The sequence below is a fragment of the Paenibacillus sp. p3-SID1389 genome (assembly GCF_025151705.1).
Classification (GTDB): domain Bacteria; phylum Bacillota; class Bacilli; order Paenibacillales; family Paenibacillaceae; genus Fontibacillus; species Fontibacillus phoenicis.
Window position 1 is genome coordinate 1 of the sequence record NZ_JALXVO010000018.1, and the last position, 57,671, is coordinate 57,671.

The 57,671-nt window shown below is 52.9% G+C and carries 51 protein-coding genes and 1 tRNA gene (1 of these 52 running past the window's edge); 39 read left to right on the plus strand and 13 right to left on the minus strand.

What is annotated here, in order from left to right; translation table 11 throughout:
* The 9 genes from M3G15_RS09615 to M3G15_RS09655 form a co-directional block, all read left to right on the plus strand.
* Positions 1-1,877, plus strand: a 1,877-nt coding sequence (locus M3G15_RS09615; protein WP_260070744.1) for a dynamin family protein, incomplete at its 5' end; no start/stop codon positions are given.
* Positions 1,878-2,130: 253 nt separating this feature from the next.
* The gene (locus M3G15_RS09620; RefSeq protein WP_036645878.1) at positions 2,131-3,900 is read left to right on the plus strand and encodes an ABC transporter ATP-binding protein; all 1,770 of its coding nucleotides are present in this window, start codon (positions 2,131-2,133) and stop codon (positions 3,898-3,900) included.
* Between the two features lie 59 nt (positions 3,901-3,959).
* Positions 3,960-5,753, plus strand: a complete 1,794-nt coding sequence (locus M3G15_RS09625) for an ABC transporter ATP-binding protein (protein WP_260070794.1) — start codon at positions 3,960-3,962, stop codon at positions 5,751-5,753.
* A gap of 116 nt (positions 5,754-5,869) precedes the next feature.
* Positions 5,870-6,325 (plus strand): GNAT family N-acetyltransferase, encoded by a 456-nt coding sequence (locus M3G15_RS09630; RefSeq protein WP_036645881.1) that lies wholly within the window; start codon positions 5,870-5,872, stop codon positions 6,323-6,325.
* 300 nt (positions 6,326-6,625) lie between these two features.
* Positions 6,626-7,840: a branched-chain amino acid ABC transporter substrate-binding protein gene (locus tag M3G15_RS09635; RefSeq protein ID WP_260070745.1), complete on the plus strand. Its 1,215-nt coding sequence runs from the start codon at positions 6,626-6,628 to the stop codon at positions 7,838-7,840.
* A gap of 37 nt (positions 7,841-7,877) precedes the next feature.
* Entirely contained in the window at positions 7,878-8,861 is a 984-nt protein-coding gene (locus M3G15_RS09640; RefSeq protein ID WP_260070746.1) for a branched-chain amino acid ABC transporter permease, read from the plus strand.
* Between the two features lie 10 nt (positions 8,862-8,871).
* Positions 8,872-10,167, plus strand: a complete 1,296-nt coding sequence (locus M3G15_RS09645; RefSeq protein WP_260070747.1) for a branched-chain amino acid ABC transporter permease — start codon at positions 8,872-8,874, stop codon at positions 10,165-10,167.
* Entirely contained in the window at positions 10,164-10,973 is an 810-nt protein-coding gene (locus tag M3G15_RS09650) for an ABC transporter ATP-binding protein (RefSeq protein ID WP_260070748.1), read from the plus strand. The genes M3G15_RS09645 and M3G15_RS09650 overlap by 4 nt, the downstream gene beginning before the upstream one ends.
* Entirely contained in the window at positions 10,970-11,674 is a 705-nt protein-coding gene (locus M3G15_RS09655) for an ABC transporter ATP-binding protein (protein ID WP_260070749.1), read from the plus strand. The genes M3G15_RS09650 and M3G15_RS09655 overlap by 4 nt, the downstream gene beginning before the upstream one ends.
* 251 nt (positions 11,675-11,925) lie before the next feature.
* Here M3G15_RS09655 and M3G15_RS09660 read toward each other — a convergent pair whose 3' ends face one another.
* A complete protein-coding gene (locus tag M3G15_RS09660) occupies positions 11,926-12,516 on the minus strand; it encodes a C40 family peptidase (RefSeq protein WP_260070750.1) in 591 nt (196 codons plus the stop codon).
* A gap of 213 nt (positions 12,517-12,729) precedes the next feature.
* Here M3G15_RS09660 and M3G15_RS09665 point away from each other — a divergent pair, with 213 nt between their 5' ends.
* The 9 genes from M3G15_RS09665 (at position 12,730) to M3G15_RS09705 (ending at position 23,818) form a co-directional block, all read left to right on the plus strand.
* Positions 12,730-14,391, plus strand: a complete 1,662-nt coding sequence (locus M3G15_RS09665; RefSeq protein ID WP_260070751.1) for a response regulator — start codon at positions 12,730-12,732, stop codon at positions 14,389-14,391.
* Complete coding sequence (locus M3G15_RS09670; protein ID WP_260070752.1) at positions 14,388-16,178, plus strand: sensor histidine kinase; 1,791 nt, start codon at positions 14,388-14,390, stop codon at positions 16,176-16,178. The genes M3G15_RS09665 and M3G15_RS09670 overlap by 4 nt, the downstream gene beginning before the upstream one ends.
* Positions 16,175-17,164: a substrate-binding domain-containing protein gene (locus tag M3G15_RS09675; RefSeq protein WP_009225944.1), complete on the plus strand. Its 990-nt coding sequence runs from the start codon at positions 16,175-16,177 to the stop codon at positions 17,162-17,164. The genes M3G15_RS09670 and M3G15_RS09675 overlap by 4 nt, the downstream gene beginning before the upstream one ends.
* A gap of 270 nt (positions 17,165-17,434) precedes the next feature.
* A complete protein-coding gene (locus M3G15_RS09680; protein ID WP_009225945.1) occupies positions 17,435-18,472 on the plus strand; it encodes a galactose ABC transporter substrate-binding protein in 1,038 nt (345 codons plus the stop codon).
* Positions 18,473-18,640: 168 nt separating this feature from the next.
* Complete coding sequence (locus tag M3G15_RS09685; protein ID WP_009225946.1) at positions 18,641-20,146, plus strand: sugar ABC transporter ATP-binding protein; 1,506 nt, start codon at positions 18,641-18,643, stop codon at positions 20,144-20,146.
* 22 nt (positions 20,147-20,168) lie between these two features.
* Positions 20,169-21,179 (plus strand): galactose/methyl galactoside ABC transporter permease MglC, encoded by a 1,011-nt coding sequence (gene mglC / locus M3G15_RS09690; RefSeq protein ID WP_036645890.1) that lies wholly within the window; start codon positions 20,169-20,171, stop codon positions 21,177-21,179.
* Positions 21,180-21,329: 150 nt separating this feature from the next.
* Positions 21,330-21,866 carry a CAP domain-containing protein gene (locus M3G15_RS09695; RefSeq protein ID WP_009225948.1) on the plus strand — a complete coding sequence of 179 codons (537 nt, stop codon included), beginning with the start codon at positions 21,330-21,332 and terminating at the stop codon, positions 21,864-21,866.
* A 740-nt stretch (positions 21,867-22,606) separates the two neighbouring features.
* Complete coding sequence (locus tag M3G15_RS09700) at positions 22,607-23,278, plus strand: PspA/IM30 family protein (RefSeq protein WP_260070754.1); 672 nt, start codon at positions 22,607-22,609, stop codon at positions 23,276-23,278.
* 33 nt (positions 23,279-23,311) lie between these two features.
* Entirely contained in the window at positions 23,312-23,818 is a 507-nt protein-coding gene (locus tag M3G15_RS09705; protein WP_009225950.1) for a DUF4178 domain-containing protein, read from the plus strand.
* Positions 23,819-23,975: 157 nt separating this feature from the next.
* On the opposite strand, the gene M3G15_RS09710 is transcribed toward M3G15_RS09705, so the two are convergent.
* A tRNA-Lys gene (locus tag M3G15_RS09710) sits at positions 23,976-24,048 on the minus strand.
* Between the two features lie 193 nt (positions 24,049-24,241).
* On the opposite strand from M3G15_RS09710, the gene M3G15_RS09715 reads away from it, so the two are divergent.
* The 6 genes from M3G15_RS09715 to M3G15_RS09740 all read left to right on the plus strand — a co-directional run bounded on the left by M3G15_RS09715 (position 24,242) and on the right by M3G15_RS09740 (position 31,949).
* Positions 24,242-25,045 (plus strand): GDSL-type esterase/lipase family protein, encoded by an 804-nt coding sequence (locus tag M3G15_RS09715; protein WP_260070755.1) that lies wholly within the window; start codon positions 24,242-24,244, stop codon positions 25,043-25,045.
* A gap of 41 nt (positions 25,046-25,086) precedes the next feature.
* On the plus strand, positions 25,087-26,073 hold the full coding sequence (locus M3G15_RS09720; protein WP_009225952.1) for an ABC transporter ATP-binding protein: 987 nt from the start codon (positions 25,087-25,089) through the stop codon (positions 26,071-26,073).
* A complete protein-coding gene (locus M3G15_RS09725; RefSeq protein WP_036645926.1) occupies positions 26,066-27,055 on the plus strand; it encodes an ABC transporter permease in 990 nt (329 codons plus the stop codon). Before M3G15_RS09720 ends, M3G15_RS09725 begins: the two co-directional genes overlap by 8 nt.
* 75 nt (positions 27,056-27,130) lie before the next feature.
* The gene (gene parE, locus M3G15_RS09730) at positions 27,131-29,116 is read left to right on the plus strand and encodes a DNA topoisomerase IV subunit B (RefSeq protein ID WP_009225954.1); all 1,986 of its coding nucleotides are present in this window, start codon (positions 27,131-27,133) and stop codon (positions 29,114-29,116) included.
* A gap of 13 nt (positions 29,117-29,129) precedes the next feature.
* Positions 29,130-31,568 carry a DNA topoisomerase IV subunit A gene (gene parC, locus M3G15_RS09735; RefSeq protein WP_260070756.1) on the plus strand — a complete coding sequence of 813 codons (2,439 nt, stop codon included), beginning with the start codon at positions 29,130-29,132 and terminating at the stop codon, positions 31,566-31,568.
* 87 nt (positions 31,569-31,655) lie between these two features.
* Positions 31,656-31,949 (plus strand): RNA polymerase alpha subunit C-terminal domain-containing protein, encoded by a 294-nt coding sequence (locus M3G15_RS09740; protein WP_260070757.1) that lies wholly within the window; start codon positions 31,656-31,658, stop codon positions 31,947-31,949.
* Here the strand turns inward: M3G15_RS09740 and M3G15_RS09745 are convergent.
* A complete protein-coding gene (locus M3G15_RS09745) occupies positions 31,932-32,843 on the minus strand; it encodes a LysR family transcriptional regulator (RefSeq protein WP_260070758.1) in 912 nt (303 codons plus the stop codon). The two genes, M3G15_RS09740 and M3G15_RS09745, sit on opposite strands and share 18 nt — an antisense overlap.
* 152 nt (positions 32,844-32,995) lie before the next feature.
* Between M3G15_RS09745 and M3G15_RS09750 the strand changes: the two genes are divergently transcribed.
* Both M3G15_RS09750 and M3G15_RS09755 read left to right on the plus strand, forming a co-directional pair.
* The gene (locus M3G15_RS09750; protein WP_036645895.1) at positions 32,996-34,063 is read left to right on the plus strand and encodes a branched-chain amino acid aminotransferase; all 1,068 of its coding nucleotides are present in this window, start codon (positions 32,996-32,998) and stop codon (positions 34,061-34,063) included.
* A gap of 120 nt (positions 34,064-34,183) precedes the next feature.
* Positions 34,184-34,594 carry a MarR family transcriptional regulator gene (locus M3G15_RS09755; RefSeq protein WP_260070759.1) on the plus strand — a complete coding sequence of 137 codons (411 nt, stop codon included), beginning with the start codon at positions 34,184-34,186 and terminating at the stop codon, positions 34,592-34,594.
* Between the two features lie 79 nt (positions 34,595-34,673).
* On the opposite strand, the gene M3G15_RS09760 is transcribed toward M3G15_RS09755, so the two are convergent.
* Entirely contained in the window at positions 34,674-35,444 is a 771-nt protein-coding gene (locus tag M3G15_RS09760; protein WP_260070760.1) for an RluA family pseudouridine synthase, read from the minus strand.
* A gap of 3 nt (positions 35,445-35,447) precedes the next feature.
* The gene (locus M3G15_RS09765) at positions 35,448-36,311 is read right to left on the minus strand and encodes a class I SAM-dependent methyltransferase (protein ID WP_009225961.1); all 864 of its coding nucleotides are present in this window, start codon (positions 36,309-36,311) and stop codon (positions 35,448-35,450) included.
* A gap of 274 nt (positions 36,312-36,585) precedes the next feature.
* On the opposite strand from M3G15_RS09765, the gene M3G15_RS09770 reads away from it, so the two are divergent.
* Positions 36,586-36,837 (plus strand): ABC transporter transmembrane domain-containing protein, encoded by a 252-nt coding sequence (locus tag M3G15_RS09770; protein WP_311202270.1) that lies wholly within the window; start codon positions 36,586-36,588, stop codon positions 36,835-36,837.
* Positions 36,838-36,902: 65 nt separating this feature from the next.
* On the opposite strand, the gene M3G15_RS09775 is transcribed toward M3G15_RS09770, so the two are convergent.
* Positions 36,903-37,742 carry a GNAT family N-acetyltransferase gene (locus M3G15_RS09775; protein WP_260070761.1) on the minus strand — a complete coding sequence of 280 codons (840 nt, stop codon included), beginning with the start codon at positions 37,740-37,742 and terminating at the stop codon, positions 36,903-36,905.
* 147 nt (positions 37,743-37,889) lie between these two features.
* On the opposite strand from M3G15_RS09775, the gene M3G15_RS09780 reads away from it, so the two are divergent.
* Complete coding sequence (locus M3G15_RS09780; protein ID WP_260070762.1) at positions 37,890-38,666, plus strand: ABC transporter ATP-binding protein; 777 nt, start codon at positions 37,890-37,892, stop codon at positions 38,664-38,666.
* Positions 38,667-38,669: 3 nt separating this feature from the next.
* On the opposite strand, the gene M3G15_RS09785 is transcribed toward M3G15_RS09780, so the two are convergent.
* The 4 genes from M3G15_RS09785 to M3G15_RS09800 are packed head-to-tail and all read right to left on the minus strand — an operon-like array spanning position 38,670 to position 42,836.
* Positions 38,670-39,797 carry a GerAB/ArcD/ProY family transporter gene (locus M3G15_RS09785; RefSeq protein WP_260070763.1) on the minus strand — a complete coding sequence of 376 codons (1,128 nt, stop codon included), beginning with the start codon at positions 39,795-39,797 and terminating at the stop codon, positions 38,670-38,672.
* A 25-nt stretch (positions 39,798-39,822) separates the two neighbouring features.
* Entirely contained in the window at positions 39,823-40,038 is a 216-nt protein-coding gene (locus tag M3G15_RS09790; RefSeq protein WP_260070764.1) for a hypothetical protein, read from the minus strand.
* A 12-nt stretch (positions 40,039-40,050) separates the two neighbouring features.
* The gene (locus M3G15_RS09795) at positions 40,051-41,244 is read right to left on the minus strand and encodes a Ger(x)C family spore germination protein (protein WP_260070765.1); all 1,194 of its coding nucleotides are present in this window, start codon (positions 41,242-41,244) and stop codon (positions 40,051-40,053) included.
* The gene (locus tag M3G15_RS09800; protein WP_260070766.1) at positions 41,241-42,836 is read right to left on the minus strand and encodes a spore germination protein; all 1,596 of its coding nucleotides are present in this window, start codon (positions 42,834-42,836) and stop codon (positions 41,241-41,243) included. The genes M3G15_RS09795 and M3G15_RS09800 overlap by 4 nt, the downstream gene beginning before the upstream one ends.
* A gap of 186 nt (positions 42,837-43,022) precedes the next feature.
* On the opposite strand from M3G15_RS09800, the gene M3G15_RS21750 reads away from it, so the two are divergent.
* Entirely contained in the window at positions 43,023-43,340 is a 318-nt protein-coding gene (locus M3G15_RS21750; protein ID WP_260070767.1) for a spore germination protein, read from the plus strand.
* 220 nt (positions 43,341-43,560) lie between these two features.
* Entirely contained in the window at positions 43,561-44,607 is a 1,047-nt protein-coding gene (locus M3G15_RS09810; RefSeq protein WP_260070768.1) for an HD-GYP domain-containing protein, read from the plus strand.
* A gap of 93 nt (positions 44,608-44,700) precedes the next feature.
* Here the strand turns inward: M3G15_RS09810 and M3G15_RS09815 are convergent, their stop codons facing one another.
* Positions 44,701-45,132, minus strand: a complete 432-nt coding sequence (locus M3G15_RS09815; protein ID WP_009225973.1) for a VOC family protein — start codon at positions 45,130-45,132, stop codon at positions 44,701-44,703.
* 377 nt (positions 45,133-45,509) lie between these two features.
* Between M3G15_RS09815 and M3G15_RS09820 the strand changes: the two genes are divergently transcribed.
* The 8 genes from M3G15_RS09820 (at position 45,510) to M3G15_RS09855 (ending at position 54,288) form a co-directional block, all read left to right on the plus strand.
* On the plus strand, positions 45,510-46,373 hold the full coding sequence (locus tag M3G15_RS09820) for a MurR/RpiR family transcriptional regulator (RefSeq protein ID WP_036645902.1): 864 nt from the start codon (positions 45,510-45,512) through the stop codon (positions 46,371-46,373).
* A 200-nt stretch (positions 46,374-46,573) separates the two neighbouring features.
* Positions 46,574-47,488, plus strand: a complete 915-nt coding sequence (gene murQ / locus M3G15_RS09825) for an N-acetylmuramic acid 6-phosphate etherase (RefSeq protein WP_260070769.1) — start codon at positions 46,574-46,576, stop codon at positions 47,486-47,488.
* Between the two features lie 30 nt (positions 47,489-47,518).
* Complete coding sequence (locus M3G15_RS09830) at positions 47,519-48,973, plus strand: ABC transporter substrate-binding protein (protein ID WP_260070770.1); 1,455 nt, start codon at positions 47,519-47,521, stop codon at positions 48,971-48,973.
* An 86-nt stretch (positions 48,974-49,059) separates the two neighbouring features.
* Entirely contained in the window at positions 49,060-49,983 is a 924-nt protein-coding gene (locus tag M3G15_RS09835; RefSeq protein WP_260070771.1) for a carbohydrate ABC transporter permease, read from the plus strand.
* Positions 49,984-50,003: 20 nt separating this feature from the next.
* Positions 50,004-50,864, plus strand: a complete 861-nt coding sequence (locus M3G15_RS09840; RefSeq protein ID WP_260070772.1) for a carbohydrate ABC transporter permease — start codon at positions 50,004-50,006, stop codon at positions 50,862-50,864.
* A gap of 16 nt (positions 50,865-50,880) precedes the next feature.
* On the plus strand, positions 50,881-52,101 hold the full coding sequence (locus tag M3G15_RS09845) for an anhydro-N-acetylmuramic acid kinase (protein WP_260070773.1): 1,221 nt from the start codon (positions 50,881-50,883) through the stop codon (positions 52,099-52,101).
* A gap of 41 nt (positions 52,102-52,142) precedes the next feature.
* Entirely contained in the window at positions 52,143-53,285 is a 1,143-nt protein-coding gene (locus tag M3G15_RS09850; protein WP_260070774.1) for an exo-beta-N-acetylmuramidase NamZ family protein, read from the plus strand.
* 79 nt (positions 53,286-53,364) lie between these two features.
* Complete coding sequence (locus tag M3G15_RS09855) at positions 53,365-54,288, plus strand: BadF/BadG/BcrA/BcrD ATPase family protein (RefSeq protein WP_260070775.1); 924 nt, start codon at positions 53,365-53,367, stop codon at positions 54,286-54,288.
* An 80-nt stretch (positions 54,289-54,368) separates the two neighbouring features.
* Here M3G15_RS09855 and M3G15_RS09860 read toward each other — a convergent pair whose 3' ends face one another.
* Positions 54,369-55,733, minus strand: coding sequence for a (Fe-S)-binding protein (locus M3G15_RS09860; protein WP_260070776.1), 1,365 nt, complete (start codon positions 55,731-55,733; stop codon positions 54,369-54,371).
* On the minus strand, positions 55,730-57,142 hold the full coding sequence (locus tag M3G15_RS09865; protein WP_009225984.1) for an FAD-binding oxidoreductase: 1,413 nt from the start codon (positions 57,140-57,142) through the stop codon (positions 55,730-55,732). The genes M3G15_RS09860 and M3G15_RS09865 overlap by 4 nt, the downstream gene beginning before the upstream one ends.
* A 163-nt stretch (positions 57,143-57,305) precedes the next feature.
* Between M3G15_RS09865 and M3G15_RS09870 the strand changes: the two genes are divergently transcribed.
* A protein-coding gene (locus M3G15_RS09870) for a FadR/GntR family transcriptional regulator (RefSeq protein ID WP_260070777.1) crosses the window boundary here: on the plus strand, positions 57,306-57,671 show its 5' portion. 348 nt of this gene lie beyond the right edge of the window; 366 of the gene's 714 nt are visible here — the first part of the coding sequence; the start codon lies at positions 57,306-57,308; the stop codon falls past the right edge of the window.

Consider the following 57,671-nt stretch of genomic DNA (forward strand, 5'->3'; position numbering starts at 1 on the left):
CCGCCGCACGCCTGGCGGCTGCGGCGGAGCGGCTGGCTCCCCACCCGGCCTTCGGCACCGGGGTGCGGGAGCTGACCCGGCGCGCCGCCGAGCTGCGCGACGGCGTCTTCACCGTGGCGCTGTTCGGAGCGTTCAGCGCCGGAAAATCGTCCTTCGCCAGCGCTTTGCTCGGCGAAGCGGTGTTGCCCGTCTCGCCGCATCCGACCACCGCGGCGATCATCCGCGTGATGGCGCCGGCAGAAGGTCAGCGCCATAACACGGCCGCCGTCAAATTCAAGAGCGCCGAGGCGATCCGCGAAGACTTGGCCTACTCCTTCCAAGCCCTCGGCTTAGGGGAATGGAAGGAGACGGCCTGGATGGAGGCGGTACGGCGCTTGAAGCCCGAAGACATTCCGGCGGCCGGCCGAGCGCACTACAGCTTCTTGCAAGCTGCAGCTGCTGGATGGGCAGAATCCGCTGATCGGCTTGGGCAGGTGGAGGTCGTGGAAGCGGAGCAGTTCCGCAGCTATGCGGCAGACGAAGCGAAAGCCTGCTTCGTAGCGGAAATCGATTTTTATTACCGCTGTCCGTTAACTGAACAAGGCATCGTGCTGGTGGATACCCCGGGGGCCGATTCGATCCATGCCCGCCATACCGGAGTCACGTTCCAATATATGAAGGATTCCGATGCGATCATCTTCGTGACGTATTACAATCACGCGTTCTCGCGTGCCGATAAACAGTTGCTGAGCCAGCTGGGACGGATGAAGGGCAGCTTCGCCCTCGACAAAATGTTCTTTGTCGTCAACGCCGCCGATCTCGCGTCTTCGGAGGAAGAGCTGACGGCTGTCGTGGAGCATGTACGGGATGGTCTTCGTACCGCCGGCATCCAGCAGCCCAACGTATATGCCGTATCCAGTATGCGGGCAATGGCTGCAAGGCGGGATAATACGGCGGATGACCCAGGCTTCTCCCTTTTCCGGCAACGCTTTTCGACTTTCCTGGAACAGGATCTCGGGAATCTGGCGGTTTCGTCCGCAGTAGAAATGATGAAGCAGATGCAAGAACGTTTGTCCAAATGGACGGAAGCCGCTGGACAAAGCGCGGAAAACGCGGAGCAACAGCTCGCCGCCTTGCGCGGACGCCGGGATCGGTTCGAGCAGGCGGTTGCCGAGTTTCTTCAGGTCGATATCGGCAGGGAATGGAGCCAGGAGAACGCCGAGCTGCTGTTCCACGTTGTGCAGCGGGTACGGCTGCAGGCGCTGGAGCTGTTCACGGAATTTTTCCATCCCTCCTTGCTGCAGGAGCATAACGGTCCGTTGAAACGGAATTTTACCGTCGCGCTGCGCGGATGGCTGGATCAAGTTTCGGGCGAGTTGGAGCGCGAGCTGCTTGCCACCACGCTGCGTTTGGAGCGCAAAGCGGAGGCGCTGCTTCGCCGGGAAGCCGAAGGCTGGTGCCGCCGGCATGAGGCGGCATTGGATATGCCGCTCAGCTATTCGAACGCGGAAACGAGCTGGGATACACCGGCGATTCCTGAAGGCTTGCTGGGCAGCGGATCGTTGGCGCCAGAGACCTATTGGCCGTATTTCAAAAATCCAAAGGCGTTTTTTGAAGGCGGCGGTCGTTTGCAGCTGCGGGCGAAGCTCGAGGAGCCGCTGCTCGCCAAGCTGAAGGCGATCGTTGGCGAAATGGAAGCCTTTTTCCGGGAACATTATGAGCACGAAATCGCGCTGCGGAAGGAGCAAACGGCTGAAACGTTCCGCGGTTTGTGGGCGGAATGGGAGCAGAGCATCCAAGGCTCCAAAGTCTCTCCGGAGGAGCTGGCGCGTTGGAAAAGCATCCTTGCTCAAATCGGGCGGGATGTGGAGGAAATGGAAGCTTTTTATGATAAATAGGCGGGTTTCACCCGTGATAGAAGCCTAATATCCGTATTTACCGGATATTAGGCTTTTCTACGCTTTGCCGCGGGAAAATCATGATGATAAACTGCAAGGGACTAAGACCATGAAAGCGCATGCTTTCAGGCGATGACAGGTTTCGCGGCGTTCAGACGACTCTCCCTGATCTTGCTGCTAAGACGTCCGGAACCGTTTGGTTATGACGGGGTATCTGAAGTATAGTTCCACAAACGGGTGTAGGAGGAGAGACATGGAGGTTCTTAGGCAACTTCGGGTTTATTACCAGGCAAAGTTGAATTACTTGGTGTTGTCGATTTTATGCTTGGCAGCTGCGACTGGGCTTGGCTTAGTCTACCCGATGCTGCTTCGCAAGCTGATCGACGATGTAATTCGGCCGGGGAATTATGGAGAAGTCGTATGGATTGCCGCGACGGCGGTTTCGGTTGTGGCTGTGAAGGCGCTTTTGCAGTTCCTGCACGGTTTTTTTGGCGGAAGGCTGGGGAACTACCTGGCGTACCGGCTACGTAACGCATGTTACGAGAAACTGCAGTTTTTATCGTTCCGCTATTATGACACGGCGAAAACTGGGGATTTAATGTCGCGGTTGACCGGGGATTTGGAAGCCATCCGCAACTTCGTGGGGTTTGGTTTTGCCCAACTGCTGAATCTGATCCTGATGGTTACGTTTGGGGCAGCGGTCATGCTGTCCATCCATTGGCAGCTTACCTTAATCACGATGATAACCATCCCTTTCCTGGCCGGTGTCGCCCTCAAATTTGAGTCAAAAATTCATCCAGCGTTCCAGGAAATGCGTTTGGCGCTGAGTTCCTTAACGACCGCGGTGCAGGAGAACGTGACGGGCGTGCGTACCGTCAAATCGTTCGCCCGGGAGCCGCACGAAGTCGAGAAGTTCTCGCTTCGGAATGAGCGCTATAAAGATAATCAGATCTTCGCGGCCACGCTGTGGAGCCGGTTCTTTCCGGTTATGGAGCTGCTGGCTTCGATCAGCGTTGCGGTGCTGCTGTCCGTTGGCGGGACTTTGGTGATCAAAGGGTCGATGTCGCTCGGTGATCTGGTCGCGTTCTTCAGTTTAATCTGGTTTATCATTGGTCCGATGTGGGGCTTAGGCTTTCATATCAATAACTATACGCAATCCAAAGCGTCCGGGGAACGGGTGCTGGAAATTCTAAATCAACCGATCGATGTGAAGGACAAAGAACAAGCGATAGAGCTTGATCCGGATCAGGTTCGCGGAGATGTCCGGTTCGATCGAGTGACGTTTGCTTACGGGAACAAAATGCCGGCGGTGGTGGACATCGATTTCCATGCTCCGCCCGGCTCCGTCATTGGTTTTCTTGGCGGCACCGGCTCCGGCAAATCAACGATTATCCAGCTGCTAATGCGTGCTTACGACGTGAATAAAGGCCGCATTCTGCTGGACGGCCAAGACATTCGGGAGCTCAGCGTGCGCAGCTTGCGCAGCCAAATTGCTACGGTGTTTCAGGAGACGTTCCTGTTCTCGTCATCTATTAAGAACAATATTGCTTACGGCATGACCAACGTAACGATGGAGGAAATCATTCGTGCCGCCCAACTAGCCAAAGCGCATGATTTTATCATGGAGCTGCCGGACGGTTACGATACCGTCGTAGGTGAACGGGGACTCGGATTGTCCGGGGGTCAGAAGCAGCGGATCGCCATCGCCCGCGCCTTGCTCAAGAATCCAAAAATCCTGATCTTGGACGATGCCACCAGCGCGGTGGATATGGAGACCGAGCAGGAGATCCAATCCGGGTTCCAGGAAGTGATGCGAGGACGGACAACGTTTATTATTGCCCATCGGATCTCTTCGCTGCGGCATGCCGATGAGATCCTCGTCTTAAACGAAGGCCGGGTAGTACAACGCGGGAAACATGAGGAATTGATTGAAATCCCGGGTCCGTACCAAGATGTGTACCGTATCCAATATGCAGACCATTTGGCTGGAGCCCTTGGGCATGAAGGGGAGGGAGATGCGTGAATACCTATACCGCGACCAGGTCGAAACCCAAGTCCGGCAAGGATACCGGCCTTGGCAAAATCGAAGAGCGGTTTGTGTACCAGGACGATGAGCTGATTGACAAAGCCTTTGACTGGCAGCAATTCCGCCGGCTCTTTGCTTATATGAAGCCGTATGCCAAGCAGATGCTGCCTTTGATCATCCTGATGACGGTGCTTGGTACTGTGACGAAGCTGGCCGTACCTTACTTGACGAGTCTGGCCATCGACCGCGCGATCGCACCGGCGAACGGTCAGACCAACTTATCGCTGCTGTACGGCATCACCGCCTCCGTCCTTGTCCTGTACCTCATCCAATGGGCTTCCGGCGTCTACCGGATCAAGTTCACGAATATCATCGGGCAGAGGGTCATCTATGATTTGCGCGCCGATTTGTTTAAGCATATTCAGAAGCTCTCGTTTAACTTTTTTGACAAACGTCCGGCCGGCTCGGTGCTGGTACGGGTCACCAATGACGTCAATTCCCTGCAGGATCTGTTCACCAACGGGGTCGTCAACCTGATGATCGATTGCGTGCAGCTGGCCGGGATCGTCGTGATTTTGCTGTTGATCAACTGGAAGCTCGGGCTGGCGGTGATGGTCACCGTCCCGATCATGTTCCTGATCTCCACCAAACTGCGGCAAAAAATCCGGATGGCCTGGCAGGAAGTCCGCATGAAGAACTCGCGGATTAACTCCCATTTGAACGAGTCGATTCAGGGGATTCGCGTAACTCAGGCTTACACACAAGAGCGGGAGAATATGCGGTACTTCGATTCGATGAACCTGAGCAACAAGAAATCGTGGGATAAAGCGTCAGCGATGAACCAGGCGTTTGGCCCCTTAATCGAAATCACCGGGGGGATCGGCACGTTTGTCTTGTTTGTACTAGGCGTCTACCTGATTCAGTCCGGTGAACTGACGATTGGTCTGTTGGTGGCGTTCAGCAACTATGTGGGTAATTTCTGGGACCCGATCAACCGCCTGGGACAAATGTACAACCAACTCCTGGTGGCGATGGCCTCCTCTGAACGGATCTTCGAATTTATCGATGAGGAGCCGAATATCGCCGATAAGCCGGGAGCCAAGCCGCTGCCGGTGATTACGGGCGAGATCCGCTTTAACCACGTCGTCTTTGAATATGAACAAGGACGCCCTGCCTTAAAAGGCATTGACCTGGAGGTACAACCCGGCCAGTCGATCGCCCTCGTTGGCCACACCGGCTCAGGGAAAAGCACGATCATCAACCTGCTCAGCCGGTTTTACGATCCTAGCGGCGGATCGGTTGTCATCGATGGTCATGACATCCGCGACGTGACGGTCCAAAGCCTCCGCAGTCAAATTGGCGTAGTGCTCCAGGATACGTTTATTTTCTCGGGAACGATTCGGGAGAATATTCGTTTTGGCCGATTGGAGGCCACCGACGAGGAAGTGGAAGCAGCGGCTAAGGCAGTGAATGCCCACGATTTTATCGTGAAACTGCCAAACGGTTACGATACCGAGGTGGAGGAACGAGGCAATGTGCTGTCCATGGGTCAACGCCAACTGCTATCTTTTGCCCGGGCGTTGCTGGCTAATCCGCGGATTCTGATCCTTGACGAGGCAACGGCCAGCATCGATACGGAAACGGAGCTCAAGATCCAGGAAGCGCTGAAGGTGCTGCTCAAAGGGAGAACGTCGTTTATCGTAGCTCACCGGCTCTCCACCATCCGAAGTGCTGACAAAATCGTCGTGCTGGATCATGGTGAGATTAGAGAATCGGGCACTCACCGGGAATTGATGGAACGAAAGGGAATCTATTACGGCTTGGTCCAAGCACAATTTCGGTATTTGTAACTTTTTATCGAAAAATATTTAGATATTTAATTAGAACTATTGCAATCTTGCCCGTAAAGCCGGAAAATAGAATAGGATACTAAAACGGCAAATTTATTAAAGGTGGTTTGGTCCAATTGAGTAGTGAGGCGTTAGCTCCGGCTTTGGTCATTCGCAAGGCTTGTTGCGACGATGTTCAACACATGCTTCCTTTAATGCGTCAACTGCGTTATCCGATGACGGCCAGTGTATTAAAGGAACGTTTAGAGATGTTGGAAGGCCAGCTGTTGCTAGGCAACCTGGTTGCGGAACTAGACGGCGTGATCGTTGGGACAGCTTTTCTTAAGCAGCTTCAGACGCATGACATGAGTAGACCGGTAACCCGGATTACGGCATTGGTCGTTGACGAGAAACACCGCGGCACAGGGATCGGAAGACGGTTGATCGAAGCGGCGGAGATGTGGGCCCGTGAACGGGGCAGCACAGATCTGGTATTATCTACAGCCCGCGAGAACCATCTGTCCGCTAAAGCGTTCTATGAACATTGCGGCTTCAGATGCACCGGCTACCGAATGAATAAGCCGTTGAACTAAGCTGAGAAATTAAATCAAACTGCGTTGTACGCGATATAGCTCCGCCCTTTTGAAGGGCGGGGCTTTTTTGTGTTTTGCAGGGAAGGCGGGAGACATCTGTGTAAATTTATTTTACTTTCTTGGCTGGAGAACAAGTTGGAAACTGTAGTTTTACGTAGTCGAGGGAGTAAGGTGATTTCAGATGTCACTAATACTAACATAAGTAACGGAATAATAAGTGATTTATGTTAGATAAAGTGACTTATACATGACGTAAACGGGGCGAAGCCCTAGAACAAGATTGATCTGAGGAGGATGTGTATGAAGGGGAAAAAAAGAATTGCCTGGCTGGTTAGCGCTTGTTTAATGATCGGGTTGCTCTCGGCGTGTAATTCGTCCGGCAACGCGGCAAAACCGGCAGCTGGAAATACCAGCGCTGCTGGAGGGGGACTTACGGTCATTAAGATCGCCTCGCAATCCCCGTTATCCGGGGGCTCGGCCATTCAAGGGGAATCGATTAAGCTTGGGGGGCAGATGGCGCTGGAGGAGCGTCAGGCTGAGTTTAAGGACCTGGGATTTGATCTGCAGTTCGTTCCTTACGATGACCAAGGCGATTCGAAGAAAGGCGTCGCCAACGCCGAATTGATCGGCGCGGATCAAGCGGTATTGGCGGTGCTTGGGCATTTGAACTCCGGGGTATCGATTCCGAGCTCGGTCGTCTATGAGAAATATAGTATTCCGATGGTGTCCCCGGCCAGTACGGCAACGGACTTTACCGACCGGAAGCTGAAGATCGCCAACCGCATTGTCGCTCGCGACGACTTCCAGGGACCAGCGGGTGCCGAATATGCCGTGAAGACGGTGGGTGCGAAAAATATTTTTGTGATCCAAGATAAAACGGCTTATGGCCAAGGATTGGCCGATGCCTTCCGCAGCTCGGCTGAAGAGCTGGGGGCGACGATCGCCGGATACGAAGGGATCACGGTGGGTGAGAAGGACTTTAACGGCGTGCTGAACCAGGTGCTCAGCAAGAAGCCGGACTTCATCTTCTTCGGCGGGATGTATGCCGAGGCCGGATTGATTGTTAAACAGGCCCGGGAGAAGGGGATTACGGTGCCGATCATGGGCGGGGATGCGCTCGATTCCTCGGGGATGGTGGACATCGCCGGTGACAAGCTGACGGAAGTCGCGTACAGCTCCGTGTCTACAGACGTTACGAAATCCAACAAGGACTGGGCAGACAAATATCAAGCGAAGTTTGGCAAATCCGTGGAGAACTACTCCGCTTATGCCTATGATTCGATGAATATCATTTTGAATGCTGTGAAAAAAGCGATCGAAGACAACGGCGGCAAACTGCCAACCCGTGAACAGGTCCGTGATGCGGTCCGGGCGACAACCGATTTCGAAGGCATCGCCACGAAAGTCAGCTTTGACGACAAAGGCGATAACGAATATGCCAAGGTCTTCATTTATAAATTCGATTCACCAACTTATCCTGGCACGATGGTATCCGAAATCGAACAGCCGAAGTAATCGACGAACGGCAATAACGCAGAAGGGGTAAGGACAAATGGATATGATCCTGCAAACACTCCCCCAGGTTTTGGTGGACGGATTAACGTTAGGTGCAGTCTACGCGGTGGTGGCCATCGGCTATACGATGGTCTACGGCATACTCGAATTTATTAATTTCGCGCATGGGGAAATCTTTATGACCGGCGCGTTTGTGGGCACCGCAGTCTTGCTGACGATGAACTCGGCCGGTTGGCTCAGCGGGCTGCCCGCCGCACTTGCTTATTTTCTGATCCTGGCGATGGCGATGCTGTCAACCGGGTTGCTGGGGATCGGTATCGAGCGGGTGGCTTATCGCCCGCTCCGCCGGGCTCCCAAGCTCATCTCATTGATTTCAGCGATCGGGGTATCCTTTCTGCTGCAGGACATCGTCCGATTTATCGCGGATCTCCGTACCGGAAATTTTATCGTTACCGGCATTTCACTTTACGGGGGAAATCTGAAGCTAGGCGCATCCTCCTTATGGAGCGGGTTTGACGACGCCTTTCTAAAGTCGAATACGATCATTGTTGTGGCGGTGGCCGTCGTTCTGATGGCGGGGCTTGATTTTTTCGTAAACCGTACCAAGTGGGGAACCGCCATGCGGGCGGTAGCCCAGGACCGGGAGACGGCGTCGCTGATGTCCATTAATGTCAATAAGGTGATTGCGCTGACTTTCTTTATCGGATCGGCGCTTGGCGGCGGGACCGGCGTTCTGTTCGCCCAGCAGTATGGCACCATCGATCCATATATCGGGTTTATCCTGGGGATGAAGGCCTTCACCGCAGCGGTACTTGGCGGCATTGGCAATATCCGGGGTGCCATGTTTGGCGGATTGTTCATTGGCGTACTGGAAATGTTCTCGTCCGCGAACCTGTCCGTCATCACAGGCGGCGCGCTGGGCGGGGAGTATAAAGACGTCGTCGCGTTTCTGATCCTGATCGCGGTGCTCATTTTCAAGCCGGAAGGGTTATTCGGCAAAGCCGTGAAAGAGAAAGTGTAGGTGATCTGCCATGAATCAACTGAAGCTCTGGCTGGGCCAAAGCCAACTTGCCCAAGCTTTGTTATTTACAATGTTTGTCATTGTTACGGCGGCAAGCGTATATTTTTCGAATAAATCGGTAATCGCCTTTCTCCTCTTACTTGGCTCCTTGCTGCTGCTGTATTTGACGACCTTCCGAACCTCGATCAAATGGGCGGTTGGCGCGGCGCTGCTGCTGGTGGTCATTCCGTTTGCTACTTCCGGCGGCCCGGCCCATCAGTCGTATATGGAGGTGGCTACGCAGTGCGGCATTTACATCGCGATGGCGTTAGGGCTGAACATCGTCGTCGGATTCGCCGGACTGCTCGACCTTGGCTTTGTTGCGTTCTTCGCGGTTGGAGCTTATACGTACGCCATTTTTGCCACGCCGCAGGCCAACGAGTTTATCTCCGGCCAGCTGTTTCCGCTGCCTGGAGGCGCGTTCTGGATCTTCATCGTGCTTGGCGGCTTTATGGCTGCGTTGTTTGGGCTGCTGCTTGGTTTGCCGGTACTGCGGGTCAAGGGCGACTATCTGGCGATCGTTACGCTGGGGTTCGGGGAAATTATCCGGATTATTTTTAACAACTTGGATAAACCGGTGAATATTACGAACGGGGCGATGGGGTTGGCCTCGATTCAGCCGCCGAGCTTGTTTGGTCTAGCCTTTACGTTTCCGAACCAGTTTTACTTTATCGTCCTTTTTATATTGGCGATCGTCATTTTCGGCGTGAAACGGTTGGAGCATTCCCGGCTGGGACGGGCTTGGAAGGCGATTCGGGAGAACGAGATCGCCGCACAATCGATGGGCATTCCGCTCATCCGCACCAAACTGACTGCTTTTGCGATTGGCGCTTCCTTTTCCGGCATGATGGGAGTGGTGTTTGCGGCGAAGCAAACGTTTATCGATCCGACGAGCTTTACGCTGCTTGAATCGATTACGATTCTGGTGATGGTGCTGCTGGGCGGCATGGGCAGCGTGCCTGGCGTCATACTCGGCGCGGCATTGGTTACAATTCTGAATTTACAGGTGCTGACGGAGCTCACCAACTGGTTAAACCAGTTGACACTGCAGGGAGTCATCCAACTTCCCAGCTCGATTTCGCCTTCCAAGATGCAACGCCTGATCTTTGGTGTGATCCTGTTGCTCGTTGCCATCTTCAGGCCGAACGGCTTGATCGCCGCCAAGAACAAGAAAGTAGATGCCGCGAAGCTTAAGGCTCATCGTTCCGGCAATTCGTTAGCCACATTACCGCCCGCCAATCAACAAAGCGGAGGTGTAAGCCAATGACGACGATTCTGAAGGTAAGCAAGCTGGTGAAGCGCTTTGGTGGACTGACGGCGGTTGGAGGCGTTGACTTCGCGTTTCCTCGCGGCAAAATATCCGCTGTTATCGGTCCAAACGGCGCCGGGAAAACGACTTTTTTTAACATGATCACAGGCATTTATACCCCGGACGAGGGCACGATCGAGTTGGACGGTGCATCGATCGTTGGCGTTAAGCCCCATCAAATCGTCAGTTTAGGTATCGCCCGGACGTTTCAAAATATCCGGTTGTTTGGCAGTATGACCGTGCTGGAAAACGTGATGGTGGGGATGCATACCCATCTGAAGACAGGCATTTTCGGGACACTGCTCTCACTGCCCCGAGCCAGACACGAGGAGGAACAGGTGCATCAAGAGGCGTACCGCTTGCTGGAGTTCGTCGGGCTGCAAGAGCTTTTGAACGAACAGGCGGCGAGTCTGCCATACGGTGCACAGCGGCGGCTTGAAATTGCCCGGGCGTTAGCGGCGAGGCCGAAGGTGCTGCTCCTGGACGAACCGGCTGCCGGGATGAATCCGCGCGAGACAACAGAGCTGATCAGCTTGATCCGACGCATCCAGGAGGAAACGGGGATGACGATTATTCTGATCGAGCATGACATGAAGCTGGTGATGGAGTTGTCCGAGCATATCCTGGTGCTTGATTACGGAACGAAAATTGCGGAAGGTGGGCCGGATCATATTCGCTCCCACCCTAAAGTGATTGAAGCTTATTTGGGCAAAAGCGCGGTTCAAGGCAGCGGCGAAACCGTCCGATTCGAGGTGATATCATGAGCTTGCTGGAGCTGAAAGAGGTTCACGCCTATTATGGAGCGATCGAAGCTTTAAAAGGCATATCCTTAACCGTAGAGGAAGGGGAGATCGTTTCGTTGATCGGCTCCAACGGAGCCGGTAAGTCCACGACGCTCAAGGCGATTTGCGGCCAGGTGAACACGACCGGCACCATCCGCTTTAACGGTACGGAGATGTCCAACTTACCCCCGCATCAAGCGGCGTTGGCGGGGATCGCACATGTGCCGGAAGGACGGCGGATCTTCCCGCGGTTGACGGTGAAGGAGAATCTGGAGATGGGCGCTTTTTCCGTGAGGGACAAGAAGGTGATCAAGCAGCGGATGGAGCGGGTGTTCGACCATTTCCCGCGCCTTAGGGAACGGATGGCGCAAACGGGCGGGACGATGAGCGGCGGGGAGCAGCAAATGCTGGCCATCGGCCGGGCCATGATGATGCAGCCAAAAATTCTGTTGTTGGACGAACCGTCGATGGGGCTTGCTCCGATTATCGTCGAGCAAATTTTCGAGATGATCCAGCAGTTAAACCGCGAGGGGATGACGGTGCTGCTCGTCGAGCAAAACGCTTTTCAAGCGCTGCAAATCGCGCACCGCGGCTATGTGATGCAAACCGGAGAAATCCTGATGGAGGACGAAGCCGATTTGTTGCTCTCCAATGAGCAGGTGAAGGAAGCTTATTTGGCTTAGCCCTGCTGCAGGTCGATCCCTATCGTTGTCCGGACACTTTTTGCACGATTATCCCATTGGATCAGGAGAATGTAAAACTGATTAGATAGAATAAGAGAGCGAAGAAACAGAGAGTACAGTCCCTCCTTATCAAAAGGGATAATCCTGCAAAGGAGCACGGAGAGTAAGTACCTTATGGCTAACGAAAAAATCCTTCCGAATTCAGATTAAACCACGTAGCCTAAACTACGTGGTTTTTGTTTTGCCGAATATTAATTTGCCGCATAATACCGGCTTTGCTCGTATGCTGCTGCCGTGCGGCGCGAATAGCAGTACCGCTCGCGGTACGTATCGAGGCGCCCGCGGAACTCGAGCTGGAGGTGCGGACAGCCGCAAAGATCGGACGGCGTTGTTAATCCCGCGGATTTCTCCAGAAGGTTGACGCCGGCTTCTTGGAATACCCGGCTGACGAACTGAGAACAGAAGAAAGAATTTTTTCCGTCAAGCTCCATATTTAAGATGATCCCTAAGAGTCCCAAGAAATTATAGGTGTAAAGCTCGTCGTTATCCTCGAAGGTTTTCACAAAATTTCGCATGCGCATGTAATTCTCCGCGCTAACCTTGCAGCTGTATACAGCGCAGGTTGCTTTCTCGAATACTCCGGAATGAATGTCCTCTCTGACGAAGCCGCCAAAGATAGGGATGAAAGGGTGTTTGCGCCCGAAGCTGTAAACCTCACGCAGTTCGGGATCAAATGCGATCGAGGCATGATTGTAAGGCGCTCTTGTATATAGGCCGATCATTTTGGCCACAAGTGTTGTCGGATTGCTTAGCAGGACATAAATTTTCTTCTCATTGTTCATCATTTCGACCACCATTTACTGTTGATGATAGTTCCATTGAATATTAACATGGTACTTGGATTATGGGAATCCCAAAACGGACCGAAGGCGGAAAACAAACTAGACTAAGGTCTTGGTTCCTTCTAGCCGCTCCGTGTGATCCGTAATTTACTTTTGCGGACCGATACGTTAAAATCGGGGGGAAATCAGGGCATGGAAGAGGATGGTCCATCGATGTATAAATTGATCTTAGCCGATGATGAAGAAGATGTGCGGGAAGGCCTATTAGGCCTAATCGATTGGGAAGGTCTCGGTTACGTCGTCCTAGAGACGGCGGAGAACGGCAAGGAAGCGGTTGAGCTCGTGGAGAAGCATGCGCCGGACGTTGTGGTGACGGATATTCAAATGCCGTTTATGAACGGATTGCAGCTCTCCGAGTGGATCCGTGAACGGTATCCGGCAACGAAGATCATCATATTAACCGGATACGAGGAATTTGAATATGCACAGAAGGCCATCCGACTGGGAATCGATGAATATGTTTTGAAACCGTTTTCGGCAGGAGAATTGGCCGAAATTTTACGTAAGGTGAAGCTGCAGCTCGACGAGGAAGTGGCTGCGAAGGAAAATGTGCAGCTGCTGACCGAGCACTACCGTAAAAATCTGCCGATCCTGCAAAGTCTATTTTTGTCTTCACTCGTATCCCGGCGGCTGCAAGAAGCGGAAATTCGTGAGAAATGTGAGCATTATGATCTAGACCTCAGCGGGGATCGATACATGGTTTCTGCGATCCGCATCGATTCCGCGCCAGCTTGGCGGGGATCAGACGGAAGCCACGAACCCGGTAACGGTACAGCGTTGTCTCTGAAAGATACGAATGACACCCAACTGCAGCTTTTTGCTGTCTTTAACATTGCGGAGGAAATCGTCCGGCTCCATCCGAAAGGCAGGGCATTCATCCATCATGACGAGGTGGTGGTGCTCAGCGTAGGGGAACCCGGTGCGGACAAACCGCTTGCGGATCAAACGCTGCAATTATTGGAAGAAATCCGTTTTAGCGTGGAGCGCTTCCTCAAGCTGACGGTGACGATTGGCGCCGGTTCTGAGGTGGGGCAATTAAGCGAGCTTGCCGGCTCCTATGAAGAGGCGGTGAAGGCACTCGATTACCGCGTCATTCTCGGGGGAAACAAAGTGATTTGGATTGAGGACGTGGAATCGCGGCAAACGGACCCGTTGTCGTTGGATGAGATGAAGGAGAAAGAGCTGGTCCGTTGCTTGAAGGTTGGCAGTGACCAGGAGCTGGTTAATCTTCTGGAGGAACTGTTCAAGGCATTAACGGACAGCAAAGCATCGTATCAAGACTTCCAAGTGTATTTGCTGGAGTTGTTGACCGCAGTGATCAAGGTCGCCAAGGACATCCGTGTTGACCTCGACAAATTGTTTGGAGATGGGGCTGGATTTCTCGGACAGTTCGTCAAATTTTCGCATGCCGATGAAGCAAAAGCCTGGTTCCTGGATATATGCATGAAGCTGAAGCAATCCATCGCCACGGACAGGCAGTCCAGCTACAACAAGCTGGTGGACGAGGCGAAGGAATATATTTTGGCGCATTACGGTGACCATGATATTTCCATCGCTAAGGTATGTCAGCATCTCCATATCAGTACCGGGTATTTCAGTAACATTTTCAAGAAAGAAACGAAGACGACCTTTGTCAATTACCTGATGGGCGTACGGATGGATGCCGCGCAGGACCTGCTGGCAACGACGGATCTGAAGGCTTTTGAGATCGCCGAGCGCGTGGGGTTTGCCGATCCGAACTATTTCAGCTTCTGCTTCCGCAAAAAATTCGGCATCTCCCCGAAAGAATATCGTATCGGAGCGAGAAGCTCATGAAGTTGTGGCGTTCGTTCACGCGTCTGTTTCAAGGGTTTCATGTTCGTAATATTCAGGTGCTTATTTCTCTATCTTCGATTACCGTTACCGTATTGGCGGTTGTATTAGTCACGACGTTGCTATACAACCGCTTCTCTAAGGTTGCGGAAGAGAACGTTTACTTAAGCCTGGAGCAAATTATTGAACAGGTTCATTCCAACCTGGAGCTGTATGTCAGCGGGATGCAGGATATTTTTGACCTCGTGGAGCAAAAAATCTTCGTTTCCCCCAACTTGCCCACCAACGATCAGCTTGGAGAACAGTTGCAGACCGTACTCAGTACTCGCGAAGATCTGGTCTCCATGGCGCTGTTTACCGAGGATGGGAAGCTGGTGCGCAACGTGCCGACGCTTCCGATGCGGCAAAACACACGGCTGCAGGAGCAATTATGGTTCGAATCTGCGGTTCAGAATCCCGGGAAGCTGCAATTTACTCCGCCGCATATTCAGAACCTGTTCAAATGGCAGTACCGCTGGGTCGTATCCATGAGCAAAACCGTGGACTACCGGGATCAAGGCCAGATGAAGCAAGGCGTATTGGTGATTGATATCAACTTCCGTACCATCGACGAACTTAGCGGGCGGATCAGCTTAGGCAAAAAAGGGTACGTGTACATCATAGACGCCGTGGGAAATATCGTATACCATCCGCAGCAACAGCTCATTTATGCCGGGTTGAAATATGAAAATCTGGAGCCGGTGCTGAATTATTCGTATGGCCGTTATTACGATGAGTTGGAAGGGGAGCCGCGGATCATTACAATTCAGACCGTAAAGCCGGCTGGCTGGAAAATCGTTGGGGTGGCTTATGCGGATGAATTTTTGACGACGAAACGGGAAGTTGGCGACTTTTTGTCCTGGTTTTTACCTCTGGCCATCGCCATCATTCTGTTCATCAGCATTTATGTTTCGGCCCGGATCTCGCAGCCGATTCGCAAGCTTGAACGCTCGGTTCAAATGGTGGAACGCGGAGACTTCGGAACAAATGTCTATGTTAGTGGCGCTTATGAGGTGGAGCAGCTGTCCAAACGGTTTAACTTGATGCTGCGCCGGATCCGCGAGCTGATGGATCAGATCATCCAGGAGCAGGAAGCCAAACGCAAGAGTGAGCTGGATGTGCTGCAGTCGCAAATCAACCCACATTTTCTCTATAACACGTTAAATTCGGTCACCCGGCTGGCCGAGCTGGGACGGAACGAGGAGGTCGTGACGACGATTACGTCCTTGTCGCGGTTTTTCCGGATCAGCTTGAGCCAGGGGAAACATATCATCAGCGTGCAGGACGAGTTGGAGCATGTGCGGCATTATTTGATCATTCAAACGATCCGGTTCAAGAACAAGTTCCGGTATGAGATACGGGCGGATGAAGCTGCGTTGAAATGCTCGACCTTAAAGCTGATCTTGCAGCCGCTTGTCGAAAATGCCATCCATCACGGGATCGAAAAATCGGCCGAGCAAGGATTCATTGACATCGAGGCCCGTTTGGAAGGAGAAAACCTGATCTTCCGGATCCGTGACAACGGCATCGGCATGTCTCCCGATACGGTGGAGAAGCTGTTCAGTGGAAACATCCGCAGCGAAAGCGGCTCAGGGGTGGGGGTACGAAACGTGCAGGAACGCATCACGCTCTATTACGGCCCTGGTTACGGGCTTCATTTCGAAAGTGAACCGGAGGAAGGCACGACGGTCACGATTACGATCCCGGCTGTACAGCCGGAAAGTCTGGAACAAGGCGGGATGCAGTCATGAAGCGGTTGCCGAAGTGCATCTATCGAGCTGGCATTCTGTTGATGGCAGGAGCGCTGATCACTTTGCTGTCCTCCTGCGGAGGTCCCGGGAGCGGGGCGGATCATCAGCAAATTTACGACGTGGACATGATCGTCAAGATGGATCGCGGCGATTATTGGAAAACGACCAAGCTGGGGGCGGAGGTCGCGGCCAAGGAGTTTAATGTCCGGTTGAATTTTGTCGCCCCGGAGAACGAAAACGATGTCGAAGGCCAAATTCGCCTGATGGAAGAGGCGATTGAGCGGCGTCCGGACGCCATCATCCTGGCGGCTTCCGACTATGAAGCGCTGGGGCAGGTGACGGACCGGACATCCTATTACGACATCCCGGTCATTTCAATGGATTCGGAGGTCGCTTCCACCAAGGTAAAGACGTTCGTGGGGACAAACAATTACGAGGCCGGCCAGAAAGCGGCCGAACGCTTGGTCGATCTCACCGGGCCTGTGAGCGAAATCGGGATTATTAATTTTGTGAAAGGCGCCCGTAACGCCAACCAGCGTGAGGAAGGCTTCCTTGATTACGTCGCACGCTTTCCCGATGTCCATGTCGTCGATATTCAGTATTGCGGGTCGGACGAGTATCTCGCCTACAAGCTGACGGCGGATATGCTGAAGCGGTTCCCGAATCTGAACGGCATCGTTTCACTAAGCGCCGAATCTTCGATTGGCGCAGGCCGGGCCGTCGACGAGCTTGGATACGGCGGCAAGGTGAAGATGATCGCCTTCGATAATCCGCCGGAGATGCTTGAACTCCTGCAGGAGGAAAAGGTGCAGGCGATGGTCGTACAGAACCCGTTCAACAACGGGTACATGGCGGTTGCTGCCGCTGTCCAGGCGGCCCGCGGCGAGAAGCTTGAGGATCGAATCCCAACGGATACGAAGCTGATCGACCTGAATAATATGCTGTGGCCTGAAAACCAGAAGCTTCTGTTTCCGTTCGTGAAATGAGTGAAGTGGACGGTTGGCGTAGCCAAGTTGTTCTAGAGTTGAAGCTGGGACGAGCAAACAGCAAGTGGTTACCGGGAATCCGGGGCGCTTGCTGTTTGATGTTTTTTTGCGACTATCGATATAAGGATTTAGATATTTAATTCGACATCATCAGAATTTTGATAGAAAAATCTTAGAATTTTGGATTCGCAAGGTGCCCGAAACCATGCATAATGAAAACGTATCCAAGAGGATATCACTTAGAAATACACTTTCAGGAGGTCAAAAAATATGAAGAAGCTTACAACGGTCATGCTGGCTGCAGCCATGCTGGGAGCGACGATGGTCGGATGCTCCAACAGCAGCGATAAAGAGAGCAGCGGAGGAAATGGGGGTTCTACTCCAAACGTAGGTGTGGCGATTTACAAATTTGACGATACGTTTATGACAGGCGTTCGTAACTCGATCGAGAAAAATGCTGACGGGATCGCGAAAGTGGACATCGTTGACAGCCAAAACTCCCAGCCTACGCAAAACGATAAAATCGACTTGTTCTTGACGAAGAAGACGAATGCGCTGATTGTTAACCCGGTTGACCGGACGGCAGCAGGCGTCATTATCGACAAAGCTAAAGCGAAGGACACACCGGTTGTATTCTTGAACCGCGAACCGTTGCCGGAAGATATGAAGAAATGGGATAAAGTTTACTACGTTGGTGCGAGAGCTGAAGAATCCGGTACACTGTCCGGTCAAATCATCGTGGACTACTGGAAAGCTCATCCGGAAGCAGATAAGAATGGTGACGGCGTGCTGCAATACGTTATGCTGAAGGGCGAACCTGGACACCAAGATGCTGAGCTGCGTACGCAATATTCGGTCCAAGCGATTGAAGATGCCGGCATTAAGGTCGAAAAAGTTGCTGAAGACACAGCCATGTGGGACCGCGTAAAAGGCCAAGAGAAAATGGCAGCCTTCCTGGCCGCAAATGGCGATAAAATTGAAGCCGTACTTGCGAACAACGATGACATGGCACTCGGCGCGATCGAAGCTCTGAAAGCTGCTGGTTACTTCACGGGTGACAAATACATGCCGGTTGTAGGCGTTGACGCAACGGCACCAGCCCTGCAAGCGCTTGAACAAGGTACATTGCTGGGTACGGTTCTGAACGATGCGGAGAACCAAGGGAAAGCAGCGGTTATCCTGGCTTCCTTGCTGGCCAAAGGCGAAGCGATCAGCAAAGACAACGTAGGTTTTGATATCACCGACAATCAATATGTGTGGATTCCATACCAAAAAGTAACGAAGGAAAACGCTGCTGAATTCAAATAAGAGTACGGCGAGCAGGTCAATCAGCAGGACTTCTCATATTCGCTAGAACAACATGGGAGGTTCGATGCCGAAAGGTACGGACCTCCTGTTTTTTCACAGGGGATAGGAACACAGGAGGAAACGATGCTGTGCCTCTAAAGCGGAAGAAATGATCAGGGGGCGAAAACCATGTCTGAATATATGCTCGAAATGAAGGGCATTACCAAGGAATTTCCCGGCGTTAAAGCGCTGGATGGCGTAACACTGCAGGTTCGACCGGGTACCGTTCATGCGCTGATGGGCGAGAATGGGGCCGGCAAATCCACGCTGATGAAATGTCTGTTCGGGATTTATAAGCCGGACAGCGGTGAAATTTATTTGAATGGTCAAAAAGCGGAAATCAACAATTCCAGCGATGCGCTGAAGCTTGGGGTCTCGATGATTCACCAAGAGCTGCATCCGGTACCTTTCCGCAATGTGATGGAAAATATCTGGCTCGGACGTTTCCCGATGAAAGGATGGGGACCCTTCCAATTCGTCGACCATAAGAAGATGTATCAGGATACGGAAGAGCTGTTTAAACAATTAGATATTGATTTGGATCCGGATACGATTGTCGGCAAGCTGTCCGTTTCCAAAATCCAGTCGATCGAGATCGCGAAGGCGGTATCGTTTAACTCGCGGATTATCGTGATGGACGAACCTACCTCTTCCTTGACAAGCGTAGAGGTTGAGCATCTATTCCGGATCATCAACGACTTGAAGAAGCGCGGGGTGTCGATCATCTATATCTCGCACAAGATGGAGGAGATTTTGCGGATCTCCGACGATGTAACGATCATGCGTGACGGCAAGAAGATTGGGACGTGGCCAGCGTCGGAGATGACGACCGACCTCATTATTTCCAAGATGGTTGGGCGCGATCTCACGCAGCGATTCCCGGATCGCCACAACAAGCCAAACGGCGTCATTATGAAGGTAGAGCATCTGACGTCCGTCGATCCAAAATCTTTTAAAGATGTATCGTTCGAATTGCGCAAAGGGGAGATCCTTGGCGTAGGCGGTCTGGTTGGGGCGCAGCGCACCGAGTTAATCGAAGCGTTGTTTGGCCTTCGTGAAATTCAGTCCGGCACCATCTCGATTCACGGCAAAGAGGTGAAGATCCGCAGCGCCAGTGAAGCCAAAAAATACGGATTGGCGCTATTGACGGAGGAACGCCGGACAACCGGTATTTTCCCGGTATTGTCTGTTCATGAAAATGCGGCCATTGCCAACATTGACCGTTATGTGACGCCTTTTGGCCTGCTGAATGAGCGGAAGAAAAAGGCTGAAGCCAATCAAATGGTTGAGAAGCTGCGGACGAAAACACCGTCGCCTAAAACGCTGATCATGAACCTTTCGGGCGGGAATCAGCAAAAGGTGTTGCTGGCCCGTTGGTTGCTCACTAACCCGGAAATTTTACTGCTGGACGAACCGACGCGCGGGATCGACGTCGGGGCAAAATACGAAATTTATTCCATTATTGCGGATTTGGCACAGCAAGGCAAGAGCATCATCATGATTTCATCCGAGATGCCTGAACTGCTTGGGATGTCCGACCGTGTCATGGTAATGTCCGAAGGCCGTCTGACGGGAATATTGGATGGAGATAAGGCTACGGAAGAAGAAATTATGCGTCTGGCAGCCCAGCACTAAGGATTTGAAGGAGGAGAAAATCATGAATACAAAGAAAATTCAGAGCTTTGTGACCGAAAATGCCATTTATATCGTTTTGGCCGTGCTGCTTATCGGCATCGCCGCTTATGATCCAAGCTTTATCGGACTAAATACGTTTCGCGATATTTTGATCCAATCGTCCACCCGGGTTATCATCGCCCTTGGGGTTGCGTTTATCCTCATTACCGGCGGTACCGACTTGTCCGCGGGCCGGATGGTCGGATTGACGGCTGTCGTCTCTGCCTCCATGCTGCAAGAGGTCGATTATGCCCGTCGCTTTTTCCCGAACCTGCCGGAGCTTCCGTTGTTTGTACCGATTTTGATCGCAATTGTTGTAGGTCTGATCTTTGGTCTGATCAACGGGATTATCGTATCCAAGTTTAAGGTTCCGCCGTTTATCGCTACACTGGGCACCATGGTTGCCATCTACGGGATCAACTCCCTATATTTCGATACGGAGCCGAACCAATCCCAGCCGATCGGCGGATTGCGCGACGACTTTACAACGTTAGGTTCAGGTTCATTGTTCAGTAACTGGAGCTTCTCGATTCCATATATCGTCATTATTGCGATTGTCGTTTGTGCGATCGTTTGGGTCATGTTCAATAAAACCCGGCTTGGCAAAAATATGTACGCCATCGGCGGCAACCAGCAAGCTGCGAAAGTATCGGGGATTAACGTCTCCAAAAACTTGATTATGATCTACTCGATCGCCGGGGCGCTTTACGGCTTGGCTGGTGTGCTGGAAGCAGCCAGAACCGGCGGTGCTACGAACAACTACGGGAACATGTACGAGCTTGATGCGATCGCAGCCTGCGTCGTGGGGGGCGTATCCACCACCGGCGGGATTGGTACGGTTCCAGGCATTATGGCTGGCGTGCTGATCTTTACGGTCATCAACTATGGCTTGACGTTCGTAGGCGTAGGTCCTTACTGGCAACAAATCATCAAAGGTGCAATCATCGTTGCTGCGGTAGCGTTCGATATGCGGAAATACGCAAGCAAGAAATAAGGTCTTTTAGGGTTAAGTGAAGGGCGGCTTTTGTGCCGTCCTTTTTTCCATTTTTTACGCAAGCGGAAGCCGTCGAAATATGTTAAAATGTGACAAGAATCATAAGACAAGAATCGGCGATAGGAAATCGGCTGGGGGGAGCAAGCCATCATGAAGAAGTGGAGCAAAATCGGTTTGTCCGGGCTGCTGATTGCAGCCTTGGTTTTGGTTATGACGACGTGGCAAGGAGGAACTGGATTCGGTACGGATACTGCGTATGCCGCAGCTGCCGCCAGCAATTCCTCGAAGTCGCTTGCAGCGGTCTACCTGAAGATCCAGACACAGAACGCGTCCAAGGTAGTTGAACTCGTCAACCAGGAGCGTAAGAAAGCCGGTCTGAAGCCGCTGATCGTACATACCAATTTGACCAAAATGGCCAAAACCAAAGCCATCGACATGTTCAAAACCGCGTATTTCAGCCATACATCACCGAAATACGGCTCTCCCTTCGACATGATGGACGCGTTCAACATTACCTACATCTACGCAGGAGAGAACATCGGCAAAGGGCAACGCACCGCTGAGGAAGTGGTCAAGGATTGGATGGAGAGTCCCGGCCATAAGGCGAATATCCTCAACCCTAAATACAAGCTGATCGGCGTCGGGTATTATAATGGGTATTGGGTGCAGGAGTTTATTGGGAAATAGGAAGTTCCCTTCATCCTATTGCTGATCCACGAAAAAGGATAACGACCACGAGCCGCTCTTGTCCGCCGTTTGTCCATCGATGAGAGGGAAGGAAGACAAGCGGCTCCCAAATGCGGACGTAAACTCCCTTAGGTTCGTTATTCTTTTTCTTCAAGCAATAGGACGCTGGAAATGTGGGCGGATGCAGGAAGAGCCCGGCTAGACAGCCGGGCTCTTTGATGTATTTTAGCGGAGTCTGGGGAGCGAAAAGTGTGTTTGAGCAGTCGGCTGACGGACCAACGTAGAGTGATTCAACGGGATAATGGAGTTTTAGCGGAACTGAGAGACGCTATTTGGCTCTAGGTGCATGATTGGGAATTCTAACGGAACGAGGAGACCTTATTCGGGTGAATTTGGCTCTATTGGGTCCATTTTGAGGTGAATAACGGCTTCTGGTTCCGTTAGAACGGGAAATGACCGGGAAATGTTTAAATAACGTCTCTACGTTCCGTTAGAGATCAGGTGCGGGAGAAACGCATTGGTCGCCTTTGGGAGCGGATTTCTACAGTGTTGGAGTTTACTGAATCCAAGAAATCCGCGAGCAACAGCGATCGTAAGAACATTTCACCCGGCGGCCACCAAAGCTCTTTAAATCAATCTTTCATGCTCATCGTCTAATCCGAGATATTTTATTGAAACCTCCCGAACTTTGCAGCGTAAACATAAGCATAATCTGATATTTTAATCGGGAGGAAAAGCAAATGTCCATTTTCAAAAGATTACGCGATTTGACCATGTCTAATATCAACGCTTTGATCGACAAAGCGGAAGATCCGATCAAATTGACCGACCAATATATCCGGGATATGCAAGAAGATCTCGAAGATGCGGAGAAGGCGGTTGCCGCCCAAATCGCGATTGAGAAGAAGTTTAAAGGCTTGTATGAAGAGCAGCAAGCGTTGGTCGAGCGGCGTACCCAGCAGGCGCATCAGGCGGCTCAAGCGCAAAACGTTGACCTGGCTCGCCGCGCACTTGAAGAGAAGAAAGCCGCTGAGGCAAAAATGGCGGAATACAAGGCAAGCTACGAGCAAAACAAAGCCGCTGCCGACAATCTTCGGGCGAAGCTTGAGGAAATGCGCAAACAGCTGACGGAAATGAAGAATAAACGCGAAACGTTGGTTGCCAGATACAATGCAGCTAAAGCGCAAAATGAAATCAACAAGACGATGTCCGGGTTTAACTCCGATTCCGCGGCAAACGGCCTGAAGCGGATGGAAGAGAAGATGCTGCAAATGGAAGCCCAAGCCGAAGCCAGCAATGAGCTGAACTCTAAGGCTAAATCCTTGGATGAAGAGTTCGAAAGCCTGAACAAGGATGCTGCCGTGGAAGCAGAATTGGCCGAGCTGATGAAGCTATATGAGGATAAAAAATAAGCGACTTGATTCTAAAGTGAGGCTAGACCAAATATGAGCGTATGGAAAAGACTCGGCAATTTGTTTGCCAAACCGGCGCCGCCTGTCGTAGAGAAGAGCATGCTATCGCTGGCCCCGGGCGATATCTGCGAGGTATCGCTCATTTCCTACGAGGTGACCGGCCGGGTCGGCAATCGCGGGCGTAACGCGGTTATGCTGACGCTGCAGGACGGCAGTCAGATCCGTTATCTGCTGGTCGAGGATCGTGAGACGCTGCAGTATCATCTCTATCAGCCGATTGACGGACGGCTGAACGATCCGACCGAGGTGCCGGGCCAGATGGATCTTGACGGAACGCTGTATTATTTGGAGGAAGAGTACGGCGGTTACGTGTCTGTGGTTGGCAAGACGCCGTTCCTTCAAGGCGGGGAACAGCATGTGTGGCAGTACCAGTCAGACGACGGCAAGCTGCTGCGGATCGAATGGCAGAACGGGCGGTTTATGTTGTACGAAGGCGTTAAGGTGATTCCGGCCGACGTCAAAGTCATTCGAGCCAATTAAGGCGATAATCTTTAAGCAACTATTGTTCCAAAGCGCGATGAAGCCCGATGAAGCGCGAGAACGAGGCGATCCCCTCGATTCCCGCGCTTTTTTTCGCCGAAAGCACACAAAAAAATAACATCCCCCAAGCTGCCAATGCAGTGGAGGATGCTATAAATGGGTTATGCAGGGGTCGAACCTGCGACCTGCCGATTAAGAGTCGGCTGCTCTACCAGCTAAGCTAATAACCCTTAATGTAAGGTTCCTTAATGTGAAGGTTTCTTAAGGACAAGAACTATTATAACTCTACAGTTCTAAAAATGCTAGTCCTTTTTTCGAGAAAATTTGCATCTCTTTGCAAGAAGTTTTATGTTATTTACATAAGTTGGAGAGTTACTCATAATTAGCGTAAATGAGGGACTGCGAGGAAACAGGAGGGGTTACATGAGCAGGACGTCCCGGATTTGGCGGTGGGCGGGATTGGCGTCACTGGTATCGACTTTAATTCTGCTCGCTGGATTCGTATATGCGGTGTCGGATATTGCCGATCCGTCGGCAGCCGCTGGCCATTCGACAGTTTCACCGTCCCAAACGGAACCCGCCGTGAAAGCGGGGGCCTGGGATGTGACGGCCATCGGGGATTCCTTGGCCAAAGGGACTGGGGACGATACAGGCAGCGGATTTGCCCGCCGGACGGTGGATCTCTTTAATAAAGAGGGCGCCACGTCTAAACTGGTCAATAACTTGGGAATTAACGGTCTGACAACGAAGGAACTGCTGCCGATGCTGGACGATCCGGGTGTGAAATATGCCCTGCAGCAGTCGGGGATTATCCTGTTGTCGATTGGGGGAAATGATCTGTTTGACGGCACGGAGGCGTTAACCTCGGGACAGCAAGTCCCAACCCAGACGGAAATCGAAGCGGCGATTGAGAAGAGCTCGGCGGATTTTGAAAAAATCGTAGCACAAATCAAGAAAATCAACATGCAAGCGCTCCTCGTCTACGTGGGTTTATATAATCCGTTCAGCGATCTTGATGGGATGCGCGAAATCGGTAACGATGCGGTAGCGCGCTGGAACGCGATGGCGATGAAAACGCTTGGGGAATATGACGGCACCTTGGTCGTGCCAACCTATGACTTGTTTACGAATAACTCGTCCCGTTATTTGTCGAGCGACCATTTTCATCCGAACGGAGATGGCTACCAGGCGATTGCCGAACGGATGGTCCAAAGCATCGCACGCTAATGACGGTTTAATGCTGGAGTCTAAATGAAGGAGTGAACGCCATGGCAGCACGGCAGCCGATCATCGCTGAGCAGCGTCAACCTGTCCTAAGGGTGCAGGGGCTCAAAAAGAAAATCGGACGTAAATGGATCGTGCATGAAGTGAATTTCGAGGTGTACGCCGGAGAGATCTTTGGGTTCCTTGGTCCCAACGGAGCCGGCAAAACAACCACGATCCGCATGCTCGTCGATTTAATTCGGCCAACCGAAGGCCAAGTACATATTTGCGGATACAATGTACAACGGGAACCGGAGCTGGCGCTGCGCTGCGTTGGGTCCATCGTGGAAAATCCCGAGGTTTACAGCTATTTAACCGGGCGGGAGAATCTCGAGCATTTCGCCCGCATGATTTCGGGCATCGATGGGAAGCGGATTGAAGAAGTTGTGCAAATGGTTGGGCTAACGGGCCGGATCGACGACAAAGTGAAAACCTATTCGCTGGGCATGCGGCAGCGGTTGGGTATTGCCCAAGCGTTGTTGGGCCGGCCGAAGCTTCTGATTCTGGATGAACCTACAAACGGTCTGGATCCCAAGGGGATCAAAGAAATGCGCAGCTTCATCCGCCGGCTCGCGGAAGAAGGGATGGCCGTTTTTGTATCGAGCCACCTGCTCAGCGAAATTCAACTGCTGTGCGATCGAGTGGCGATTATCGGGCGCGGGCGTGTACTCGCCGTCGGCAAAGTCGATGAGCTGATCCAGGCGAATCGAAGTTATGTGGTCTGGGAATTGGAGCCCCGGGAGCCTGGCGAGCGGCTGCTGCGGTCGGCAAGCGGGGTCAACGTGGTAACCGAAGCCGGAAACGTCCTGGACGATACGATTATGGCGGGAATCCAGGGCCAGGCGATCGTAACTCAAATGCAGCCGGAATTGATCCCTGGCCTCGTACAGCGTCTGGTGCAGGAAGGGATCCGGGTAGAGGCCGTGCAGAAGGTGAATCCGACGCTCGAGCAGCTGTTCCTGGAGATGACGGAAGGTGAAAGCATTGAATAACATTCTTCCTTTAGTAAAAAATGAAACGATCAAGATGATTAAAAAGAAACGCTTTTACGTCATCTTGCTCGTGTTGATCGTGCTGGTCCCGATGTTTGCATACGCCCAACTGCGACAAGCGGAGGACAAACGGGAGAAGTTCGGGACGGACTGGCGCCGGGAAGTGCAACAAGCGATCACAGACAATCAGAATTCCCTGGGCAGCGACCGGGTGCCGGAGGAATGGAAGAAATACCGTAAAATTTATATTCAACAGTTGAAATATTATTTGGAGCATGACGTGAATCCCAGAGAACCGGGCGGCGTATCTTTTACTCGGGAGTTCTTGGATAACGCAGCTACGCTGTTCATTCCGCTGTTAATTATGGGCGTAGGATCGGATATTGTGTCTTCGGAACGGACGAGTGGAACGGTCAAAATGCTGCTTACTCGGCCGGTAAGGCGATGGAAAATCCTGCTAAGCAAGCTCATCACGCTGATGATGTTTGTGTCCTTGATCATTGTATCAACCTGTTTGATATGCTATTTAATTTCAGGGTTATTTTTTGGTTACCGCGGATGGGCGCTGCCGGTATTTACAGGATTCCAGCTGCGGGGGGCCGAAGTAGACATTTCGGGTGTGCATGCAGTGCCGCAATGGTTGTATATTTTCATGCAGGCCGGCCTGATCTGGTTTGTCAGCGTGGTGGTGGCCGCCTTGGCGTTTATGGTGTCGGTGCTGGTGCGCAGCACGTCGGCGAGCATTGTCATTATGATGGCGACGCTGATTGCCGGCAATATTTTGACGAATATGGCTTCCTCCTGGACCAGCGCCAAATATTTGTTTATGGTGAATCTCGGTTTAACGAATTATTTGGCGGGGACACCGGCTCCGATCGAGGGGATGACGCTGGGATTTTCGCTGGCTGTGCTGGCGATTTGGGGGGCTTGCGCCCTCGTCGTTTCATTCCTTGTCTTTACGAAACAAGATATTTTGAATTAAAATGGACAAAGGCACCAAAACATCTGTTCGACTACTACATACAGAGGTAGACTAAAGAATTAAAGGGGGAGCATGATGGCCGAACAAATCGATTTGTTCGAGGACGTACCCGGCACGAATGCCGATGGCCCGTCTTCGGGATACGACGCGGACGACATTCAAGTGCTCGAAGGGCTTGTCGCGGTACGCAAACGGCCAGGGATGTATATTGGCAGTACGAGCTCGTCGGGACTTCATCATCTGGTATGGGAGATCGTCGACAACGCGGTCGACGAGCATCTGGCGAAGTACTGCACGAAAATTGATATTACGCTGAACAAGGACGGATCTGTCACCGTACTCGATAACGGCCGGGGGATTCCAACCGGCATGCATAAAACCGGCATTCCGACGCCGCAGGTCGTTTATACGATCCTGCATGCAGGCGGCAAGTTTGGCGGAGCGGGTTACAAGAAATCCGGCGGCTTGCACGGCGTTGGTGCATCGGTAACGAACGCCTTGTCCGAGTGGCTCGAAGTGGAAATTTATCGAGACGGAAAAATCCACCGGATGCGCTTCGAATATTGGGTTGACGAGAAAGGCATTGAACACGTCGGTGAGCCGGTCACAGGGCTGGAGATTATCGGCAATACGAACAAGACCGGCACGAAGGTGACGTTTAAACCGGATATTCGCGTCTTCTCCGGCGGGATCGGATTAAACTACGATACGCTCGCGGAACGGTTGCAAGAGATCGCGTTTCTGAATTCGGGCCTGAAGGTGACCTTGAAGGATGAGCGGGCTGGCCGTTCTGACGAGTTTTTTTACGAGGGCGGAGCCAGCCAGTTCGTTGAGTTCCTCAATGACGGAAAGGACGTGCTGCATGATGTCATCCACTTCTATGCGGAGCGGGATGACATCGAAGTCGAAGTGGCGCTGCAATACAATGCAGGGTATACCGAAACGCTGGTGTCGTTCGTTAACTCCATCCCAACTCGGGGCGGGGGAACGCATGAAACCGGATTCAAGACAGCTTACACCCGCGTGATGAACGAATATGCCCGGAAGAACGGAATGCTCAAGGAAAAGGACAAAAACCTCGAGGGTAATGATTTGCGCGAGGGCATGATGGCCGTAATCAGCGTTAAGATGTCCGAGGTGGAGTTTGTAGGTCAAACGAAGGACCAACTCGGAAGCGCATCGGCGCGCAGCGCGGTGGAATCGGTAGTCGGCGAGAAAATGGCGGTGTTCCTGGAAGAGAACCCGCAGGTCGCCCAGACGCTGATCAAGAAGGCGATCCAAGCCTCCAAAGCGCGGGAAGCCGCTCGCAAAGCCCGCGACGAAATGCGTTCGGGCAAGAAGCGGAGCGAAAGCTCCAACCTTGGCGGCAAACTGACGCCGGCGCAATCGAAGGATTATACACGTACGGAGCTGTTTATCGTGGAAGGGGATTCCGCTGGCGGTTCGGCCAAGCAAGGGCGTGATTCGAAGCTTCAGGCGATTTTGCCGCTGAAAGGGAAGCCGATGAATCCGGAGAAGGCCAAGCTTGCGGATATTCTCAAAAACGACGAGTACCGGGCGATCATTTCGGCGATTGGCGCGGGCATCGGGCCGGAATTCGCCTTGGAGGACAGTAACTTTTCCAAGATCATCATCATGACTGACGCCGATACGGACGGTGCACACATTCAAGTGCTGCTCCTGACGTTCTTTTACCGTTATATGAAGCCGCTGATCGATGCAGGACGGGTCTATATCGCGCAGCCGCCGTTGTACAAGATTACCCGCCGTTCCGGCAAGCTGGAGACGGTGAGATATGCGTGGACCGACGAGCAGCTGCAAAACTATCTGAAGGAATTCGGCAAAAATTTCGAGCTGCAACGCTACAAAGGTTTGGGAGAAATGAATCCCGAACAGCTGTGGGAAACGACGATGAATCCGGAAACGCGGACCATGCTGCAGGTGCAGATCGAAGACGCCGCCAAAGCGGAGCGCCGCGTGTCTACGCTGATGGGGGACAAGGTCGATCCGCGCAAGCGATGGATCGTGGAAAACGTGGATTTCACGGAGTTTGAGGAATAGAAGGTGAATTGATGTGAGCATGCTGGAAAACTTTTTGCCGGCGTTCTTGGAAGAGGTTGTAGGCGACCGCTTTGGCCGGTATTCCAAATATATTATTCAGGACCGGGCGATCCCTGATATTCGCGACGGGTTGAAGCCGGTCCAACGCCGGATTTTGTATGCAATGTACGACTCCGGCAATACGCCGGACAAGCCGTACCGTAAATCGGCGAAGACGGTTGGGGACGTCATGGGGAACTACCATCCGCACGGGGACTCTTCGATCTACGAAGGGATGGTGCGGATGGCGCAGCCATGGAAGATGGGCCATGCGCTCATCGACGGTCACGGCAACTGGGGTTCGCAGGACGATGACCCGGCAGCGGCGATGCGGTATACCGAAGCGCGCCTGTCGGCGATCGCGATGGAGCTATTGCGAGATATTGAGAAACGGACCGTGCCGTTCAAGGACAACTTCGACAACACGGCGAAGGAACCTGTCGTATTGCCGGCGCGGTTCCCAAACCTGCTGGTCAACGGGGCTAGCGGGATCTCCGCAGGGTTTGCAACGGAAATTCCGCCGCATAATCTGCGCGAGGTGATCGATGCCTGCATCGCCTTGATGGAGAAGCCGGAAATGACGCTGGAGGAAATTCGGTTGTTCGTCAAGGGACCGGATTTTCCGACGGGCGGAATTATCATGGGCGAGGAAGGCATTCGGGAAGCTTATGAGACCGGCAAAGGCCGGATTTATTTGCGCTCCAAAACGGAAATCGAAACGCTCCGCGGCGGCAAGCAGCAGATTGTCATCACCGAAATTCCTTATCAGGTGGTGAAGTCGCGCTTGGTTACGGCGATGGAAAACATCCGTCTGGAGAAAAAAGTGGAGGGCATCGCCGAAGTGCGGGACGAAAGCGGCCGGAACGGACTGCGCATCGTCGTCGAGTTGAAGAAGGATGCGGATGCGCAGGGGATTTTGGCGTATTTGCTGAAAAAAACCGACCTGCAAGTCACTTACAACTTCAACATGGTGGCGATCGTCAACAAGGCGCCGCGTCAGCTGGGGCTCAAAGCGATGCTCGAAGCCTACATTGCCCACCAGCGCGAGGTTGTGACCTACCGGACGCAATATGAGCTGGAGAAGTTGGAGGACCGTGCTCACGTATTGGAAGGCTTGGTCAAGGCGCTTAACATTTTGGATGAGGTTATCGCGGCGATCAAAGCTTCCAAGAACCGTCAAGATGCGCAAAACAACCTGCAATGGATGTTCGGGTTTACCGAACGGCAGGCGGATGCGATTTTGACCCTGCAGCTGTACCGTTTGACCAATCTGGAAATTACGACGCTGCAGAAAGAGCTGGAGGACATCCAGAAGAAAATCACCGTGTTGCGCGGCATCTTGGAAAGCGATAAGAAGCTGATCGCATTGATCAAGAAAGAGCTGATCGAGATCCGCGATAAATATGGGATCGACCGCCGCTCGCACATTCAGGACGAGGTCGAGGAGCTCAAGGTCAACCTCGAAGTGTTGGTTGCCCAAGAGGATGTGCTGGTCACGATTTCCCGTGAGGGATACATCAAGCGCACCAGCATGCTGTCGTTTACTCGATCCGGCGGGGAGCGGGATGGCTCCGGGGTCAAGGAAGGCGACTACATTAAGTATCTGCTAGAGGTAGATACGCTGCAGAACCTGTTGATCTTTACGCAGCGGGGCCAATACTTCCTCTTGCCGGTGCACCAGATTCCAGAGTTCAAATGGAAGGATAACGGGACGGCGATCGTCAACGTGATCCCGCTCGCCAAGGAAGATCGCATTGTCAGCGTCATTCCGGTGAAAAGCTTCGATGAGAATCCGGAGCTCAGTTTGGTCTTCGTGACGAAGAACGGTCAGGTGAAGCGGACGGAGCTGAAAGAATACGAGAAGAAGCGCTCCGGCGCGGTAGCTGCCTGCAAGGTTGGCGACGGCGATGAAGTGCTGAGTGTCACCGTCAGCCGGAACAACCAAGAGATCCTGCTGCTAACGAAGCAGGGGATGGCGATTCGGTTCGCCGAAGACGAAGTGAACCCGATGGGACGGGTATCGGCAGGGGTACGCGGAATCAACCTGAAGGACGATGACGAAGTTGTTTCTGCGCTCTGGGTCGAAGGCGAGGAAGGCGAAGTGCTCGTCGTGTCCGACTTGGCTTACGCTAAGCGCAGCCTGCTGCTGGATTATCCGGTTCAAAGCCGGGGCGGCAAAGGCGTTCAGACGTTTGAATTTAAGGAAGGCAAGCGGGTCAAACCGAACGGCAGCCGCTTGGTCGGCGGCGTTCACTGCAAGGAGCCGGTGCTGCTGCAGGCGGTCACGAAGGAAGGGCAGATGCACACCTTCAGCTCGGAGGATGCTCCGATAGCGGACCGGAAGTCGATCGGGAAAGCGATGATGTCCGTGGACAAAAACGACGAGATCGTGGATCTCTTCGTCAAAGAATAAGCGATAATCTCCGGGGAAGGGCTTGAAACTTTCCCGGAGTTTTTTTTAGGATCTACATCAATCCGTGGTGAAGGGATGGAATATACGATGGCGGCACAAGCAAAAACGCAAAGGACCTGCCCGAAGGGGCATACCTACTACAAAAGCAGTGATTGTCCGACTTGTCCCATCTGTGAACAGGAGCGTGAACCGGCAGCGGACTTTCTGACGCGGTTATCTGCACCGGCTAGACGGGCCTTGGAAGCGAATGGCGTAACGACTTTGGAGAAGCTGGCTGAGCTGAGTGAACAAGAGGTGCTGCGATTTCATGGCATGGGGCCAGCTTCCATACCTAAGCTTAAAGAGGCTTTGCGATCGAAAGGATTAACGTTTAGGAGCTGAGACGGGGGCTTGAGTGTCTTCCTCGGTTAAATGACGGATAAACGCTTGGAGCGTAGGGTCCATAAACGTGCTCCTGCGGTAGACCAATCCGACGTTTTTGTGCGGTACGGGCTCTGCCAACGGGATGACGGTGATTCCGCTGCGGCGATTCGTGCTGGTCAACGTCCGGGCATAGGAGCCGGGGAGAACCGTTCCCCCGACGTGGTGGATGACCATCTGTACCTGCGATTCCATCGTCGACAACTCCATGACCGGCCGGATCTCGATCCCCTGTTCAGCGCAAGCTGTATCAAGCAGCTGGCGAACGTAAAACTTCGGCGGAAATAACACAAGCGGCAGCTGCGCGACCTGCTCCAGCGTCACTTCCGGCAGCTCCGCATACGCGTGCTGGCTGGAGACAACCAGCACCAGCGCCTCGTCGAACAGTGGGCGGCTGACGATGTGCTCGTCCTGGAGCGGCAGAAACACGACGCCGAGATCCAGCTGGTTGGCGAGCAGTCCGGCTCTTGTCTCCTCAGTAGCAAGCTCAAGTACCGTCAGCTCGATCCCGGGGTACTGGCGATGGAAAGAGATCAGCTTATCTTCCAGCAGGTGGTTGCCGGAGCAGCCGATACGGAGCAGTCCGCGCTGGACGCCGGTGAGCTGGCCAATTTCCAATTTAGCCTGTTCCACCTCATAGATCACTCGGCGGGCGTGCTCCAACAGGATTGAACCCGCTTGAGTCAGATAGTTTTTTTTGCCAATCCGTTGAATGAGGGCCGTCCCAAGCTCTTGCTCCAGCAAGCGAATTTGGTGGCTGAGCGTCGGCTGCGTAATTCCTAGTCTTTCCGCGGCTTTGGTGAAATGCAAATCCTCGCCGACTGCGATGAAATATTCCAATAGACGATGCTCCATAGCGGATGATTCTCCCCGATACATAGATATTGTCAATGATTATAATTGAAACGATATTATTGATCAATGAAGAAAGAATCGGTATAGTGAAAGACAGAGAATTCATTGCTTCGCCAGTTCGTTATCCGATATGGGAAAAGAGGAAATTTAACATGGGAAATTGGTCCATCACATTAACTACGGCTAAAAAAACGAAGCCGGCTGCCGATCAGCTGGGCTTTGGCAAATATTTTACCGATCATATGCTACTTATGGATTATTCGGCAGATCAAGGCTGGCACGATCCGCGAATCGTGCCGTACGGACCGATTTCGCTGGATCCATCGGCGATGGTGTTCCATTACGGGCAAGAGGTGTTTGAGGGGATGAAGGCGTACCGGACACCGCAGGGAGAGCTGGTATTGTTCCGGCCCGATATGAATTTGCGCCGCTTGAACCATTCGTGCGCACGCATTGGGATTCCCCAAGTTGATCCGCAGGAAGTGCTGGAGGGCATCTGCCGTCTGCTCGCCCTGGAGGAGGAGTGGATGCCGGAAGGCGAAGGCAATTCCTTGTATATCCGCCCCTTTATTATCGCTACCGAAGCAGGGCTTGGCGTGCGGGCTGCGGAGGAGTATCGGTTGATCGTCATTTTGTCGCCGGTTGGGGCTTATTATCCGGAAGGCATCCATCCGGTGCGCATTTACGTGGAGGATCGGTACGTCCGGGCGGTTCGCGGCGGTACAGGCGAAGCGAAAACCTCCGGGAACTATGCCGCAGGGATCAAAGCGCAGGAGGACGTCAAACCGCTTGGCTACTCCCAGGTGCTATGGCTTGACGGCATCGAAAAACGGTATATCGAAGAAGTGGGCAGCATGAATGTGTTCTTCAAAATTGGCGGGGAAGTTGTGACACCGGAACTGAATGGCAGCATCCTGGCTGGCGTCACGCGGGACTCAGTCATTCAGTTGCTTAGGGCGTGGGGAGTTCCCGTCAAGGAACGCCGGATCTCGATCGAAGAACTGTTTGAGGCTCATAAGGAAGGTCGGCTTGAAGAAGCGTTTGGCACTGGAACTGCGGCGGTCATTTCCCCGATCGGCAGCATGACGTGGGAAGGTCATGACATGGAGATTGCCGGAGGCCAGACCGGAGAATTGTCGGCCAAACTGTACGACACGCTGACAGGAATCCAACGCGGGGAACGGGAGGATACGTTCGGCTGGCGGTATCCTGTCCGATAAAACAACCAGTGCGGTGCCCCCTCTGCCGCAAACCACCGGATAATTGCTTCAAGGCAGCAGGAATTTGCGAAGGAAGCAGCGAATTATCCAAGTGGTGATGTAAGGCAAGGAGGGATAAGATTGCATACCGCTGAATTTGCCAGATTGCTTGATCTCATCGTGAAGGATTATCAGGCCCACATGGAGGAGGAGCTGGCTCCCACGCTAACGACGTCGCAGTTGACCGTTCTGGAGCTGCTGGAGCAGCAGGGCAATCTGAAGCCGTCCGATTTGATTCCGTTTCTCTCCACGACGCCGGCTGCAGTGACGATGCTGCTTGACCGAATGGAGCGGGGCGAACTGATCCGCCGTGACCGGGACGAGAACGATCGCCGCAACGTATGGGTGTCGATTACTGATAAAGGACAATCCGAAGTCCGGCGGGGCATCGAAGTTCGCAACACTTACTTAAGCGGCGTGTTGAATCGCATCTCCACCCATAATCAACAACTGCTGGTATTTCTGCTGGGCAAAATTTCCGGAACGAAATAAGGAACTTGCCTACGAGGGAGTCAATGAATAGGCGGGACGTCAGGGAGCTGAATAATCAGCTCCGGACGTCCCGCCTTTTTTACATTTCTATTCCGTTTCCCCCGGCCTGCAGCAGCGCTGCGAGGCGGGTATACGTTCCTTCCTCCCACCGATCCCAGGGATACGCGCGCGGCGGGAGGGAGACCAGATCGATCGGCTCCTTGGTCACCGGGTGCGGAAAACCGACGTACAGCGACCAAAGTGCGATTTGTTGGCCTGGTTTATTCCGCCCCGCGCCATATTTCTGATCGCCATACAGGGGGCAGCCGATTTGGCTCATTTGCACCCGGATCTGGTGCGGCCGGCCGGTGTGCAGCTCCACCTGCACAAGGCTCAGCCGCTCCGATGCGGAGGTGCCGAGCACCCGGTAATCAAGCCGGGCTTCTTTGCCGCCGGGTGTCCCCGCGGGAACGACAGACACCGTATTGGTGCGTTCGTCTTTAAGCAGCGTATCCGTCAAACGACCTTGCCGCTGCGGCGGCGTTCCGTGTACGACGGCGACATACGTTTTGCTGAACCGGCGGCTCCGCACCATCTCCGCTAACCGCGAAGCGGCTTTTGATGTCTTGGCAAAAATCATGGCGCCCCCGACCGGACGGTCCAGCCGATGGACAAGTCCGAGATAGACGTTGCCGGGCTTGCCATACCGCTCCTTGATGTCCGCCTTCAGCAAATTCAGCAGATCGGGGTCCCCGCTGGCATCCTCCTGGGTGGGGATGTTCACCGGCTTCTCGATACCGAGCAGATGGTTGTCTTCGTAAAGGATTGCCATCGCCGGCTGCCCCGAGGTCCGCTTAGCTTCGGAATCCATTGATTATTCCTCCCAGCGTCCGAGAATGCCGCAAGGGAGGTGAAGCCCCGAGCGGGTGATCGGCAGTCCCAGTTCGCCGGCCGAGATCCGTCCTCCGTAACGCTTCTTGACGGTCATCGTCAGAATGTTGTTCAGTACGGTAGGGGAAATGCCGGTCGTATACGAGTTGATGAGGAAGAAGAGCGGCTTGTCCGACAGAATCGACAAGCAAGATTCCACGAACGGGTAGAGGCTCGTCTCCAGCTTCCACATCTCACCGCCCGGACCACGCCCGTAGGACGGAGGATCCATGATAATCGCGTCATAACGGTTGCCGCGCCGTTGCTCCCGCTGCACGAATTTGAACACGTCATCCGTGATGAAGCGTACATGGCGGTCGGCCAAACCGGACAGCGCCAGGTTCTCCTTAGCCCATTGGACCATCCCTTTCGCTGCATCGACGTGAACGACCGAAGCGCCGGCCGAAGCTACGGCTACGGTGGCGCCGCCGGTATATGCGAACAGGTTCAGCACCTGAATCGGCCGACCCGCGCCGGCGATCTTGTCCATCATCCACCGCCAGTTGGCGGCTTGCTCCGGAAACAATCCGGTATGTTTGAAATTGGTTGGGCGGATATAAAATTTCAGCCGGTCATAGGAAATCGTCCAACGGTCGGGAATCTGCTTCTTCATCTCCCACTGTCCGCCGCCGGAGGAGCTGCGGTGGTAATGCCCGTGCACATCGTGCCAGCGGCGATCCTCATTGGCGATCGGCCAGATGATCTGCGGGTCGGGGCGCCGCAAAATGATATCCCCCCAGCGCTCCAGCTTTTCCCCGTTTCCGGTGTCCATTACTTCATAATCCTGCCAATCGTTTGCTACATACATGTGTTGATCCTTCCTTCCGCCGCCTCATGCGGCCCGCCCGTTTGGGCATGTCCTTAAGTTCTGTAGATTCGGTAGTTATTGTACCTTATTTTTCTATCGGCATGCTACCTTCCCGGTGAAAACGATCTTCAATTCATTCCGCGACTGTGGTAGTCTTTCATTAAAACGCCAAGTTTTGGAGAGGCAAGGAGAGAGTCTTGGAAATGTTACGTCGTTTTTTTCATATTACCGACCTTATAAACATTTGTTTATTCTAGATTTCAGCTGTGCCGTGGTGGCAGCGCTTTATTTCAATGGAAAAATGACCAAGACCTACCACGGCTTGTTTTCCGCGCTCGCTGATTTCAATTCCCGCGTAGAGGAGAACATCGGCGGGATCCGCGTAGTCCAGGCGTTTGTGAACGAAGGGCATGAACAAAAACTGTTTGAGGAAAACAACAATGCCTATCGCGCCACGAAGCTTTGGGCTTACAAAATCATGGCCGGCGGCTTGTCCATCAAATACATGCCCAGTTCGGACATTTGAATGCCTAAAGCAACGAAGACCGCAGAAGCTCTTAAGGGGAGCCTGCGGTCTTATTCGTTTCAAGATCAGCGCAAATAAGCATAGTAGTCCTGGGATCGGCATACCCGGAACCCCGCCTGTTCATAAAGCTTTTTGGCTTGGGGGTTGTTCAGTGCTACTTCCAGCCAAACGTCGAAGCCCTTTGCTCTTTCACGTTCAACGACCTGCCGCAAGGCGGTACCGCCGATGCCTTGACCCCTGTGGGATGAAGTAACAACAAATCCATAAATCCAAGCCTCCCGTTCGCGGCGGGAAACGCGAATTTTCCCGACGGCCTCGCCCTCATGCACGATCAGCTCGTTCTGGCGGATCTCCTCCTCGGTTAACTTCTCGTAGAACAATCGGGTTTCCTCCGCAGCGAGATTAAACCCCTCCTGATCGAGGCGAGCGAGCAGCGGTCGGTCCGCTTCCTCAGCCGAGCGAAGCGTGATCTGTGCCGTTCTTGACGGGGCATTCACCGCAGTTGCTTCCGGGGTGTATTTCATCTGATATTCGCTGAATTCAAAACGGCAAGGATAGGCGGCCAGGAATTGCTTGGCCGAGTCTGAGTTCCCAGGACCATTCAATAGGATCTTCGGATACGAACCCAAAGTAGCCGTGTTTAATCCGCGTCTAAGCAGGGAAGTGAAGATACCTTGTCTACGGTAATCCGGGTGAACCATGCCGCAGACTTCCAACGTGCTTCCGAACGGATACAATCCCAAGAAGGCTACCAGTTGCCCTTCGCGGAACTCTACCAGATCTGCGGCACTCTCTTCCTTACGGGAGTGCAAGGTATCCCAATTTAACTTCAAAGCAATCCCGTCATGCTGCTCTACGCGTTGTTGAAGGGCTTCCACGTCAGCCCAAGTCCATGTCGGATTCATGACACCTCACTTCCTTTCATTTGTATTCTAGCGGATCGAAAGGAAATTGGCACGCGAAACCATCAACAGCCGGCGCTTGACAAACCGCAAGGACGGGGGTAGCTTGAGAGTACTGCAAATCTACTTATTTTTTCGGAGGTACTAAGAATGGATATCATCGAAATGAATCAAGTGACTTGGTTCCGGGATGGGAAGGCCGTATTAAACGGCATCGATTGGACGGTCCGCGAGGGAGAGCATTGGGCGATGCTGGGCTTAAACGGTTCAGGCAAGACGACGCTGCTTAATATGATCAGCGGCTACCTCTGGCCGACGTCTGGCCAAATCAGCGTACTGGGAAACCGGTTTGGCGAAGTAGATTTGCGGGAGCTGCGCAAAACGATTGGGTGGGTTAGTTCTTCGATGCAGGCCAGACTGCATGGGGGGCAAAAAGCCGAGGATCTTGTGGTGAGCGGCAAATTTGCATCCATCGGACTTTACGAGAAGCCAACGACAGAGGATTATGAACAGGCTGCAGCCTTAATGAACCAGCTCCACTGCAGCCACCTGCATGGACGGGCTTACCAGACGTGTTCCCAGGGGGAACAGCAAAAGCTGTTGATTGCCCGGGCCTTGATGGCCTCGCCCCAGCTTCTCATCTTGGACGAGGCGACGAACGGGCTGGATTTCATCTCCCGGGAAGGGCTGCTGGAAAGCATCGCACAGCTGGCCGCCGAACCGAATACGCCGCATATGCTGTATGTGACGCACCATACCGAGGAAATCTTGCCGATTTTCACGCATACGCTGCTGCTTCGGCGGGGAGAAGTGTACGCGCAAGGGAAAACATCGGATGTCCTGAACGAAACCGGGTTATCCGATTTCTTTGAAACGCCGGTCGCTTTGCGATGGAATCAGGAACGGGCTTGGCTTTCGACGAAATAAGCCTTAACCCGTCGGAGTGCTCCCGGCGGGTTTTGTTGTTTTGGACCCGGAGGATTTTTTGCGTATTGCGCCGATGAACCAATAAATACTTGGGATGATAAACTCGGCAAAGCAGAACAGAAGCGCCCCCTCCCAGGACAGGAAAGAAATAATTTCCGGCGGGGTTCTAACAATGGACAAGGAGTATATGGACACAAAGGCGACAACCGGCAAAGTGAAGGGCTTGTGATCCTTTACGCCGGCCAACTGGGCGAGACATAAGACCGCTGTGTAAACAATAAACGACATTTTCACAAAGATGCTGGTTAACCACAAACTAATTAAGATCGGGTCCATTGTTTCGATAAACGAGCCAACGCGAATGAAACGAACCAGTTCCATGTCGGGGTAGACCAGATTAGCTCCCAGCTTCGGTCCAAAGGTCAGCAGAATCGGAATGAGATGCATCAGGATCAACAGCAGCGAAGTGAGTGTAGCCCAGAAAAGGGTTCGGAACACCTTTTTTGGCGTTTCTAGATAAGGGAAAAGCAGAAACAAGAAAGCCATCTCGCCAAAAATAGCCATGGTATCTACAATTGAGGCCCACATATCCTTCACCGACAGATGGTTTATCAAGGCGGTGAACATATCCAGTTCCATCTCTTGAAATCCGATGAACGGAAGACAGATTAAGGCGGCGGCAAAAACAAGAAAAAAGCCTTCTGCCATTCGGAAGATGGTCAAGATCCCGCAGCGTACGGCATAGGCAACACATACTCCAAAGATGGCAACCACCGCCCAATCCGGCGTACCAATCAAATATTCCGATAACAAGAAATCAGCAAGCTCCCTTAAATTGAGGGCAGCCAGAAAGAGATGAAGCAGCACGATATAAAGGACGAAAATGAAATGAAGGGGGCGGCCCACCACTTTGCTCCCGAATTGAACAAAAAATTCGTTGGGGCGGGAGGAAGCGAGCTTATAGGCCGGGTAGCAAAATAGCAGCCCCAGCAAAGCGCCTACCAAGACGGCCATCGGCGTGGAATACTTGCTGCCTCCGAGCAGCATCGCTGTATAAAAGGCGATGACTGTGGTGAAGGATTGCAAGCTGAAAAGCGCAAATATTTGATTGGTTGTAATGTTATTAAGCATGCTTTCCGCCTCCTAAAGTCCCGTGTCAATACGATCTGCCCAGCAATGTATGGCATAAATATTGGAACATGATGATCACATTCCATTGTTCCTTCAGTTTAAATGTGACTTCTGAGGTGATGAAGAAACAGATGGAGACGAGCAGTACGGTCATTCGGGTTTTCAGCTGGACGCCCTCTTTTTTCTGCATCATCCAGTCTACCGTCATAATGAGTACATACAGGATACCAATATAGACCACGTCGATCCCTCGCTATCTATTGGTTTCGTGAACCACCGAACGATAAACGCCGCCCGTACGGTTTACACGGATATTAACGTCAACCTCAATCGGGAGTTCGTTGGCGTAATAATTTTTCCATTGATCCTGCATCGTATGCCAAACTTTTGGATATTTCCAATCCAGATATTGTCTCATGAGGAAAGCGTCGGAACGGGCTTGACGGGTCTTGTTCAGAACGCGGATGAACTGCTCTTCCACGTCTTTACTCAGGATTTCTTCCAATTGTTGAATAACTTGCGGATCCTTCAAATCGATGTGAGAGAGCGAGGATTCCACATAAGCTTTGGCACTGCTAACGAGCCGGAACGAGACCTGATCTCCCTGTACTTTCGGTTTAATGTCCGTCTTTATTTCCTCGATGTAAAAGCTCATCTCCTTCCCATCGGTGGGAGAGGAGATCGTGAGCGTCGTATTTTTAAGCTGGGAGCTGATCCACAGCGCGGTTTGATGCTCGAGAGGGGTGAGCACGGTCTTTGCCATTTTACCGTTGCTGAAGATCGCTGCACCTCCGGAACCCATCCAACGGTTCTTCTTCGGATCCTCTTGCGCCACTCCTGGGAGTTCCCCGAAATACATCAGCGGGATTAGAATATCCCCTCCTTCATATAATGCCAGCTTGTAATCCTTGATTGTGGTGTCTAGTACATAGTGATTGTTGACGTATTTTCGCAGGATGTCACTGAGAATACGTTCAAACACCATCGGTGCTTTCGTTATCTCTTTAACATCGCCGGGTGTTATAAACAAGCTAGCACTCAGTCGGAAGGAAGGCTGGCGGAAGACGAATTCGACAACCTGGTCCAAGCCATACTCCGCCTGTCTTCGGCCAATCACGACGATGCGGGTTTGACCAAAGGTAATATTCCGGGGCACGTCGATTTGAATTAAATTTAAGGCCTGGCTTAGATTTTCTGCTCGCCTGGTCACAAAGCTAAACGGATCCCCTTGGGGTTGTCCTGTCCCGCCGGATTCCCCCGGAATCATCCGGTTGGGGAGCGGAATTCCTAAGGTCAGCTCCGTCTGCCCGTCCTCTGTTCGATCGATCAGCACCGTGTTCACAAACGCCCGGTTGTTTAGCTCCTGGACAGACCAGCATCCGCCAACGCCGATGAAGAGCAAGAAAACCAAAATTGCAGTTACGATAGCGCGATGGATTCTCGTCACTCCAATTCACCTTTCTCCTTTGCCCAACCCCGTGGATTTGAGTTTTGCCGGATTTCGTTGTTCGAGAGCTGCAACGGGCGCTTACGCATTTTCCACCAGGGAGCCCGAAGGAACGTGTCGCCCAAATCCTTGCCCATCAGCGGGGCAATCGGGGACATATAGGGAATCCCAAAGGACCTCAAATTGACCATATGGATGTAAATCAGAATTAACCCGCAGGTCAAACCGTACAATCCGAACATGGAAGCTAAGATCATGATCGGAAAACGCAGCAATCGAAACGCCAAACCTAAATCGAAATGGGGGATGATAAACGAAGCAATCCCCGTTAATGATACGATGATCACCATGGCCGCCGAGACAATACCCGCCTGGACGGCGGCGGTGCCAATGATTAAGGCGCCGATAATGGATACGGCTTGCCCGATCGATTTTGGAATCCGAATAGAAGCTTCGCGGAGAGCTTCAAACGCCAGTTCCATCGCAAATGCTTCCCATAGCGCCGGAAAGGGAACGATTTCCCGCGAAGCGGCGATCGTAATCAGCAGCTGTGAAGGGATCATTTCCGGATGAAACGTGGTCACTGCGATATAAATCGACGGCAAGGTTAAAGAAGCAAATACGAAAAAATAACGAATCCAGCGAATCCAGTTCGCCGCGATATAACGCTGGTAATAATCCTCTGCCGATTGCAGCAGCATCGGCAATGTCACCGGAGCGAGCAACACGATCGGTGAACCATCTACGATGATGGCAATTCTCCCCTCCAACAGCGCTGCGGTGACGACGTCAGGGCGTTCCGTGTACTGCAGTTGCGGAAAAGGCGAATAAGGGTTATCCTCGATGATTTCTTCCACGTAGGCGGAGCCCAGAATTCCGTCCATGTCGAGGTAAGAAAGTCGACGCTGCACTTCCTTCACGAGTTCCGGTTTACATACGTCCTCCACATAAGCCAGCACGATACCGGTTCGTGTTTCCCGGCCTTTATTGACCGTTGGCGTTTTGAGATGCGGACTCTTGATCCGGCGGCGAATCATGGTCAGGTTCTTCTCCAAATCCTCGATAAAGGCTTCTCTCGACCCGCGGATGACGGATTCATTGGGGGCTTCATCGATGCTGCGCGTCGGGTAAGCCGAAATGGAGAATGTCAACATCCGCATATCCCCGTCGATCATTAGCAAAGCTCCGGCATTCAGGATGGCTTGAACCGCTTGATTCAAGTCATCGATGACCGTAGCTTGAGATACGCTTAGTGCCTTGTCTTCGAACAGGAACTGATAAATATCTTTCTCTTGCAGCTGCGCGGATTCTCGCTGCAAGCTGCGAACGATAAATTGCTGGACCGTCTCCTGCGCAATCATCCCGCGCACATAGATTAAGGCGCACGGTTGCCCTGAGCTGATTGTAAATTCCCGATAGATGATGTCTGAGGTGTCCTTTAGCACCTGCTTCAACCAATCTAACCGAGCTTGTAAGCTTTGATCGGCAGCGGGAGCGGGCGAATCCGCACGGCTTGGGGGAAGTGTCGGAGTTTTGCCAGACTTTCCCCCGATGGAGTGCTTTCGGCGCTGCAGCTTTCTGATGATGGGCATGGAACGTCCTCCTTCCTAGCCGACTATTCCCAGTTAAGATGCGCCGTTTACAGGAGAAATATTCTAATTCTTAGCAGAACCGGAGTAAAAACCAAAGTCAATCGCAACGAGATTATTTTTGAAGCAAGTTGGTAATAAAGGGTAACGACATCATCGAAAGGATCAGTTGATTGGAGAAGGGTTCTCATGCCAAGAATAATGTTATACGGCGGTTTTTATTTCGTTAACATTTCCGTCGCTATATATCGCCCTGGTGTCCTTTCACCAGGGGATGATTCCTTCCAAGCTGGCCTTTTCTACGGGATCATCCTGACCCTCATCATGATCTGCATTCACCTATCGAGACTGAACAGCTCCGGGGTTCCTTATTTAACGCCGTTGTCCCCCAGCTTTTATCGCGACTGGCGGGATATGGTCATTCGAGCCCCCTTACCGATGCTCACGAAGCGGCCCCAATTTAAGGCCCGCACCAAAGTTCGAGGCTCAACGGTGGAAACCAAATGAGAAAGGAGGACAATAGCTGAGGTGGGTATGGAGATCCGCCATGGAAGCGGAAGTGACGAGCTAAGGTCTTTTGGCCTGGATTTCAGTGAACAAGGCAGCAGCAGCCACCCCATCAAAACACGCCTTTAGGACTATTCAGGGCGGAGTGTGTTTGCGCGATATTTATAAGTATAAGGTAGATTTTAGGCGATGTACGCGCAGATTAAGAAGGGGGGGTCATATGAGAACTCACGTCATGGAGCTTCAGGAAGGGGACCGTCTGAGAACCGATGTGTTTAATCGAGCCGGTTTGCACATTCTTCCGAAGGGGACAAGCATTCATGCGGAGGAAATTGCCCTGCTGATTCGGCAAAGTATCGATTACGTCGATATCGAATTGCGCGAAGGGGAAGTTGCCCTGAACTCTGGTAAGAATTCAAGCTTCATCCAGCGTTTGCGCGATAACTTTTATTTTACGGTGAAGGGGTATCAGACGTTATTTTTAGAGGCGCTGACGACAGGGAAGTTTAATCAATCCATGGTTGAGCAGCATTTAGTGCCCATGCTTGAGGTCCTGGATCGAAATAAGGATGTCGTGTCACTCCTGATCGCCTTCACTGAAGAGGATGTTAATATTTATAACCACTCGTTGCAGGTAGGTCTGTTGTCCTATTATATTGCCACCTGGCTTGGACACCCGCCTAATGAATGTTATGAAATCAGCAAAGCGGGTTATCTGCACGATATCGGGAAGAGCCAGGTACGCCAATCGCTTCGCAACCGCGAGCATGAATTAACTGGGGAAGAACGGGAGGAAATGAATCGTCATACTTCCTACGGTTATGAAATCATCCGCCGATCGACAGGGGAAGAAGTGACGGCCCTCGTCGCACTTCAGCATCATGAACGGGAGGACGGCTCCGGTTTTCCGGCCAGCTTACGCAAAGAGAAAATCCATCCTTATGCCGAAATTGTTGCGGTAGCCAATGAATACATAGCGATGACGTCTCCAGACGCATCAGGTTCGCGGCAGGATATCTTGACCGTGCTGCGAAACATTTATAATCTCGGATTCGGCAAGCTGAATGAGAAGGCGGTTCAAGCGTTGACTGCCAATCTCCTGCCGAATTTCATCGGGAAGAAAGTGAAACTAAGCAACGGCGAAACGGCGACGATCGTATGGAACAACCCTACCGATATTTTCAAACCGTTGGTGCAAATCGACGAATGGCAGTTCCGGGATTTGTCGAGAGAACGAAATATTGAATTAGTACATGTGTTTGTCTAAAATTTCATCAATCCAGAGGAAACAACCCGCTTCTCAATCAAAAGAGAAGGGGTTGTTTTTTTGTTCGTACTACTTGGGATAGAAATGGCAGGTTTACTTGCTGTTTCTCCCGTCGTCATAACTGAGCTGCCATTCGATGCCGTATTTGTCCTTTAGGTTGCCGTAACAAGGGCTCCAGAACGTTTCTTGCAGCTCCATTTTAACCGAGCCGCCTTCTTTGAGGCGCTCAAACGCGGTAGTGATTTCCTCCCGATTGGTGCTGATCAGCGCCAAACTGATATTGGTTCCAACGGTATAAGGGGAACCCGGGAACACATCGGAGAACATCAGGTTGCTGCCGCTTATCTTCAAGTTGGCGTGCATGACCCGATCCTTCGCCTCTTCAGGAAGCGTATAATCCGGCTCTGCGGAGTGCGCTTCGCCGTAGGTCATGATTTGCGGCCGCTCCACGCCAAACGCCTGGGCGTAAAACTCAACCGCTTCACGGCAGTTGCCGTCGAAATACAAATATGCGTCAATCGGCATATCAATCTCCTCCCTTAAAATCGCTCGCTTATTCACATTTGACTCCCTTACATCATACCCAGAATCCGCGAACTCGAATCAGACAAAATCCATTACTGGGAGATATTAACTCCAATTTATTTACACTATTTTAGAAAGAACATTTGATGAGAGATAAGGGATATATTCAGTAAGATAGAGACTTTTTGTTTACATTGCGATAATATAATTCGTAAATTAATATCATAAAGATGTTTATACTTTAAAATAAAATTCCAAAACTTAATGAATGAATTTCCAAAAAATTTCACATGGTTTGCTTGTTTTTTGTCAGCTTTGCGCTTAAGATAGGATTGCAAGTCTAGTAAACATATCCAAATAGTGAAGTAGGTATGAAGATGGCAATTCATGATAATATTTTGATCAAAATTCGCGATATGAAGGAGAATCTGACGCCGGTCGAGCGCATGGTAGCGGAATATATTCTCGCTAATACGGAAGACATTCCCCACCTGTCGATCAAAAGCTTGGCCAAGCTGAGCAAAACAAGCGATGCTTCTGTGCTTCGGTTCTGCAAAACGATGGGATACAGCGGTTACCGTAGCTTTATCGTCAGTATTTCAGCGGCGCTTGGCTCGATGGACGACGAGCGGAAGGACCAGTACACGGATATCCAACCGGGCGACGACCTGGATACGATTATCGCCAACATTTCGCGCAACAATATGAAGTCCATTGAGGATACGTTAAGCGTGCTGGATCGCGGTGAGGTTGCCCGTGCCGTTAAAGCGCTGCGTGCCTCCAACCGCATTGTGTTCTTTGGGATCGGCGCCTCCGGATTGGTGTGTCAGGACGGGGAACAGAAATTTTCACGAATTAATAAAATGTGTCATTCGTACACCGATGGGCACAGTCAGTTGACCGCGGCGACATTGCTTGGCAAAGGTGACGTTGCCATCTTCGTCTCTAACTCCGGAAATACCTTGGAAATCATAGAGACACTGGAGATTGCCAAGAAGAACAACGCTACGACCGTCGCCATTACCAAATACAACAAAAGTGAGCTTGCAGATAAGGCGGATATCCTGCTTGGCATTTCCACACCCGAGATCACCATGCGTAGCGGGGCGATGGGTTCCCGGATTGCGATGCTAACGATCATTGATATGCTGTTTGCTGGGGTGGCCAGTGCGGAATATCAAAATGTGAAGAAGTATTTGACCAAAACGCACAGTATTTTAGCCGCGAAACACAAAAGATAAGAGTATCAACTCCACGAGACATGGGATCCTGACGATCCAATGTCTTTTTTTGTTGAAAAAAGGAGTAAAAAATCAAAAATATATTACATAGTAAAATTTTATTTCAAAAACTATTGACGGGGTAAAGTTTACCACCGTAAACTAAGACTCAAGTAAAGGGTGGATCAAACCAGATCATCAGTGAGGAGAATGAAGACGCCATGGAAGAATATTATGCAGGTCTGACGACGGAGGCTATCAACCAGAACACGCTAAGGATTGATGAATGCTCGACCGAAGAAATGCTGCGTCTGCTGAATCGGGAGGATGCCACGGTGCCCGCCTCCGTTGCTGCGGAAATTCCGCAGATCACCAAGGCGGTGGATCTTCTGCACCAACTGCTGATGCAGGGGGGGAGAATGTTTTATATCGGGGCAGGAACTTCTGGTAGATTGGGGGTGCTGGATGCTTCGGAATGTCCACCAACCTTCGGCGTTGATCCTGAGCTGGTGCAAGGGCATATCGCTGGTGGAGACATCGCTTTAAGAGCAGCTGTCGAAGGTTATGAGGATAACGAAGAGGAGGGGATCGCATTAATCGAACGGCTTGGGGTGACGAACAAGGATGCTGTGATCGGTATTTCTGCCAGCGGCAGCGCCAGCTTCGTCATCGCCAGCCTGAAGAAAGCTGCCGAGCTGGGGGCGACGACCATTGGCATCGTCAACAACAAGGCATCCAAGCTGGAGGCCGTCTGCGATATTTGTATCTCACCTGTCGTAGGGCCGGAAGCGATTATGGGTTCAACCCGTCTGAAGGCGGGAACGGCGCAGAAGCTGGTGCTTAACATGCTCACGACCTGCACGATGGTGAAGCTGGGGAAAACGTACAATAACCTGATGGTGGACTTGAAGGCTAGCAACAAGAAGTTGTATGACCGTTCCATCCGCATCCTCAAAATCGCCACCGGCGTCGACAGCGCAACCGCTGCGAAAGTGCTGGAAGAGGCATCGCTGAACTGCAAGCTTGCGATCCTGATGATTAAGACGGGGATGGAGGCCAAGGAGGCCGAGCGCGTATTAAGCGAGTGTGACGGAAATCTCAAGCTGGCTATTCGCACACAAAACAAAGTGGTTTAGCACGATAATCCAGGGGGAGGATTTTTTGCTATGAGAAAAATGCATGTATTGGCATCCGTATTGGCATTAACCATGTCGATCAGCTTATTGACGGCATGCGGGTCGGGGAACAAAGCCGCGAACGGCGGCAATTCCGCCGCTCCCAACAACACGAATGGCGCCGCTGAAGCGCCTGCCGAGGCCAAAGACACGATCACCGCGTTACTCCCGCCGGTTTCTGGCAACTTCCAAAGTCGTTTTGAGGAAATCGAGAAGGACTTCAACGCCCTTTATCCCAATTTAACCTTAAAGATTGAACCGGCCAGCTGGGAGGACATGACGCAGAAGCTGGATACGCAGGTTAACGCCGGCAGTCCCCCAGACATTGCCTTTATCGGATCGGATGGGATCTCCAAATACGTGCAGCAAGGGATGTTGATGGACATCACCGATACAGTGACCCCGGAAATGGTCGCGGATTTTGATCCGACGCCGCTCGAATACATGAAGAAAGCGGATGGATTGTACGGGTTCCCGGCCTACATGGAGGTTCACGCCCTTGGCGGCAATAAGCAGTTCCTTGAAGAAGCGGGAATCGATTGGAAAAGCGTGCAGCAAAACGGTTGGACGTACGAAGAGTTCCGCGAAGCGATCAAAAAAGGCGTCGTGAAGGAAGGCGATACGATCAAACGGTACGGCTTCGTGTTCGCAACAGCCGGGGTGACGGCCAAGGATTATCTGAACATCCTTATCAAAAATGCCGGAATGCCAGCCGCGTTCACCAAGGACCTGAAATTTGCTTACACCAGCAAAAATTACTTGGAAGTGCTGAAGGCGGTCCGGCAGATGATCGATGACGGCTCGATGCCGAAGGAGCTGAGCTCCGTCGATGCCGGCAAACGCTGGAACATGTTCCTGACCGGTCAAACGATGATTACCGGGAAAGGGCTGGCCACCTTCGAGAACTCGGCGAACCAAAACAACGAGAAGCTGAAGGCGAATGACGGCAGTGCGGTAGCTGGCAGCATTCCGGTTGAATACATCGTGCTTCCTGTACCAACATTCCTGGGCCAAGAACCGATCTCCAGCACGGTCGTGGACGGTTATGTCACCTTCCGCGGCAAGAAGGAGCCCACGGCCGAGCATAAGGCTAACGTCGTGAAGGCGGCTTACTTCCTGGCCAGCGGCAAAGTAGCAGCGTTGACGAACAATGACTTGTTTGCGGCTCACATTACGAAGAGCGGCAGAGAAGCAGCGAAGGACCTGACGGTGAACCGTAACCCGGATAACGTGGCCGCGGTCGAAACCCTGTTATCGCATGCCAACCCGGCACGTCCGGACATCCCGGTAGAGCTTGGTGCACAGGCGATCAAGCTGGAGGATGAAGTGATCATTCCGAAGCTGCAAGCTTTGTTAGCTGACGAGATTACGCCGGAGGAAATGTATGAAGCCGTCAAAAAAGAAGCGATTAAGATGTTTGGGGAAGACGGCGTTGTGATCGACTAGCAAATGAAGGATCGGATAGCCGTGCGTGATGGACCGCGGCTATCCGAACCGTTTTTTTTACACTAGCGAAAAGGAGTTTGGACACGATGGCCCAGTTGGCAAAAATGCGGACGGCAGGCCCAACAAAGAAGAAAATGCTGCGGATCAAGGGAGACACTAGCTGGGCTTATGCTTTTATCGCCGTGGCGCTGGTCGTCTATGCAGTATTTACGGCCTATCCCGTTGTCAGTGCTTTGATCATTAGTTTTCAGGAATACAAACCGCTGGGTTCCCAGTTTGTCGGGTGGGAGAATTATGTGAACACCTTCTCCGATACCTTATTTTGGAAATCGATCAAGAACACGATCGTTTATACGCTTCTGACGGTTCCGGTATCTTTGTTCCTGTCTTTTGTCATCGCGATTATGATCCATCCGCTGCGTAAAGGAATGCAAACGACATTTAAAGCGATCTATTATTTGCCGGCGGTGGCTTCCGGTGTGGCCTTGTCGGTCGTCTGGCTATGGATCTTTGATCCGATGACGAGCGGGATCTTAAACCAGCTGCTGGGCCTGTTTGGCATCACGAACCAGAACTGGCTGGGCACCAGCTCGACGGCGATGTTCTCGCTGGTGTTGATGGCATGGCTGTCCAGTCACGGCACGAGCATTATCATCTATTTGGCGGCGCTGCTTGGCATCGATAATAGTTACTACGAAGCGGCGGAGCTAGATGGGGCTTCGTTCCTCCAGAAGCTCTGGCACATCGTGATCCCGTGCCTTAAGCCAACAACGCTGTTCCTGTTGGTCACCGGCGTGATCGGCTCCTTCCAGGTGTTCCAGAACGCCTATCTGATGACCGGAGGCGGTCCAGACAACGCGACAACGATGGTGGGGTTGCTGATCTTCAACAATGCCTTCAAGTATTTTGAATTCGGAGAGGCGGCGGCACAATCCTTGATTCTGACGGTGATTATTGCCGGCATTTCGCTGCTCCAGTTCAAATTTATGGGCAGCGACATCGAATATTAGCGCGGGAGGGAGGATGAACCATGGCACTATACAGCACCCATACCGGCCATCCATACGTTAGGCGAATCCGCAACGCAGGGCTCATGATCGTTCTTCTGCTTTTTGCGCTGGCGACGCTGTTTCCGATCTACTTCATGATTATTTCCTCCTTCGGCGATCCCGTGGAAGCGGGGGCCTTAAGCTATTCGTTGTGGCCGGGCAAAATATCGCTGGATTCCTACAAGTTTTTCTTCGACTATAGCGAGTATTCCTACCGCTGGCTGTTAAATTCGCTGATTGTGGCAACCAGCGTAATGGTGTCTAATGTCCTCTTTGCGACCTTGGCTGGTTACGCCTTCTCCAAAATCCGTTTCCGCGGCAGATCGGTGCTGTTTTCGATTATGCTCTGCGCGATGATGATTCCGTATCAAGTGACTCAAGTGCCGCTTTACATTTTGATCGTTAACGTGTTTCAAATTGAAAATACGTATAGTGCGTTGATTATGCCGGGACTGGTCACGGTATTCAACATCTTCCTAGCCAAGCAGTTCATGACCTCCATTCCGACGGAAATTTTGGAATGCGCGAAGGTGGAAGGTTGCAACCAGCTTCAAATGTTCACCAAGATCGTTCTCCCCCTCTCCAAAACTGTGATGGCGGTCATGGCCATTTTAACCTTTATGGATAGCTGGAACACGTTCTTCTGGCCATTTCTTGTGACAAACACGATGGACATGCAAACGATTCAGGTGGGGCTCAAAAACTTCCGATTCGCGAACACCACGTATTTTGCTCCCATGATGGCGGGGGCAACGATCTCGGCCTTGCCCATGTTCGTTTTGTTCTTTAGCTTGCAAAAATATTTCCTGGAAGGCGTCACCGTTGGAGCGGTGAAGGGTTGAACATGGAGGTGAGGAGATGGAACGTCCAAACGGAACCTCTGCGGCTTACCGCTATGCGGTTGGTTTAATGTCGGGAACTTCGGTCGACGGCATCGATGCCGCCGTGGTGGCCATTCGCGGTGAGCTTGATGGGAGCGAAAAACCGGAAGTCCAGCTGGTGGCGTATGAGAACACGTCTTATCCGGATCAGGTCCGAGCAGAGATCTTTGCGATGTTTGATCCCCGGCAAGCGACGATCGACCGGGTGGGCCGTCTGAACGTTTGGCTAGGCGAGCTGTTCGCCCAAGCAGCGCTGGCCGTGATTCGGAAAGCGGGATTAACCCCCGGCGATATCGCCTGGATCGGCTCCCACGGCCAAACCATTTATCATGCGCCGGACGCGGGTAGCGAGGACGGCCTTGATTTACGGTATACCGTACAAATCGGGGAAGGGGCTGTGATCGCGGCCCGGACGGGAATCCCTTGCGTCTCCGATTTTCGCGTCGCTGATATGGCGGTGGGAGGTCAAGGGGCTCCGCTTGTGCCGTATACGGAATATTTGCTGTACCGGGAGGAGAAGCGGACGCTGCTGCTGCAAAATATCGGGGGGATCGGCAATATGACCGTTCTTCCCCAAAACTGCCGGCCCGATGAGGTGTATGCGTTTGATACGGGGCCCGGGAACGTGTTGATCGACGGGGTGGTGACGCGGCTTACGAAAGGAGCGGCAACGATGGATGTCGGCGGAAGTCTGGCCCGGCGCGGCCAAGTGCATGCTGGATTGCTTGAAGAATTAAAGCGCGAGCCCTATTACCAGCAGCCGATTCCGAAGTCAACCGGTCGAGAGCTTTTTAGTGCTTCCTACATGGATCGCCTGCTGGAGGATCAGGCCCGGTATGGCCTTTCGGCAGAGGATTTGGTGGCTACCGTCACCCGGCTTACGGCGTGGACGATCGGCGAAGGGTATCGCCGGTTTGTCCGGGCCCAGCATGCGGCCGATGTGTTGATCGTTGGGGGAGGCGGGAGCTATAATCCCGTGCTGATGAGCAAGCTGCAGGACGAGATGAATGCGATGGGGGTTGCCGTGATGACTCAAGAGGATCTGGGGTTTCACAGCGACGCCAAAGAGGCGGTGGCGTTTGCGTTATTAGCCGGCTGCACGCTGGACGGGGTGCCAAACAATCTCCCGCGGGTAACCGGGGCGGCTCATCCTGTGGTGATGGGGAAGATCAGTTATTCGCCTCCGGAGCGGGAATGACAGTTGGCCAACGTCAATTCATGAGAGAGGATGGCATCATCATGGTTGAAAACGGGATTGATCGGCTTTCGGAATATGCCAAGCTGCTGCAAGGCCATCGGCTTGGGTTGATCACAGCGCCGACCGGCCTCACCTCGGACTTTGTGTCTACGATTCAGGTGCTGCATGACGAGTTTCATTTGACGGCATTGTTCTCGCCCGAGCATGGCGTTCGCGGCGATCAGGCAGCCGGTGCTCTGGTAGACAGCTATATCGATCCGATCACGGGGGTGCCGGTACATAGCCTTTACCGGAAGGATTCCAAGCGGCTGACACCAGAGATGCTAGAGGAAGTTGATGCGGTCGTCTATGATATTCAGGATGTGGGCATACGGTACTATACTTACATTTATACCTTGCTTTACGCGCTGGAGGATTGTGCTGCAGCGGGCAAATCTTTTATTGTGCTGGATCGGGTAAATCCGCTGGATGGCGTCACGGTGGAAGGCAATGTGCTCAAGCCGGGGTTTGAGTCTTTTGTCGGCAACTACCCGCTTTGCGTGCGGTACGGCTTAACTGCCGGGGAAGTGGCCCGCATGGTCAACGAGCAAATGGGCTGGAACGCCGAACTGCATGTGATCCCATGCCGGGGGTGGAACCGGAGCATGCTCTATCCGGAAACCGGCCGGATCTGGGTACACCCGTCGCTGAATATACCTCGGTTCGAGACCGCCTTATTGTATGGGGGCACCTGCTTGTTTGAAGGGACAAATCTATCGGAAGGGCGCGGCACGACCTTCCCGTTTGAAATGATTGGCGCGCCTTATATTGAACCGGAGAAACTGGCGGTGGAAATGAATGCGAAGCGTTTGCCGGGCGTGTTGTTCCGACCGGTGTATTTTAAGCCAACGACGTCCAAACACGAGGATGAGCTCTGCGGCGGCGTCCAGTTATATGTGACCGATCCTCGGGCGCTGCAAGCGGTCGAGACCGGATATATCCTACTGGATACGATTCGTCGAAACTATGAGGCGTTTGCTTTCCTGCCGCCGATGAAGGAGAACCGCTTGTCGTTCATCGATATGCTGAGCGGTGACAAGCTCCTTCGCGAAGGGACCTTGCCGCTTCCGGAGATGCTGGAGCAATTTCGGGAAGAAAGCAAGGCGTTTGCCGAGATGAAGCAGCAATATCATCTCTATGCCTGAGGGGGATCGGCGGCTAAATCGGAGGTTTAGACGTTGTTCATCGGATTGATTAGCAGCAGACAAGGGAGGCGATATTAGGGTGAGATATGTCGTTGGCATCGACGGCGGCGGTACCAAAACGAAAGCGACGGTGGCGGATGAGACGGGGAATGTTGTTCGCTCGTTCGCCGTCGGTCCGCTTAATCTCAACGGTCAGGATGCCGGATCGGTGGAACAAACGCTAGATCATCTGCTGCGGATCGTAGCGGAGGTTTGCGGAGGGCTAGAACATTGCGTGCAGATGTGCCTCGGTGCGGCGGGGATTAGCAACCCTGTCGCGGCGGAGCGGCTGACGTCGCTGATCCGATCCGGCGGTTACCGCGGCGGGCTCGACCTGGTTGGCGATCACGAAACCGCCTTGTGCGGCGCATTAGACCGCTCGCACGGCCTGATCCTGATCGCCGGCACCGGGTCGATCTGCTTCGGGCGGAACGCTCGCGGGGAAACGCATCGAACTGGGGGATGCGGCCACCTGATCGATGACGAAGGCAGCGGCTATTCCATTGGCCGCGAGCTGCTGAGCGCGGTCGTCCGGGCGGCGGACGGACGAAGCGGCCCCACGGCGATCACGGAGCTGGTCTATGCGCAGCTGGAGATCGATTCGGTGCGGCAGCTTATCGGATTCGTGTACAGCAAGGACACGAACAAGAAGGACATTGCCGCACTGGCCCCGCTGCTGTCGCCAGCCTGCGAGCTTGGCGACAGCACGGCGCTGGCGATCGCGCGGCGCAGCGCGATCGCTTTGGCGGAGATGGCCGCTCCCGTGGCCAGCCGGCTCGCCCTGGAGGAGGGCGAGCTGGCGCTGGCCGGGAGCGTGCTGCTCCGCAGCGCGCACGTGCAGGCGGGCGTCAGGGAAGCGCTGAACGAGCGCTTCCCTAGGCTCACCTGCACGCTGCCCAAGCATGACGCAGCCTACGGCGCGGTCATGCTGGCGCTGCGCGCGCTTGCACCCGGGCGGGGCTAAGCCGCCCGGGCGCACAAAAGGCGTTTCCCTTAAGGTTACATCAAGGGAACGCCTTTTATTTGTGGTCTGATCAGCAGAACCTACAGGGCCCGGTCTAATAGATCCATAATATGCACGGCTTCCATCTGCCCATTCAAGCCGGCTCGGTGAATTCCTTGCTTCATTTGCAGCAGACAGCCCGGGTTGGAGGTGACGATAAGGTGGGCTTTCGTATCCTGGACTTGTTCCATCTTGTCGTCCAAGATCTGCATCGACATCTCAATTTGAGTAAGGTTATACGTACCAGCCGAGCCGCAGCAGCTATCCGGCTGGCGCATTTCAACGAGCTCCAGTCCCGGGATGCGGCGCAGCAGCTCACGGGGCTGGTTGCGCACACCTTGACCGTGGGCGAGATGGCACGAATCTTGATACGTGACTTTGCAATTCAGCGGCTTGCTGAACTGGAGAGGAGGGAGCTCGGCCAGCAGCTCGTTCGCGTCGCGGTTGCGGGCAGCAAACCGCTTGGCCCGTTCCTCCCAAACCGGATCGCCTTTGAACCAGTGCCTGTATTCCTTTAACGCCGCCCCGCAGCCTCCGGCATTGTTGACGATGAAGTCAACGCCGGCCTGCTCAAACGCCTCGATATTCCGTTTGGCTAACTCCTTGGCGCCGGCCATCTCGCCGGAATGGGCGTGCATGGCCCCGCAGCAGTTTTGCGCTTCGACAAACACGACGTCGCAGCCGGCTTTCGTTAACAGCCGCGCCGTTGCCTGATTTGTCTCGAAGAACATCACGTCCATCACGCAGCCGGTGAACAATCCGACTGTCAGCTTGGTTTCCCCTTCAGCTTTCATTCGTTGTTCCCGCTTGCGGCGCTCGCGCGGGGAAGCAACCGTTTCGACCGCCTTTTGCATTTCGCGCAGCGCCTTAGGCAGTACCCGGATCAGGCCGGTCCGATTGGCAAAGGCTTGCAGACCCAGCGCTTGAACGCCCCACAGGATATTCCCCAGACGACGAACGCGTTTCGGATACGGGAAAATTCGTTGGAAAATCAAGCTGCGCAAAGCTGAGGGCTTCACTGTCTCTTGTTTCGTTTCCTGTACGACCTGGCGAGCCGTTTCCAGCAAACTTCCGTAAGGCACGCCGGCCGGACAGGCCGTTTCACAAGCCCGACAGCCCAAGCAGGCGTTCATATGCTGCTCGAATTCCTCATTTACAGGGAGCTGACCAGTAGCCACGCCCTTCATTAAAGCGATCCGTCCGCGGGGACTGTACGTTTCCAGACCCGTTTGCTGATAGGTCGGGCAGGTAGGCAGACAGAACCCGCAGTGCATGCAGTTCATAATTTCATCGAGATCAAACGGTTGTAGGCGGTTACCGTCCGAATGGGGCAAAGGGAGGGTCGCAGTTCCGCCGCAGACAGGGGAGGTGAACTCCTTGCGTACCATATGTTTTTCTCCGCTCATCGCTGCACCACCAATCTTCGCCGATTAGAAACGGTAAATATTTTGCCGGGATTCAGGATTCCATTCGGATCAAAGGCGGCTTTGATGCGCTGCATCAGTTCCAGGCTGGCTTCGCCGGTCTTCAGGTGCAAGAAGTCCTTCTTGGCCAAGCCAACGCCATGCTCGCCGGTAATCGTCCCTCCCAAGCGAATCGCCGCGTGAAAAATCTCCTCAAACGCCTTCTCAACGCGTTCGATTTCCTCCCGGTTCCGTTCGTCCGTCATACAGGTCGGATGAAGGTTTCCGTCGCCGGCATGACCAAACGTACAGATTTGCAATCCATACTTCTCGGCGATCCGTTCGACTTCCTCCACCATTTCCGCCAGACGGGAGCGAGGAACGGTGGCGTCCTCCAAAATCGTGGTTGGCTTGAGCCGAGAGAGGGCGGACAACGCCGCACGCCGCGCGGCCAGCAGCTTCGCGCCTTCCTCCGGGGAGCTTGCCACCTCTACTCCGGCAGCGCCATGTTCTTTGGCGATCCTAGCGATTCGCTCGATATCGCGGTCAACGACCTCGGCCGGGCCGTCTTGTTCAATCAGCAGCATCGACTTCATTTCCAAGGGGAGACCGAGGCCCGCGAAATCGTCCACGACCTTCATCGTTCCTTGATCCATGAACTCCACGGTGGCCGGGATAATTTTAGAGGCGATGATGGCTTCGACGGTTTTGGCCGCATCCACCAGATTCCGGTAATAAGCGACCAGCGTTCGCTTTGTTTCCGGCAAGGGGAGCAGCTTGAGCGTAACCTCCGTGATGACGGCAAGCGTTCCTTCGGAACCAACGAGTAACCGTGTCATATCATAGCCGGCGACGTCCTTGACGTTCTTCCCGCCGCAGCGCAGGATCTCGCCCGAAGGCAGCACGTATTCAAGTCCCATGACATAATCCTTCGTTACACCATACTTGAGTCCGCGCATCCCGCCGGCCCCTTGGGCGATATTTCCGCCAATCGTGGAAATCCGCATGCTCCCGGGGTCTGGCGGATAGAACAGGCCCATTGCTTCTACGGCTTGATGCAGGTTGGCGGTTACAACTCCGGGGCCAACCGTCGCCGTCAAATTTTCCGTATCAATTTCGTGGATTTGGTTCATCCGGTTCATGTTGAGCACGATCCCGCTTTGGGTTGGAATGGTGCTGCCAGCCAGATTGGTGCCGGATCCCCGGGTGATAATCGGAATCTGGTGCGTATCGGCCAACTGCAAAATGCCGGAAACCTCTTGAGCCGAGGCGGGAAACACGACCGCGTCAGGCAAGGCTTGGTACATCGGCGTGGCATCGTAGGAATAGGCATACAGCTCGGCAGGACGGTCCAACACCCATTTGTCGCCGACGAGGGCTTGAAGCTGCGCTTTCACTTCGGGACTAATCAATTCTCATTCCTCCCGCTTTCTGGTATAAACTTATAATTAGTCAGGTCATCAGATGAATTTTAAATTTGAAATAAATCTACCATATCGCTGGTAAATTGTATAGACTGTAATTTAAGAATGATGTTTGTTTTTAGGAAGGCTGCGGTCGGAAGAGGGAGAAGTCATGGATTTAGGCAAAAAAAATTACGAAATCATCACCGAGGAACTGGAGCGGATCATTGAAACCGGGAAGGTGAAGCCGGGCGAGAAGCTGGAGACGATCGAAAATATGGCCAAACGCTATCGCGTTGGCCGTTCCACAGTCCGCGAAGCGATCAGCCATTTGAAAGCCCGGGGCCTGCTGGAGACGAGGCAGGGAGGCGGAACCTACGTCCGGGCGCAGGCGTTGGAATCGATGGCGGCCCAGCAAATCAAGAACCGCGAGGACTTGCAGCAGCTGCTGGAGGTGCGCAGCATTCTGGAGGTCGGGAGCATCGAGCTGGCGGCACTCCATCGGAGTGAAGCTGATTTGGCTGAGCTCTCAGAGATC

Excerpts from the sequence above, each read along its gene's own strand:
- M3G15_RS09620 (WP_036645878.1), top strand. The coding sequence starts at position 2,131 with ATGGAGGTTCTTAGGCAACTTCGGGTTTATTACCAGGCAAAGTTGAAT.
- M3G15_RS09635 (WP_260070745.1), top strand. The coding sequence starts at position 6,626 with ATGAAGGGGAAAAAAAGAATTGCCTGGCTGGTTAGCGCTTGTTTAATG.
- M3G15_RS09640 (WP_260070746.1), top strand. The coding sequence starts at position 7,878 with ATGGATATGATCCTGCAAACACTCCCCCAGGTTTTGGTGGACGGATTA.
- M3G15_RS09645 (WP_260070747.1), top strand. The coding sequence starts at position 8,872 with ATGAATCAACTGAAGCTCTGGCTGGGCCAAAGCCAACTTGCCCAAGCT.
- M3G15_RS09650 (WP_260070748.1), top strand. The coding sequence starts at position 10,164 with ATGACGACGATTCTGAAGGTAAGCAAGCTGGTGAAGCGCTTTGGTGGA.
- M3G15_RS09655 (WP_260070749.1), top strand. The coding sequence starts at position 10,970 with ATGAGCTTGCTGGAGCTGAAAGAGGTTCACGCCTATTATGGAGCGATC.
- M3G15_RS09660 (WP_260070750.1), bottom strand. The coding sequence starts at position 12,516 with ATGAACAATGAGAAGAAAATTTATGTCCTGCTAAGCAATCCGACAACA.
- M3G15_RS09665 (WP_260070751.1), top strand. The coding sequence starts at position 12,730 with ATGTATAAATTGATCTTAGCCGATGATGAAGAAGATGTGCGGGAAGGC.
- M3G15_RS09670 (WP_260070752.1), top strand. The coding sequence starts at position 14,388 with ATGAAGTTGTGGCGTTCGTTCACGCGTCTGTTTCAAGGGTTTCATGTT.
- M3G15_RS09675 (WP_009225944.1), top strand. The coding sequence starts at position 16,175 with ATGAAGCGGTTGCCGAAGTGCATCTATCGAGCTGGCATTCTGTTGATG.
- M3G15_RS09680 (WP_009225945.1), top strand. The coding sequence starts at position 17,435 with ATGAAGAAGCTTACAACGGTCATGCTGGCTGCAGCCATGCTGGGAGCG.
- M3G15_RS09685 (WP_009225946.1), top strand. The coding sequence starts at position 18,641 with ATGTCTGAATATATGCTCGAAATGAAGGGCATTACCAAGGAATTTCCC.
- mglC (WP_036645890.1), top strand. The coding sequence starts at position 20,169 with ATGAATACAAAGAAAATTCAGAGCTTTGTGACCGAAAATGCCATTTAT.
- M3G15_RS09695 (WP_009225948.1), top strand. The coding sequence starts at position 21,330 with ATGAAGAAGTGGAGCAAAATCGGTTTGTCCGGGCTGCTGATTGCAGCC.
- M3G15_RS09700 (WP_260070754.1), top strand. The coding sequence starts at position 22,607 with ATGTCCATTTTCAAAAGATTACGCGATTTGACCATGTCTAATATCAAC.
- M3G15_RS09705 (WP_009225950.1), top strand. The coding sequence starts at position 23,312 with ATGAGCGTATGGAAAAGACTCGGCAATTTGTTTGCCAAACCGGCGCCG.
- M3G15_RS09715 (WP_260070755.1), top strand. The coding sequence starts at position 24,242 with ATGAGCAGGACGTCCCGGATTTGGCGGTGGGCGGGATTGGCGTCACTG.
- M3G15_RS09720 (WP_009225952.1), top strand. The coding sequence starts at position 25,087 with ATGGCAGCACGGCAGCCGATCATCGCTGAGCAGCGTCAACCTGTCCTA.
- parE (WP_009225954.1), top strand. The coding sequence starts at position 27,131 with ATGGCCGAACAAATCGATTTGTTCGAGGACGTACCCGGCACGAATGCC.
- M3G15_RS09740 (WP_260070757.1), top strand. The coding sequence starts at position 31,656 with ATGGCGGCACAAGCAAAAACGCAAAGGACCTGCCCGAAGGGGCATACC.
- M3G15_RS09745 (WP_260070758.1), bottom strand. The coding sequence starts at position 32,843 with ATGGAGCATCGTCTATTGGAATATTTCATCGCAGTCGGCGAGGATTTG.
- M3G15_RS09750 (WP_036645895.1), top strand. The coding sequence starts at position 32,996 with ATGGGAAATTGGTCCATCACATTAACTACGGCTAAAAAAACGAAGCCG.
- M3G15_RS09760 (WP_260070760.1), bottom strand. The coding sequence starts at position 35,444 with ATGGATTCCGAAGCTAAGCGGACCTCGGGGCAGCCGGCGATGGCAATC.
- M3G15_RS09765 (WP_009225961.1), bottom strand. The coding sequence starts at position 36,311 with ATGTATGTAGCAAACGATTGGCAGGATTATGAAGTAATGGACACCGGA.
- M3G15_RS09775 (WP_260070761.1), bottom strand. The coding sequence starts at position 37,742 with ATGAATCCGACATGGACTTGGGCTGACGTGGAAGCCCTTCAACAACGC.
- M3G15_RS09780 (WP_260070762.1), top strand. The coding sequence starts at position 37,890 with ATGGATATCATCGAAATGAATCAAGTGACTTGGTTCCGGGATGGGAAG.
- M3G15_RS09785 (WP_260070763.1), bottom strand. The coding sequence starts at position 39,797 with ATGCTTAATAACATTACAACCAATCAAATATTTGCGCTTTTCAGCTTG.
- M3G15_RS09800 (WP_260070766.1), bottom strand. The coding sequence starts at position 42,836 with ATGCCCATCATCAGAAAGCTGCAGCGCCGAAAGCACTCCATCGGGGGA.
- M3G15_RS21750 (WP_260070767.1), top strand. The coding sequence starts at position 43,023 with ATGCCAAGAATAATGTTATACGGCGGTTTTTATTTCGTTAACATTTCC.
- M3G15_RS09810 (WP_260070768.1), top strand. The coding sequence starts at position 43,561 with ATGAGAACTCACGTCATGGAGCTTCAGGAAGGGGACCGTCTGAGAACC.
- M3G15_RS09815 (WP_009225973.1), bottom strand. The coding sequence starts at position 45,132 with ATGCCGATTGACGCATATTTGTATTTCGACGGCAACTGCCGTGAAGCG.
- M3G15_RS09820 (WP_036645902.1), top strand. The coding sequence starts at position 45,510 with ATGGCAATTCATGATAATATTTTGATCAAAATTCGCGATATGAAGGAG.
- murQ (WP_260070769.1), top strand. The coding sequence starts at position 46,574 with ATGGAAGAATATTATGCAGGTCTGACGACGGAGGCTATCAACCAGAAC.
- M3G15_RS09830 (WP_260070770.1), top strand. The coding sequence starts at position 47,519 with ATGAGAAAAATGCATGTATTGGCATCCGTATTGGCATTAACCATGTCG.
- M3G15_RS09835 (WP_260070771.1), top strand. The coding sequence starts at position 49,060 with ATGGCCCAGTTGGCAAAAATGCGGACGGCAGGCCCAACAAAGAAGAAA.
- M3G15_RS09840 (WP_260070772.1), top strand. The coding sequence starts at position 50,004 with ATGGCACTATACAGCACCCATACCGGCCATCCATACGTTAGGCGAATC.
- M3G15_RS09845 (WP_260070773.1), top strand. The coding sequence starts at position 50,881 with ATGGAACGTCCAAACGGAACCTCTGCGGCTTACCGCTATGCGGTTGGT.
- M3G15_RS09850 (WP_260070774.1), top strand. The coding sequence starts at position 52,143 with ATGGTTGAAAACGGGATTGATCGGCTTTCGGAATATGCCAAGCTGCTG.
- M3G15_RS09860 (WP_260070776.1), bottom strand. The coding sequence starts at position 55,733 with ATGAGCGGAGAAAAACATATGGTACGCAAGGAGTTCACCTCCCCTGTC.